The sequence below is a fragment of the Pelomonas sp. CA6 genome, assembly GCF_022549225.1.
Classification (GTDB): Bacteria; Pseudomonadota; Gammaproteobacteria; order Burkholderiales; family Burkholderiaceae_C; genus Roseateles.
On the sequence record NZ_JAKZFD010000002.1, the window covers coordinates 166,065 to 220,695 of the forward strand.

Here is a 54,631-nt window from a genome sequence, read left to right on the forward strand (position 1 = left end):
CACGCGGCCCATGCTGGTGGAGCTGCAGGCGCTGGTGGACGGCGGCGGCGTGAGCCCGCGCCGGCTCAGCGTGGGCCTGGAACGCGACCGCCTGGCCATGCTGCTGGCGGTGCTGCACCGCCATGCCGGCGTGGCGACCATGGACCAGGACGTGTTCGTCAACGCGGTCGGCGGCGTGCGCATCAGCGAGCCCGCGGCCGACCTGGCGGTGCTGCTGGCGATCCAGAGCAGCCTGCGTGGCAAGCCGCTGCCCAAGGGCTTCGTCGCCTTCGGCGAAGTGGGCCTGGCCGGCGAGGTGCGCCCCGCGCCGCGCGGGCAGGAGCGCCTGAAGGAAGCCGCCAAGCTGGGCTTTGCCGTCGCCGTCGTGCCGCAGGCCAACGCGCCCAAGAAACCCATCCCCGGCCTCACCGTGCACGGCGTGGCCCGCATCGAAGAAGCCATGGACATCGTCCGCGGCCTCTGATCCTCCACAGTCCGGGAGCCCCGATGTTCTCCACCTCCTTGAAGCCGCCCTATTACGCGGTGATCTTCTGCAGCCAGCGCAGCGCGCAGGACGCCGCCGGCTATGGCGAGATGGCGCAGCGCATGGGCGCGCTGGCCGCCCAGCAGCCCGGCTATCTGGGCGTGGAAAGCGCGCGCGGCGCCGACGGGCTGGGCATCACGGTCTCGTACTGGCAGAGCCTGGAAGCCATCCAGGCCTGGCGCCGCGTCGCCGAGCACCAGGCCGCGCGCGACCAGGGCCGGCGCGACTGGTACAGCCATTACGAGCTGCGCGTCGCCAAGGTCGAGCGCCACTACGGCTGGGACCAGGCCGACGGCCCGGCCGACCCGGGGCTGACGGCATGAACCGCTGGATCGGGTGGTTGCTGGCCGTCGCGGCCATGGTCGCTGGCGGCGTGTTCTTCGGCTGGAAGGGCGTGATCCTCGCGCTCACCGGCGTGGTGTTCTGGCTGTTGCTGCAGTTCAGCCAGCTGATGCGCGTGATGCGCGCCGCCAACGAGTCGCCTCTGGGCCATGTGGACAGCGCGCTGATGCTGCAGTCGCGCCTGCGGCCCGGCCTGCCGCTGCTGGAGCTGCTGAAGCTGACGCGCAGCCTGGGCGAGAAATGCCCGTCGGACGAGGCCGGCCTCGCACGCTACCGCTGGACCGACCCGGGCGGCGACGCACTGGAGATCGAGCTGCGCGACAGCCGCGTCGCGCGCTGGGAGCTGCGGCGCGGCAGCGCCGGCCCCAAGGTGTAGCCGCCTTCGACGCGACCCTCTCACGCCAGGTACAAGGCAATTCGATCCGTGGTCCAGGTGGCCACACCGGTCCCAAAGAAATCGGCGTCCTCGGTCCAGACCGGGCAGCCCAAGGTCATGGCGCAGGCCAGGACGGGCCAGTCGTCAGCATCGCGAACGCCAATCCGCTCCAGGGCCTGGGTCCGCATGCCCCGGTACAGCTCGGCCTCCACAGCCAGGACCAGAACCTCGAGGCCATCGAGCACCTGCATCGCCGGACCGGCATCGACCGCGCGCTTCGCCAGCAGCGCGGGCAGGTAGGTTCGGGCATCGGCGTAGGCGACATCCGGAGCAAAGAACCTGACCGTCGCCGCATGGTTGATGATCAGTTCCCGCACCCGCCGCCCGAGAACGGCGCGAATCAGGATGTTGGCATCGAGAACGATGCCCTTGCCGCTCATGGCGCCGTGGTTTTGGATCTTTTGACCGGCACGCTGGTCTTCCTGCGCACGGCCTTGAAGTCAGCCACCACCGCGTCGACGTCCACGTCCCGGACCTCCAACAGCCGGTCCAGCGTCTGGCTGGCCTGCTTCAGGGCGGCAATTTCCGCCTGCGCCTGCCCTAGCGTGGGAATGAAGTAGCCCACCGTCTGGCCGTGGCGCGTCACCGCCACGGGCGTGTTCGACGCGATGTACTCGGCCAGACCTGCACGGAACTCGCGGATGCCTACCTTGGTCGCTTCCATTGCCCTACCTCTCAAGAGAACGCGGAATCGTGTCCGAACTCCTGCCTTTGGGACGCTGCCCCGCACCAACGGCATCGATTTGTGTACACATGGTGTATCAAATCATGGAAAGGGTCAATGCTGCGGGTTTCCCCGCAGGGAACGCCCGCCCATTCATGCCCCAATGGGGCTGCTCCTGGCTGGCAGCGTCGGCAGCGGAGCCGCGGTCGCGACACACGGCGCAGGGAGTGCTCCTTGAACGCCTCATCTTGTCTTCGCCGCGCGCTCGGCGCGGTGGCGCTGGCCGCCGCCAGCCTCGGCGCCCCGGCCGTGCAGGCCGCCGACACCTATACCCAGACCCGCCACCCCATCGTGCTGGTGCACGGCATGCTGGGCTTTGGTGCCATCGGCCCGGTGGACTATTTCTATGCCGTTCCGGCGGCGCTGCGCGCCGGCGGTGCCACGGTGTACGCGCCCTCGGTCTCCGGGCTGGAAAGCAGCGAGGCGCGCGGCGAGCAGTTGCTGGCCCAGCTGCGCCTGCTCAAGGCGGCCCATGGCCACACGCGCTTCAACCTGATCGGGCACAGCCACGGCGGCCCCACCGCGCGCTATGTGGCCGCCGTCGCGCCGGAGCTGGTGGCCTCGGTCACGACGGTGGGCGCGCCGCACCAGGGCAGCGCGGTGGCCGACGGCATTCAGGCCCTGACCTCGGGCACCGGCACGACCGGTCTGGCGAAGACGGTGCTGGAAGGGCTGGCCAAGGCGATCGCCTGGATCTCCGGCCAGCCACAGTTGCCGCAGAACGGGCTGGCGGCGCTGAGTTCGCTGAACACCCGCGGCGCCCGGGCCTTCAACGGCCGCTTCCCGCAGGGCGCGCCCACCCAGCCCTGCGGCCAGGGGCCGGAGCTGGTCAACGGGGTGCGCTACTTCTCGGTCAGCGGCACCCGCGTGCTGACGAATGTGCTGGACCCCAGCGACACCTTCCTGGGCGCGAGCTCGCTGTTCTTCGGCCAGGAGGCCAACGACGGCCTGGTGGGGCGCTGCTCCAGCCGCTGGGGCACGGTGCTGCGCGACGACTACGCCTGGAACCATCTGGACGAGGTGAACATGGCCTTCGGGCTGCGCGGCCTGTTCGCGTCCGACCCGGTGCAGTTCTACCGCAACCAGGCCAACCGGCTGCGCCAGCTGGGCTTGTGAGCGGCCGAGCATGGGCGGCCCTCATGCCCGCCGGCACGGCGCCACGCTGGCGCTGATCACGACCTTGGGGCTGGCGGCCGCGCTGGCCGCATGGCTGTGGCCGCGCGGCGCTCCGCCGCCTGCCCGGACCATGCCCGCAGCGTCCGGATCGCCGGCCGTGGCCGCGCAGGCCGCGCCGCCCGGGCCGGCCGTGGCGCCTTCGGCGTCGCCCACCGACGCGGCCCGGGCCGCGCGCTTCGCCGACTGGGTGCAGCAGCACAGCGCCGTGCGCGGCACGCAGATGGACGGCGACTGGGGCGTGGACGTCGCCGGCCAGCTGCAGCCCAGCCGGGCGCTGCGGCGCCGCTTCGACCACCTGCTGCTGATGCAGGGCCAGGTGCCGGTCGACGAGATCGGCCGCCATCTCGACCACCTGGCCCGCCAGGCGCTGACGCAGCCCGCGGCCGACGCGGTGATGGAGGTCTGGGCGCGCTATCTGCGCCTGCAGCAGACGCCCTTGCGCACCCTGCCGCAGCCGCAGGATCCGGCCAGCCTCGCCGCCGCGCTGGCCGAACGCCAGCGGCAGCGCCGCGCGCTGCTGGGGCCGGCCTGGGCGCATGCCTTCTATGCCGACGAGGAGGCGCAGCTGGCCGAGCTGCTGAACGAGAGCGCCCAGCCCGGCGCGGCCCGCCCCGAAACGCCCGCGCTGATCGACCGCAACTCGCTGGACGCCGCGGCGCTGCAACGGCTGCGGGAGGAGGAGGCGTACCAGGCGCAATGGCAGACCCGGCTGGATGCCGCGCGCCAGGCGCTGCGGCAGCTGGACCGGGACGGCCAGCTCAGCGAGCCACAGCGCCGCCAGGCGCGCCAGGCCCTGCTCGAACAGCGTTTCGACACCGCGGAGCGGCGGCGCGCCGCGGCGCTGCTGGGGCTGGCGGATGCGCCGCCGTGATGCCCTGCGCCAATGGGCGCCGCATAGAATCGCGGGATCCCTCAAGAACAAGGAACCCCCATGTCTTTGGACGACCGCGACGGCAAGATCTGGATGGACGGCGAGCTGGTGGACTGGCGCGAGGCCAAGATCCACGTACTCACCCACACCCTGCACTACGGCTGCGGCGCCTTCGAGGGCGTGCGCGCTTACAAGACCGCCCAGGGCCCGGCGATCTTCCGGCTGCGCGAACACACCGAGCGCCTGTTCAACAGCGCCAAGATCCTGCGCATGAAGATCCCCTTCTCGGTCGAGCAGGTCGAGGAGGCGCAGAAGGCGGTGGTCAAGGCCAACCAGCTGGAATCCTGCTACCTGCGTCCGCTGATCTGGATCGGCTCCGAGAAGCTGGGCGTCAGCCCCAAGGGCAACAAGATCCACCTGATGGTCGCGGCCTGGGCCTGGGGCGCCTACCTGGGCGAGGAAGGCCTGAAGCGCGGCATCCGCGTCAAGACCAGCAGCTACACCCGCCACCACGTCAACATCACGATGACGCAGGCCAAGACGGTGTCCAACTACACCAACAGCATCCTGGCCAACATGGAGGCCACGGACGACGGCTATGACGAGGCCCTGCTGCTGGATGCCTCGGGCTTCGTGTCCGAAGGCGCGGGCGAGAACCTGTTCGTGATCAAGAACGGCGTGGTCTACACGCCCGACCTGTCGGCCGGCGCGCTCAACGGCATCACGCGCAACACCATCTTCCACATCTGCCAGGACCTGGGCCTGAAGCTGGTCGAGAAGCGCATCACCCGCGACGAGGTCTACATCAGCGACGAGGCCTTCTTCACCGGCACCGCCGCCGAGGTGACGCCCATCCGCGAACTGGACCGCATCGAGATCGGCAGCGGCAGCCGCGGCCCCATCACCGAGAAGATCCAGTCGGCCTTCTTCGACATCGTCAACGGCCGCAACCCCAAGTACGCCCACTGGCTGAGCGCGGTCTGAGCGCCGCCCCGCCCCCTGTTTTTAGCGCGGAACTTCCCATCATGAGCAACGCACCTTCCGTCGTCGAAGTCCTCGCCAAGGACCTGCAAGGCCCCGGCGTGATCGCCTGCCCCAACCCCAAGATGCCGCTGTGGAGCAACCATCCGCGCGTCTTCGTCGACCTCAGCCACGAGGGCGAGGGCAAGTGCCCCTATTGCGGCACGCTGTACAGGCTCAAGGCCGGCGAGGTCATCGCCGCCGGGCACTGAGCCTCGCCCATGAACATGCCGCGCCCCAAGGCGCAGACCGCCGCGCTGCTGGCCTCGCCCGAGGACACCGAGGCGCAGTTCTACGAGGCCCTGCAGCATGCCGACCTGGAGCGGCTGATGGCGGTCTGGGCCGATGAGGACGAGGTGTCCTGCGTCCATCCCGGCGGGCCGCGCATGGTCGGCCTGGCGGCGATACGCACCGCCTTCGAAGCCCTGTTCCAGCAGGGCGCGGTGGCCGTCTACCCCGAGCGGGTGCGGCGCCTGGTCAGCGGCGACACCGCCATCCACCAGGTGCTGGAGCGCGTGCAGGTGGAAGGCCCGGCCGGCGTGCAGAGCGCCTGGGTCATCGCCACCAACGTCTACCTGAAGACCGCGCAGGGCTGGCGCCTGGTCGTGCACCACGCCAGCCCCGGCACCCCGCACGATGTGCAGGAAGTCGCCGAGGCGCGCGCGCCGTCCATCCTGCACTAGGCCGGCACAGCGGTGCAGTACCAGTCCCCCCGCTGGCTGCCGGGCGGCCATGCGCAGACCATCTGGCCCGCGCTCTATGCGCGGCGCCACGCGGGCCAGGCCCCGCGCTTCGCGCGCGAGCGCTGGCCCACGCCGGACGGCGATTTCGTCGACGTGGACCGCCTGGTGGACGACACGCCAACCACCGCGCAACGCCCGCTGCTGGTGCTCTTCCACGGCCTGGAGGGCAGCTCGCAGAGCGCCTATGCCCAGGCCTTCGCGGCCACCGCCCGCGCGCGCGGCTGGGCCTTCGCGGTGCCGCATTTCCGCGGCTGCTCGGGCGAGCTGAACCTGGCGCCGCGCGCCTACCATTCCGGCGACTACGAGGAGGTGGGCTGGATGCTCACACGCCTGCGCGAATCGCACGCCGGACCGCTGCTGGCCGTGGGCGTCTCACTGGGCGGCAATGCGCTGATGCGCTGGGCCGAGGAGGCCGGCGCCGACGCCGGCCGCACGGCCCGCGCCGTCTGCTCGGTCTGCTCGCCGCTGGACCTGGCGGCCTCGGGCCGCGCCATCGGCCAGGGCTTCAACCGGCTGGTCTACACGCGCATGTTCCTCGCCACCATGGTGCCCAAGGCGCTGCAGAAGCTGAAGCAGCATCCGGGCCTGTTCGACGGCGAACGGCTGCGGCGCGCGCGCGACCTCTACGAGTTCGACAAGCTCTTCACCGCGCCGCTGCACGGCTTCAAAGACACCGAGGACTACTGGGCCCGCGCGTCGGCCAAGCCGCACCTGCGCCGCATCCGCATCCCGGCGCTGGCGCTGAACGCGCGCAACGACCCCTTCGTGCCGGCCCACAGCCTGCCCGGCCCCGCCGACGCGGGCGACAGCGTCACGCTGTGGCAGCCGCGGCAGGGCGGCCATGTGGGCTTCCCCGGCGGTCGGCCGCCGGGCCATGTATTGACCATGCCGGCGCAGGTCTGCGACTGGCTGGCGCAACACCTGTAGCCGACAATCCCGGCCATGGACGCAATCGTCGAAGCCGCGCTGAGGAAATGGCCCAACGTGCCGCACTGCTACGGCTGGCTGGCGCTGGACGCCCGCGGCGACTGGTACATGCGCGACGAGCGCATCCAGGCCGCCGGCTCCTTCCCGGCCGTCAAGGGCAGCCGCATCACGCATGAGAAGCTGCTCGGCTTCATCCACCGCAACTACGCGCACGACGCCCAGGGCGCCTGGTTCTTCCAGAACGGGCCGCAGCGCGTCTACCTGGAGCTGGAGGCCGCGCCCATGGTCTGGCGGCTGCAACCCGATGGCCGCGTGCTGAGCCATACCGGGCGGGCGGCACAGCCCGAGACGGCCTGGCTGGACGAACAGGGCCGGCTCTTCCTCGACGCTCGGCTGGACGGCGAGCCCGGCGACGAACGCGTGCTGGGCCTGGTCCACACCCAGGACATGGCCGCGGCTGCCGAGCGCGTGGAGAGTGGCGAATGGCAGCCGCGCGACACCACCCATGCCCAGCTGCTGCAGCGCCACGGCTGCCAGCTGCGCCCGCGGCCCGCGTCGACCACCGCCACCTGAGCGGCGCCCGCGCCGTCAGGGCGCTGCATAGGGCGGCGTGTCTCGCCGCCGCGCGATCTCCTGCCACCAGCGCTCCAGGCGCGGGTTCCAGGCCGGGTCCAGCTTCGCGGCGGCGGCCAGATAGATCTCGATCCGCGCCAGCGGCCGCTCGATCAGCTCCAACGCACGGAACTCCGGCTCGCGCAGCAGCGGCTCCAGTTCGCCGCGCATGCCGGCGGCCAGCTCCACGCGGCCGGCCTGCAGCTTGCGCAGCAGCTGGCGGCCACTGAGCGCCTGCTCGTCCAGCCGGAACCCGCGCGCGCGCAGCGGTTCCTGCACCGAACGCAGGCTGGAGCGCACGCCCACCAGCGGCTGGGCCTGGCCGCCGCGCAGCGCCCGGCCGTCCCAGGCATAGGCATCGCCGCGTCGCTTCACCCAGACCAGCTCGATCTGCAGCAGCACGCGGCTGGTGTCGACCCGGCCATCGCGCATCGGAAAGCGCAGCTCGTCGAGGTTCTCGGGCGTCGGCGAGGCCAGCGTCAGTTCGGCCTCGCCCAGGCTCATCGTGTAGCGGCAGCGGCGCACCGGCTGGCGCTGCTCCTGCAGGTCCAGGCCCAGGGCCTGCGCGCTGTCATGCAGCAGGCGCTGGGCCGTGCCGGCCGGCTCGCCGGGTGCCGACAGATAGGGCGGAACGGCGAAATCGGGCAGACACAGCCGGAGCGCATGCCCGGCCACCGGTTCCTGCGCCGGCACCTGCGCCTGAACCCGGGGGGGCGCGGTCAGCGTCAGCAGCGCCGCGCAGGCAACAAAAAACCGACCTCGTCGGGTCGGTTTCCGATGTGTGTTGGCCGGCATGTCGCGGCCTCTGCGGCTGGGCCTCAGTTCGAGGCCGCGGACGCGGCGGCCGGAGCCTTGGGCTCGTCGAACTTGGCACCACCCTGGTTGGCCATGTAGACCACGGCACGGGAGATTTCGAAGTCGCTGAAATCGCCGCCGCCCTGGGCACCCATCGCGCCCTTGCCCTTCAGGGCCGAGTTCAGCAGCGCGTCGAAACCGGTCTTGATGCGCGGGCCCCAGGCGGCGGCGTCGCCCACCTTGGGAGCGCCGGCGGCGCCGGTGGCGTGGCAGGCCGAGCACTGGGCCTGGAAGACCTGCTCACCAGTGCGCAGCGCGGCGGCGCTGCTGGCGTCCTTGATCTCGACGGTGCCGACTGGCTGGATGCGCTCGGCCACGGCCTGGGCGCTCAGCACGTCGGTGCCGGCACCGGGCTTGGTGCCGCTGGCGACATACTGGACCAGCAGCACGATGACCACCACCGGCACGACGAAGGCGAAGGCCACCGCCCAGATCAGCTGCTTGGGGGTCTTGATGGGCCCTTCGTGACTCTCGTGGGCGTGCGCTTGATCCTGGGTTCCGCTCATGAATTCCTCTTCGGCGTCGGCAAGGGAGCGCATGCAGCAGCGGCATCCGGAAAAAAGCAACGCTGCGCCGCGCAGAACCGCCGGATTATAGCCACCGCCCCTGCCCGCCAAGCCTTGCACTGCTTTACTTGATAGACAAACGCCACAGTCCGAGCGCTGCCGATACTGGTTCCGACCCGGCCGCAGCAGCGGCCCAAGAAGCAAGGAGCCCGCATGCCCTCGAACACCCGCCGCGCGCTGCTGGCCGCCGCCGGCCTTTCCGGCCTGGGCCTCGCGACACCGCTGAGGGCCCTGGCCGCCAGCCCCGGCACCGACGACGAGGCCCTCCGGCGCGCGTTGCATGCGTTGAACCGCCTGGGCTACGGCCCGCGCCTCGCCGACCTTCAGGCGCTGCGGCGGCAGGGCGGGCGCGACTGGCTGCAGGACTTCCTGCAGCGCCAGCTGCAGCCCCGCCCCGCCGAACCGCCGCCCGCGCTGAACGAGCGGTTGCAGGCGCTGCCCACGCTGTGGGAGAGCCAGGCCCAGCTGCTGGCCCGCTTCCGCGAGGCCAACGAAGCCCGGCGCGCCGCGATGGCGGCCGCGGGCGCCGCGGCCCCGGACATGGCGCGCACCGACGCCCGGCGCGAGCAGGTGCGCCCGGTGCTGCTGCAGGCCAGCCAGCAGCGCCTGCTGCGCGCACTGTCCAGCCCGGAACCGCTGCGCGAGGTACTGGTCGAGTTCTGGTTCAACCATTTCAATGTCTTCTCCGGCAAGAGCCAGGTCAGCGTGCTGGTGGGCGCCTACGAGCGCGACGCGATACGCCCGCATGTGCTGGGCCGTTTCCGCGACCTGCTGGGCGCGACCGCCCGCCATCCGGCCATGCTGATCTACCTGGACAACGTGCAGAGCGTGGCGCCCGGCTGGCGGCCCGCGGCGCGCGCCGCGAGCGCGCTGCCGCCGGCGCTGCGGCCCTCGGGCCTGAACGAGAACTACGCCCGCGAGCTGATGGAGCTGCACACGCTGGGCGTGGATGGCGGCTATACCCAGCAGGACGTCACCGAGCTGGCGCGCATGCTCACCGGCTGGACCGTGGACTACGCCGCGGCGCGGCGCGGCCGCGAGGGCTCGCTGTTCCTGTTCGACGCACGCCGCCACGACGCCGGCCCCAAGCGCTGGCTGGGGCAAGACGTGACCCCGGCCGGCCAGGCCGAAGGCGAAGCGGCGCTGGACCGCCTGGCCGAGCATCCCGCCACGGCCCGCCACATCGCCTTCAAACTGGCGCAGCGCTTCGTCGCCGACGAGCCGCCGCCGGCGCTGGTGGCGCGGCTGGCAAGCCGCTTCCTTGCCAGCGGCGGCGACCTCCGCACGGTGATGCAGGCCCTGGTCGAAGACCCCGCCTTCTGGGCCCCGGAGGTGCGCGGCGCCAAGTTCAAGACGCCCTACCAGCACCTGGTCTCCAGCCTGCGCCTGCTGGACCTGGACGTCGCCGACCCGCAGCCCTGGATGGGCGTGCTGGCCCAGGCCGGCATGCCGCTGTATGGCGCGCAGACGCCGGACGGCTACAAGAACACCGCCGTCGCCTGGCGCAGCCCCGAGGCGCTGGCGCAGCGCGTGCAGCTGGCGGCCCGGCTGGCCCAGTTGGCCATGCGCCGCGGCACGGCCTCGGCCCCCGCGCTGGATGCGGCGGCGCTGCTGCAGGCCGCCGCCCCGCTGCTGGGCGAGCCCACCCGCCGAGTGCTCGCCGATGAGCCGCCGCCGCAGCAGATCGCGCTGCTGCTGGCCAGCCCCGACTTCCTCTATTGCTGAGCCGCGACGCGCGGCAAAGGACTGCTGATGCAACGACGCCATCTTCTGCGGGGCCTGGCCCTGAGCCTGAGCGGCTGGGCCCTGGCGCCGCTGGACCGCGCGCTGGCCCGCCCGGGCAGCGACCCGGGGCGCCGCCTCGTCGTGCTGATGCTGCGCGGCGCGGTGGACGGGCTCAGCGTCGTCGCACCGTATGGCGACCGCGACTACGCCCGCAGCCGCCCCACGCTGGCGCTGGACGCGCCGGGGCAACCCGCCGGCCTGCTGCGCCTGGACACCTTGTTCGGCCTGCATCCCGCGCTGGCGCCGCTCCACGGCTACTGGGAGCGCGGGCTGCTGGGCTTCGTCCATGCGAGCGGATCGCCGGACCCGACGCGCTCGCATTTCGATGCCCAGGACTACATGGAAACCGGCACCCCCGGCGTGAAGAGCACCGAGGACGGCTGGATGAACCGCCTACTGGGCCAGCTGCCCGATCCGGCACCGCAGGAGGCCGCGCGCGCGATGCGGGCCCTGAGCCTGGGCAACACGCCCGCCCGCATCCTGGCCGGCGCCGCGCCGGTGGCCAGCCTGGGCAGCGGCCCGCGCGCGCTAGACCCCAAGGCCATCGACCAACCGCGGCTGCAGGCGTCGCTGGACAGGCTCTATGCCCAGGACCCGGCGCTGGCCGGCCTTTACCGCGATGCCGCGCAGAGCCGTGCCGAGATGCGCCGCAGCCTGCAGGCCGCCGATGCGGCGCAGGCCCCGGCGGACGCCGCCTCGGCCTCGGCGATGGCGCCCGCCATGGGCGGCGGCATGCGGCGCGATGCCGTCGGCGGCGACCCCGCGGCCGACCGTGGCGCGGCCAGCGCCACCGGCTTCGCGGCCGACGCCTATCGGCTGGGCCGGCTGATCCACCAGGACCGGCGCGCCCAGCTCGCGTTCGGCTCGGTGGGCGGCTGGGACACCCATGCCAACCAGGGCGCCGCCACCGGCCAGCTCACCAACCGGCTGGGCGCGCTGGCCCAGGGCCTGGACGCGCTGGCGCGCGGCCTGGGCGACAGCCTGCGCGACACCGCCATCGTCGTGATGAGCGAGTTCGGCCGCACGCTGCGCCAGAACGGCACCGGCGGCACCGACCATGGCCGCGCCAACGTCATGTGGCTGCTGGGCGGCCCCTTCGCGGGGGGCGCCGCGGGTGGCCGCGTGCTCGGCGAATGGCCGGGGCTGGACGATGCCGCGCTGGAGCAGGGCCGCGACCTGCGCGTCGTGACCGACTTCCGCCATGTGCTCACCCCCATCCTGCGCGGCCACCTGGGCCTGACCGACGCCGGCCTCGCGGCCGTCTTCCCGCAGCTCCCGGCACGCCAGGGGGCGCCGCTCAACCTGCTGCGCGGCTGAGGCCGCGGGGGGCACTGCAGACCCCCGTGCCTCCCGCGGCCCCTGCGGCTCATCAGATTCCGGCTAGAATGCGCGGCTACGGCGACCGTGGTGAAGTGGATATCATTGGGCCCTCCGAAGGCCTAGTCGCAAGTTCGATTCTTGCCGGTCGCACCAGATGTCTCTCGGGATGGGAGATCGTCATCCCCGCAAGTCAGCCATACGTCGGCTTTACGACCACCGGCCGGGATTAGCTGTGAAGCTTCGATCAGTTGTATCCGGTGTTCATCCGGATTGGGTTTGAGAGACTGGGAGTCGCCAAACACCCGATCCACGCCAGAGCCCACACCGGACGACCAGCCATAAGCATGCCCGACTTACTACGCCCGCATCGACAGGTCAAACGGATGATCACAGGCGGTCTCAGTGTCCTTGAAGCTGCCGCTGCGGAAGCGCCGCCCAAGGCGCTCGACATGGAGACCTTTGAGCCTTGACGCAACTGCGTGGCGTTCGAGCGCTGATCGGCATTGCGCCGAGCGGGACGTCAAGAACGCGCTCTTCAACGGGCCTCGGAATCCTTCGCCTCCTCCAAGAGCCAAGGTACGCCACGAATGAGCCGCACGTCAGAGCGAAGGGCGTAACCAAGGCCGAACATCACCATCGTGTTGATGGCGAACAGGCAGACCTCGAAAAGTGTTGCTCGGGACGCTCGATCACCAATGATGAAGTACGCGAGCAAGACACCGACCCAAACGCAAGTCGATAACCAAAGAAGCACTCGGTAAAGCCTTCGCTCTCGGCGGGTAAGAGGAGCATCCACGCTGGTCAGCACTTCTGAGGAATCGGGGGGCACACTTTTGGCTGCGTCAGCACCGGCTGAGCGAGATCCAAGGAATAGATGACGAGCGCGTCGAAGCACGGGAACCGTGTCGGCGGGGCACTCAGCCCAGGCACCCATCCGCCGTAGTTGATGGCGGTTTCATGAGGCGTCGGGCAGAGTTGCGAAGCGAAGTAGAACACGGTCCGCCGAGGCATGGCGGTTTTTCTCCAGAGGCCCATCGCGCATGCGCGCGGGCCCGGGGCCGGCATCCCCTTGTCGATGATCTGCGGCTCGGCGGGCTCCTGCAGCAGCCGGCCCTCACCCTGTTGCTTGCAGCATTGGCAGGCCCACTTGCCGTAGACGTGCCGATGCACGAAGAACTCCGCGGGCACGACGTCCAGCCGCTCGCTCACGTCTTCGCCGATGCGCTGCATTGCCTGGCCGCAGGCGCAAGTGGTGTTCTCGGGCTCGTGATGGTGCTCGACGCGGCGCAGATGCTCGGGCAGCAGGCAGCGGCCAAGTCGCTGCAGCGCAGCGAGCCGTGTTCGGCCACAGCCTGCAGCACGCGCAGCCGGTTCGCGGCCGCGCGCTCGCGCGCCGTGGGTTGCTTGGGTTTAGGGGCGGCGGGCGCAGCAGGCCCGCCAGGGCATCGGGGGAGACTCGCATGGAACACCTCGCATCGGGGATGCGACGTGTAGCGATGACGCATCTGTCGATGCGTCTGCAGCCCCGGCACGCTCGCAGCAGACGCCGCCAGCTCAAGGCCGGGACTGCGGGCGGGCGACCGTGTGCTCTTCGGTGGCCTAGGGGCCACACGCACACTCGCTGGGCTTGGAGGCCCAGCGTCTCCCGTCGTCGCCCCTGTTCGCTGTCGCGCCCAGCGGCTCAGGAGCGCCGCTGCCTGCATGCCACACCGCCTTCGTCGGCGCGTCGCGCAGGAAGCCGCACCGGCGCTTGGACCGCGCCTCGACCTGACCGGCTCCCCCGGCCCTGCGGCGGCCACGCTGGGGCGTGGCGCACCTCCGGGTCAGCCCCGGCGCCTGCCGGTGCTGCCCGCTGTCCTGCGACAGCGGCTCCAACCCATCCCCCCGCCCTTCCCAGGGAAGGGAGCGAGTCGCCCTCTGCCGTCACCGGGGCCTGCCACTTCGTCTGCATGCCCCGCCGAACGGCGAGCGTCGGGTGTTGCGCCGCCGCGTCAAGGCCAAGCCCTTCGGGGTGGCTTGGCGGCCAGCCTGGACCCGGCTGCGCGCGGTGAACCACAGGCGCAACACTACTGGCAAATGCATGCCATCGGACCAGGCCTATTCCCCGATGTTGCTGGGAAATTAGGGTCACGCTTCCAAGCGCCCATACGCGGCTTGCATTGTTTTTCGCATGCCTGCTGTTGTTCTTCCTGGGTTGGGGCGCATTTCATTAGCAATGCAGTTGCAAAAACAACGGCTATTGCTGTCAAAAGCGCGAACTTTCTTTTCATGGCTGCGCAGATGAAGCCCATTGAACACACACGCACGGAGGGGCATTGCCTGGCGAATGCATGCTTGGAATCTTGCTGAAATTCGCATCCTTCGGCTTGCGGCATGCAAGGCCATCGGAATTACTGGCGTTCAAAGAGTCACCTACGGGGACGCACAAATTACATGTGCGGGAAATATTCGGCATGCTCCATGGGAAGTTCAGCCCCACATACGCGCCAGGCAAATTCGGCGCTGGATTCGGCAGATTTGTAAATTGGTTTGTTATCGCCCTAGTGGATGCAATACCGCCGTTCTCTGCCATTCCTGGGGGACTAGACGGCATCTGGCCACGAGGGTAGTAAGTGCCGCGGGCTGGTGGGCCACCGAACCCTTGCAGCCCTTCAGGGTCCACGTAACTCAGCGGGTCCCCCCCGACATATGCGTACGTGTTGATACCACCAGCCAACCCGATGGGGTCACTCTGTGTATACCTCCCCACCGACGCATCATAGTATCGATGCCAGTTCTGCCACAGCCCCGATTCGGCGTCGTAATACTGCCCCGGATAGCCGACATTCATCCCGCCGACTCCGTCCATGGTCACAACGCGGTCGAAAGGCAGATTCCTGGCTTGCCACACAATGGCCCCCGCCGTGTTAGAGATCGCATCCGGCCGGCCTAGGTGATCCGAGTAGACGGCATAGACCGTACCTTCGGCCACCAGTGCCACGATCCGCCCGTTCAGCCACACGTAGTTCCGCTGCTGCCCGTTGGATGCGGCTTCGTACAGGATTTCGCCCGAGTCGCCATAGACGAACCGGCGTTCGACACCACCGCTGGACTTGAAGCTGCGCTGCTGCAGCCCGTTGTAGCGATAGCTGGACACCGTGCCGCCTGGCGAAGCCGGACAGGCCACCGAATCGCTCAGGCGGCCAAGGGCCGACAGCCGGCCGAAGGGATCGTAGTAATGGCAGTTCGTCACCCCGTCCCGCGTCTCTCGCACCAGGTTGCCGGCCGCGTCGTGCGCGTAGCTGCGCGCCGACGTCCCTCCGATCGCCATCAGCCGGTTGCTCGCCCCATCAATGGACAGGGTCTGAGACAGCCCCGCCGCTGAGTACTGCGTTCGGTTGCCCAGTGCATCCAGTCCAATCGCGGTCGAACCCCCGCCCTGGTCAAAGCCCCTGAGCCGGTACGCGTTGTCATAGCGTGCCGTCACCGCATCATTACCGCCAATGGACGTCATCAGGTTGCGGTTGTCGTAGCCGTACGTCCTTGCCTGCACACCCGGAGCGAGAACCTGCGAGATCCTCCCATCCAGGTCATGGCTGAACGACTGGCCGCGGTTGGCAACATCGGTGAAGGACTTCATCGGCCCCAGGGGCCCGTACTCCACCGTCCCCGCCACGACTTGCTCCACACCTTGGACGACAACACTCAGCTTCGCGATCCGACCTTGGTGCCACGCATACCTCAGCACCACGCCATTGGGATAGGTCATCGTCGAGATCTGTCCGTCCGCGTCGTAGTCTTTCGACGTTTCCAGCGTATGTCCCGCGATGACATCGCTGCGGCTGGCCACAGCCCCACTGGGGTGGTACTGCCAGGACACGCCATCGCCGCTGCTCTCCCATATGCTGCACAGTCTTCCCGCGCCGTAGCTGCAGGAGTCATAGCCCATGCTGCGCACCAAGGTCCCCGACGCATTCCCGGCCGTAACCGCCGACAAGCGGCCATCGGTCTGGTAGCTCAGCGACTGGTTGTGCCCATTGGCGGCCACCACCGAGGTCAGCTGACCCGCGCTGTCGTAGTCAAAGCTCGTCGTTCCCGTATCCGGGCTCGTCGTTGACCGCAGCAGCCCCAAGCCATCAATGGCATAAGTCGTCGTGTTGCCGCGAGCATCCTTGACCGACGTCACCCGGCCCTCAGTGTCGTAACCGAAGGTCGTGATGCCACCCGCCCCGTCAGCGCGCGTCTTCAGACGGAAATGCTCGTCGTAGGTGTTCCGCTCCACCGTCACATTGGCCGCGTCCACCACCGTGTCCACCAGCCCGCTTCCCCGGCGCGAATAAGTCCAGCGCTGGCCTGCGTTGCCACGCACGGCACGCACGCGGTTCTCCTCGTCGAAGTCGGTCAAGGACGACTCCACTTGCGTTTCATAGCGCACCCAGACCGTGTCTGGATTCGGGCATTCAGGCCAATCATGCCAAGGGTCCATGGGGCACACCTGCGCCCATTGCCCGCCCGATAGATAGCGGGACTGAGCAATGACATTGCTTGCCACATCGCGCTTCAAGGAAATGCTGCTGTATATCCTTTCCGAGATCGGCAGCGCCGGGTCATGGCCACTGTCACTGATGCGGAACAGGCGCTGAGCAGCGTCATAAGCGAAGCTCCGGCTGACCCCGCTGGACGTCTTGGTTTCGGTCACGGCGCCAAGCACCGAGTAGATGCGCTGATGCGTGATTCCCGCGCGCGACTCCAAGATCATCCGCCCCCGCGCGTCGTAGGTGTAGTAGGTGGTGACGCCGTTCTCGTCGGTGATCTGGCCGGGCAAACCAAGACCGTTGTAGCCCGCGTAGTAGACGGTTCCCGCGGAACTGCTCCGCTGCGTGACATTGCCTGCGGCATCGTACTGGTAGCTCACCGCGTCGCCGCTGCCCGGCAGCGGGCCATCGACCGTCATCTGCTCAGGCAATCCGTTGCCGTCCGAGTCCACATACGAGAAGGTGGTGGTTCTCGCCTGTCCATAGGAACCCAAGGCGGAAATATTGGTTTCCGTGACAGACGCGACACGGTTGCCCGTGTACTCGATGTTGCGTCGGCTCATCGCCCCCTGCACGACACGGATGCGCTTCGGGTAAGCGTCCCACTGCAGCGTGGTCGTCACCGGAGAACCGGTCCCCACGCCCCGGGTCACGCGGATCGGCGAGCCTTCGAGGTCGGTCTCGGTCTCCGTCGCATAGGAATTCGCGTCGCGCTCCGTGCGCACCGTCTGCGAGGACTGGGTCACCGATGTCGAATAGGCGGGGCAATAGGTTGATGCGCCCCCGCTGACCCAGCTGGACTCGAACTCCTGGCCCTCGAAGTTACCGAAGTGATGTTGAGTCCTTCGCCCCAGAGGGTTCGTGACGAAGGTCGTCATGCTGCCGTACTCGAAGGTGAATTTCTCAACACCTCCGGCGTGCTCACTGGAAAGTACTCGACTTTGTCCGTCATAGGTGAATGTCGAGTACCTCACTCCATTGAGAGACTTTCCGACCAGACGACCCAACTCCATGTGGTAGGTGATCGTGTCACTCGATACAGCGTATCCGTCCACCTGATGCGGAGTCGCGGGGTAAGTGGTCTGGGTGAGCTGATCTCCGGTATAGCCGTAGGCGTAGAGGTTCCCCGCTGGATCGGTGATTTGCGAAATTCTGCCACCCGACCATTGAATGCCCATTGATTGACCCCCGGTGTGGCGCACCCTGTAGAGCGAGTCATTGGCAACGGAGGAAGAGACGGCTCGATCGGGATCCGCATAATCGAATGTCCATGTGACGCCTTGCGCGTTAGAGGCATTCAACAAGCTTCCTCCGCGCGAATAGACTTCCAGCGACCCATCGGCTCTTCGATAGACCCAGCGGCCGTTCACCGATTCGATCCAGCTTGAATTGCTGAAGTTGGCGCCAAGTGCCCGGGTCTTCCAGACCGCCCCCTGGAGCTCGAACTTCAGCGTGTCGCCATTGGGGCGATGCAAGCGAATCTCTGCGGGCATGTCCCCTGCCGCCGAGGCCTCTGCTTTCATATCGAAGACGGAATGCCACCTTCGGCCAAAGGCACCCGACTTCTCAGACAGTCCCACATACGTTCGTTCAACGCGCAAACCGTAGGTGGTGGCCGAGGCGAAGTCCAGTTCCTCCTCGATCTTGTTTCCGTTCGATAGCTGTACGGGGTTACCGCATTTTTCTTTGGCACGATCCGACTTGTTCTCGGTTTTGCCTTCGCCCCCTGAGCCACCGACATCGCCAGGGCTCTGCGATAGAGATTCGCCGCCGCCCGAGCTGTCGAAGAAGCTCGAGACACTGCCCATGTCAAAGTACTGAATTACCCTGTGACCATTCGTCTCAACGCGCTGCAGCTTATTTCTGTCTTCAGATACCGCATTCCCGCTCAGCATTGCGGCGATTGCGGCACAGACAGCCGAACGCGCGCAGCCGCGCCTCATCCGACGATGAATCATCATGCCTCTCCCTCAGCGTTAAACGCTTGTTGTGTATTGAGGAGATGGAATGTCCCGGAGCCGCTGCGCTCAAAGCATCAGTAAAAACCCCCTCAATGCGCGCTAACGGACAGGCAAAAGCTGCGCTTGTCGAGAGCGGCTCTTGTCTTTCTACACCGCTCTTCAGTGCGAAGAGCGAATCGCAGCATCACGGCCCCTGCCAATTCCAACGGACTCGTTGACTTGCAAGCGCTTTTGCTTTGGCAAAGAAGGTCAAAGAGCTACTGCAACCTGAACTCAGCTGCAGTCTTTGGCAAACATGCCTATCAGAGTCGAGGGGATTGTCAGCACCGTCATTCGGCACAAGGCTCACCGAACATCATCCGATGCCCGTCCACGGTGCGGATGCCGAATTCGCGCATGCCCCAGGGTTCGTCGCGCAAGGCCTTGATGAAGGCGACGCCACGGGCGCTCAGTTCGTGATGCAGGACCTCGATCTGCTCGACCTGGAGGTAGGCGAAATAGGAATGGTCGCCCAGGCTGGCGGCCGGCGGAGTGTCCGTGCATTCGCCCGCCATGATGACGCAGGCGTCGCGCACGAACAAGCGCCAGCCAGGAACCTCTTCCCATTCGACCGTGAATCCCAGTACATCGCGGTAGTAGGCCGTCGAACGCTCCAGGTCTTGGACGGCGATCACATAGCGAGGTTCGGTGAGCACGGCGACGCTCCAGAGCGAGGGTTGACGAAGGCCGGCGGAGCACATCAAGCGCCGCCGGCTGGGTGTGGCGCCAACTTTAATGAATACCGTGGATACCGCGGATGTCAGGCCCAGGGTGGACAAGCCCCTCCCCTTCGCCGATGCTGAGGCCCGACCATGACAGGGGGAGACGCAGCCCATGAGCACCGACGACAGGCACGCAGCGCCCGACGGGCCCTACCTCGGCGACCGCGTGTTGCTGGAACGCGGGCTGACGCCGACCGAGGCCCATCTGATCGCGTCCATGCTGCAGTCGGCTGGCCTTCAGGCCGAGGCGGGGGACACCCATCTGGTGCAGGCCCATTCGTTGCTGTCGGTCGCGGTGGGCGGCGCCCACGTGCGCGTGCCCGAGCACCAGCTGGCCGAGGCGCGCGAGCTGCTCGAGGCCTTCAGGCGCGGGGCGATGGCGCTGGACGAGGACTTCGACCCCGGCCCGCCCCGCTAGCGGCGGCGGCGCTCACCCGCGCCCGTCGAACGCGGCCTGCAGCGCCGCCAGGTCCAGCTTGACCATGCGCAGCATCGCGTCGCAGGCCCGCTGGGCCTTCGCCCGGTCGGGATCGGCCATCATGAGGTCCAGGGCCTCGGGCACGATCTGCCACGAGACGCCGAAGCGGTCCTTGATCCAGCCGCAGGCCTGGGCGCTGCCGCCGCCGGCCAGCATGGCGGCCCAGTAGCGGTCGATCTCGGCCTGGTCCTGGCAGCTGACGACGAAGGAGATGGCCTGCGTGAAGGGCTCATGCGGGCCCGCGCTCATCGCGCTGAAGCGCTGGCCGAAGAGTTCGAAGTCCACCACCTTCACCGAGCCCGGCGGCCCTGCCGGCGATTCGCTGGGCATCGCGACCACGCTCAGGATGCGTGAGCCGGGGAACACGCTGCAGTAGAAGGCCGCGGCCTCCTCCGCCTCGCGGGTGTACCAAAGGAAGGGGGTGATGCGCTGCGGTGCCATGGGAAGGTCCTCCCGTGAAGTGGGGCGCGGCCGGCGGCCCGTCCGCCGGTCATCGTCGTCAGGACGACGAACCGCAGCGGTGCGTTTCGACAAGCCCGGCGCCGTCGCACCAATCTGTGGCAGCCGCCGTGCACCAGCCCGGAGATCATGCACCGACACCGGGTGCAAGCCGCCCCCGGGACGGGCACGGACCTTGCGTTCACCCGGAGCCAGCTGTTGCCGGAGTCCTGTTCATGCATGCGCTGACCCTGCCGCCCTCGGGGCATTACGACGAGATGCTGCTGCCCAGCGGGGCGATACGCCCGAGCTACCAGCCCTTCGCCGACTGGCTGCACGCCCAGACGCCCGAGGCGCTGGCCAAGAAGCGGGCCGAGGCCGACCTGCTGTTCCACAAGGTGGGCATCACCTTCGCGGTCTACGGCGACGAGGCCGGCGCGGAGCGGCTGATCCCCTTCGACACCGTGCCACGCATCGTGCCGGCCGACGAATGGCGGCTGCTGCAGCGCGGGCTGCGCCAGCGCGTCACCGCGCTGAACCGCTTTCTGTGGGACATCTACCACGACCACGAGATCGTCAAGGCCGGCCTGATCCCGGCCGAGCAGGTCTTCGCGAACGCGCAGTATCAGCCGGCGATGCAGGGGCTGGACCTGCCGCTGGGCGTGTATGCCCACATCACCGGCGTGGACCTGATCCGACATGCCGACGGCGGCTATTACGTGCTGGAGGACAACCTGCGCGTGCCCTCCGGGGTCAGCTACATGCTGGAGAACCGCAAGATGATGATGCGGCTCTTCCCCGAGCTGTTCGCGCAGTACGCGGTGGCGCCGGTGGCCCACTATCCGGCGCTGCTGCTGAACACGCTGCGCCAGGCCAGCCCGGCCGACAACCCCACGGTGGTGGTGCTGACGCCGGGGCCGTTCAACTCGGCCTACTTCGAACATGCCTTCCTGGCGCAGCAGATGGGCGTGGAACTGGTCGAGGGGCAGGACCTGTTCGTGCGCGACGGCTTCGTCTACATGCGCACCACCGTGGGCCCCAAGCGGGTGGACGTGATCTACCGCCGCATCGACGACGCCTTCCTGGACCCGCTGGCCTTCCGCGCCGATTCCATGCTGGGCGTGCCCGGCCTGCTGTCGGTGTACAAGCAGGGCCATGTGGTGCTGGCCAACGCGATCGGCACCGGGGTGGCGGACGACAAGTCCATCTATCCCTATGTGCCCGAGATGATCCGCTTCTACCTCGGCGAGGAGCCCATCCTGCACAACGTGCCCACCTGGCAGTGCCGCAAGCCCGAGGACCTGGACCATGTGCTGGCCCACATGGCGGAGCTGGTGGTCAAGGAGGTGCATGGCGCCGGCGGCTACGGCATGCTGGTGGGCCCGGCCGCCAGCGCGGCCGAGGTGGCGGACTTCCGCGAACGGGTCCGGGCCAACCCCGCCAACTACATCGCCCAGCCCACGCTGTGCCTGTCCAGCTGCCCGACCTTCGTCGAGCGCGGCATCGCGCCGCGCCACATCGACCTGCGCCCCTTCGTGCTCTCCGGCCGCGAGGTGGACATGGTGGCCGGCGGGCTGACCCGTGTCGCGCTGAAGGCCGGCTCCCTGGTGGTGAACTCCTCGCAGGGCGGCGGCACCAAGGACACCTGGATCCTCGAAAACCGACCGGAGACGCCATGATGCTGTCGAGAACCGCCGCGCAGCTCTACTGGATGAGCCGCTATCTGGAGCGCGCCGAGAACCTGGTCCGCATGCTGGACGTGACCCATTCGCTGTCGTTGCTGCCGCAGACGCGCGGCGCGGCCACCGAGCTGGCGGCGCCGCTGTCCGTCACCGGCACGCTGGAGGCCTATACGCGCCGCCACGACAGGCTCAGCGCCGAGCAGCTCTTTCGCTTCATGGGGCTGGACCTGGACAACCCGGCCTCGGTGCTGTCCTGCATCCGCCAGGCGCGCGAAAACGCGCATGCGGTGCGCGGCCAGATCACCGCCGAGATGTGGGAGGCCATCAACGCCAGCTGGCTGGAGGCGCGCGAGCTGGCCAAGCGCGGCATGGCCGACCCCTCCTCCTTCTTCGACTGGGTCAAGGAGCGTTCGCACCTGTTCCGCGGCGCCACCTACGGCACGCTGCAGCGCAACGACGCCTACTGCTTCATCCGCCTGGGCACCTTCATCGAGCGCGCCGACAACACCGCGCGGCTGCTGGACGTGAAGAGCCAGCTGATCGCCCCCGCGGTGGACACGCTGGCGCCGGTGGACGCGCCCAGCGAGAGCGCGCCGGACTTCTATGCCTGGAACGCGCTGCTGCGCTCGCTGTCGGCCTTCGAGGCCTACCACGCCGCCTACCGCGACAGCCTCAACGGCCGCCGCGTCACCGAGCTGCTGATCCTGCGTCCCGACGTGCCGCGCTCGCTGCGCGCCTGCTGCCAGGAGATCCGCGCGGTGCTGCCGCAGATCGAGGCACGCGACGGCGCCGACGACGCCGGCCGCCTGGTCAAGCGCCGCGCCGGCGCGATGGCGCTGCGGCTGGAGCATGGCTGCGTCGACGAGATTCTGGAGATGGGCCTGCACACCTGGCTGACGCGCTTCCTGGAGGTCTCGGCCCAGCTGGGCGACGACATCCAGCAGGCCTACTTCGAGGCCCAATGACGGGAGCGCGGCCATGCATCTGCACATCTCCCATGAAACGGTGTACGTGTACGAGGCACCGCTGTCGCGCAGCACCCAGTACCTGCGCCTGACGCCGCGCGGCGCCCCCGGCGTGCAGGTGCTGGACTGGCAACTCACGCTGCCCGGCCCGGCAACCCGCTGCGAAGACGCCTTCGGCAACCCCCTGCATGTGCTGAGCCTGGACGGGCCGCGGCGCGAAATCCACCTGATCGCGCGTGGCGAGGTGATCACCTGCGACGACGCGCCGCGACCGCAGCCGCCGGACGGCCTGCCAACGCAGCTGTTCCTGCGCGACACGCCGCTGACGCGGGCCGACGCGGCGCTCGCCGCCTTCGCCGCCGGCTTCGCGCCCGCGGCCCAGAACGCACCACACGAGGCGCTGATGGCGCTGATGCGGCAGCTGGGCGAGCGCATGCCCTATGTGCAGGGCGCCACCGACGCCGCCACCGCGGCGGCCCAGGCCTTCGCCAGCGGCCACGGCGTGTGCCAGGACCACGCCCAGGTCTTCGTCGCCTGCGCGCGACGGCTGGGCCTGCCGGCGCGCTATGTCTCGGGCTATCTCGCCACCGACGCCGAGCATGTGGCCAGCCACGCCTGGGCCGAGGTTTTTCTGCCCGCCGGCGAGGACGGCGCGGCCGGCTGGCTGGGCTACGACGTTTCCAACCAGTGCCTGGCCAACGGCCGCCATGTGAAGCTGGCCATCGGCGCGGACTACCTGGACGCCTGCCCGGTGCGCGGCGTGCGCCTGGGCGGCGGGCTGGAGACGCTGCATGCGCTGGTGCAGGTGCGTCCCCGCGATGCGGCCACCGCCGCGCCGGGCGCCGACCAGTGATGCCTTAAGCTCTCGCCCCATGACTTACTGCGTTGCCATGCGGCTGCGGGCCGGCCTGCTGTTCGCCTCCGATTCGCGCACCAATGCGGGCGTGGACCACATCGCCACCTTCCGCAAGATGGCCTTGTTCGAGCAACCCGGCGAACGGCTGATCGTGCTGCTCAACGCCGGCAACCTCGCCACCACGCAGAGCGTGGTGAGCCTGCTGCGCCTGCGCAGCCAGCCCCAGCACGGCGGCAGCCAGCACCTGATGGGCGTGGCCTCGCTGTACGACGCGGCGGAGCTGGTCGGGCAGACGCTGAAGGAGGTGGTCGCGCGTGACACCAGCAACGGCGGCACGCTGAGCCAGGGCGTGGACTTCGGCGCCAACTTCCTGGTCGGTGGCCAGATCCGCGGCGAGCGGCCGCGCCTGTTCCACGTCTATCCGCAGGGCAACTTCATCGAGTCCACCGAGGACACGCCCTATCTGCAGATCGGCGAGTCCAAATACGGCAAGCCCATCCTGGACCGCGTCGTCAACTTCGACAGCAGCCTCAACGAGGCCGCCAAGTGCACGCTGATCTCGTTCGACTCGACCATACGCAGCAACCTCTCGGTGGGCCTGCCGCTGGACATGCTGCTGTACAAGGCCGACAGCTTCGCGCCCGCCGACCCGCACCGCATCACCGCCGAGGACCCCTACTTCAACAGGCTGCGCCAGGGCTGGGGCAGCGGGCTGAAGCGGGTCTTCGCCAAGCTGCCCGACGAAGACTGGTTCCGCTGAGCGCGCCGCCCGGTCCCGTCGGGCCGGCTCAGCGCCGCGCCTCGGCCAGGCGCCGCGCCCACAGGTAGAGCGCCGCGCCCGTGCCGACGAAGGCCAGCGCGCCCACCCAGACCGCGGTTTCGGCAAAGCCCTCGCCGACCAGGGCCAGCGGCGCGCCCTGGCCCGAGAACACCACGATCGCGGCCAGCGCCACGCCGATCAGGCTTTCGCCGACGATCAGGCCGGAGGCCAGCAGCACGCCCAGCTGCTTCGTCGCTTCGGGCCGGGCGGCACGCTCGGCGCGGCGGTCGAACCACCAGCCGGCCAGCGCGCCGACGACGATCATCAGCGTCGACGAGGTCGGCAGGTAGATGCCCAGGCCCACCGCCAGCGGTGGCAGATAGGCGCGGCCGCCCGTGGCGCGCTTGATCAGCGCGTCGACCGCGATCAGGCCCACGCCCAGCGCCGCGCCCAGGCCGATCAGGCCCCAGTCCAGGCTGCCCTGGATCACGCCCTTGGCCAGCGCCGAGATCAGCGCCGCCTGCGGCGCCGCCAGCGCGCGCGCCGGGTCCGCGCCCGGGGCGCCGGCGAAGCCGTAGGCCTGGTTCAGCAGGTCCAGCACCGGCGGGATCACCAGCGCGCCGGCGACCACGCCGACGATCAGCGCCAGCTGCTGGCGCCAGGGCGTGGCGTCCACCAGCTGGCCGGTCTTCAGGTCCTGCAGGTTGTCGTTGGAGATGGTGGCCACCGCGAACACCACCGCGGTGACGAAGAGCGCGAAGGCCACCAGCGCCGGCCCCGCTTCGGCCGGCAGCAGCGGCTTCACGCCCAGCACCAGCAACAGCGACGCGACGATCACCACCAGGATGCCCACGCCCGACAGCGGGCTGTTGGACGAGCCGATCAGCCCCGCCATGTAGCCGCACACCGCCGCGACGAAGAAGCTCATCAGCGCGATGAAGGCCACGCCGCCGACCACCAGCGGCAGCAGCTGCGCCGACAGGCCCGCGCCGCTCGCGAACTGGGCCAGCAGCGCAGCGATGGGCAGCATGCAGGCCAGCGTGATCAGCGCGACCCAGCCGATGGGGATGTCCTGTTCCGTGCGCGGCAGCCGTGCGCCCTGACCGGCGCGGCGCGCGCGCGAGGCCTGCAGCGCCGAGGCCAGGCCGCGGCCCACCGGCAGCGCCAGCTTCAACAGCGTCCAGACCGCCGCCACGCCGATGGTGCCGGCGCCGATGAAGCGCACCTTCTTGCTCCAGGTCGCCTGCGCGATGTCGGCCACCGGGCCGGTCCAGTCCTGCAGGCTGCTCAGGTAGGGCACCGCGCCGGCCCAGGCGATCAGCGCGCCAAGCAGGATGGCCAGGCCCACCCACAGCCCCACCAGATGGCCCACCGCCAGCAGCGCGAAGGACAGGCTGAAGTTGAAGCCGCTGGCCGCGCCGCCCGCCGTGCCGTTGGGCGTCTCGTGACCGCCGCCGAGGCGGAAGAAGCGCGCCACCTCGCCGGCGAACACCTGGGTGGCGACGACCAGCGCGAACGCCGCCGACGCGACGCTGCCCACGACGATGGCCAGCAGGCCCTTGCGCCCGTCCTCGGCCGCGTCGCCGCCGGCCCGCGAGCCGACCTTCAGCACCTCGGCGCAGGCCACGCCCTCGGGATAGGGCAGGTCCGACCCCGTCACCAGCGCGCGCCGCAGCGGGATCGAATACATCACCCCCAGCACCCCGCCCAGCGCGCAGATGGTGAAGGACACCCAATAGGGGAAGCCCTGCCACCAGCCGATCATCACCAGGCCCGGCAGCACGAAGATGATGGAGGACAGCGTGCCGGCCGAGGAGGCCACGGTCTGCACGATGTTGTTCTCGTGGATGGTGGCGCCGGCCGCATAGCGCAGCAGCGCCATGGAGATCACCGCGGCCGGGATGGAGGTCGCGAAGGTCAGCCCGGCCTTGAGGCCGAAGTAGACGTTCGCCGCCGTGAACACCAGCGTGATCAGCACGCCCAGCACCAGGCCGCGCAGACTCAGTTCACGGCCCAGGGCAGCGGGGCTGCCGGCCAACGGGGGGTTCGGGTTGCTCACGGGCGATGTCCTCCAGGTCGCGATGGGGGCGCCGCGGCGCCGTCGCGGCATTCTCCACCCGCGCCCGGGGTCAGACAGCCGTCACGCCGGGGCCGCCGCACGCCGCCGCAGTCCGGCCCGCGCCCGCGGCCCCAAGCCCCTGCAGGCTCAGACCGGCCCGTCGACGCGCATCGAGTAGTCCACCGCGCGCACATCCTTGGTCAGGCGGCCGATGGAGATGCGGTCCACGCCGGTCGCGGCGATCCAGCGCAGCTGGTCCAGCGCGACGCCACCCGAGACCTCCAGCAAGGCCTGGCCCGCATGGGCGTCGCGGTTGATTGCGACGGCCTCGCGCATCATGGCCTCGCTGAAGTTGTCCAGCAGCACGCTGGTTGCGCCCGCGGCCAGCGCCTCGCGCAGCTGGGCCAGGGTCTCGACCTCGATCTGGATGTCCACGCCGGCGTTCAGGGCCTGGGCGTTGGCCAGCGCCTGGCTCACGCCGCCGGCGGCGGCGATGTGGTTCTCCTTGATCAGGATGCCGTCGTACAGCGCCAGGCGCTGGTTGGCGCCGCCGCCCACGCGCACCGCGTACTTCTGCGCCAGGCGCAGCCCCGGCAGGGTCTTGCGCGTGTCCAGCACGGCGCAGCCGCGCGGGTTGGGGCTGGCGCCTTCCACGGCGCGCGCATGGGCGCGCGTCAGCGTCGCGGTGCCCGAGAGCAGCTGCAGGAAATTCAGCGCCGGCCGCTCGGCCGACAGCAGCGCGCGGCCATCGGCCTCGATGCGGCAGACCACGGTGTCGGGCTGCATGTCCGCGCCTTCGGCGTACAGCCATTCGATGCGGCTGTTGCCGTCCAGGCGCGCGAACACGCCTTCGAACCAATCGCGGCCACACAGCACCGCGGCTTCGCGCACCCGCACATGGGCGCGCACGCGGCGGCCGGCCGGCACCAGCTGGGCGGTCCAGTCGCAGCGCCCGATGTCCTCGAACAGCGCGTCGCGGATGTTGCGCTCGCGCGCCTCGGTCAGGGTTTCGTTGTGGTCGAACATGAAGGCACTCACTCCGGCTGGCCGATCGCGAGGCGCAGCTCGCCCAGGCCCTCGATGACACCCAGCAGTTGGTCGCCCGGCTGCACCGGCCCCACGCCCTCGGGCGTGCCGGTGTAGATCAGGTCGCCCGGGCCCAGGTGGTAGTACTGCGACAGGTTGGCGACCAGCTCGGGCACGCTCCAGATCATGTCGGACAGGTCGCCGCGCTGCTTCTCGACGCCGTTCACGGCCAGCGTGATCGCGCCGGCGCGCAGCTCGCCGCTCTCGCTGCGCGGCACCAGCTCGGTGATCACCGCGGCATGCTCGAAGGCCTTGCCCAGGTCCCAGGGCCGGCCGTTGGCCTTGGCGGCGTTCTGCAGGTCGCGGCGCGTCATGTCCAGGCCCGCGGCATAGCCCCAGACGGCCGCCGCCGCCTGCTCGGCGCTGGCACGGAAGACCGGCGCGCCCAGCGCCACCACCAGCTCCATTTCGTAATGCAGGTTGCCGGTGCCCGGCGCATACGGGATGGCGGAGCCGGCCGGCGCCAGGCTGCTGGCGGGCTTGGTGAAATAGAAAGGCGGCTCGCGGTCGGGGTCGCTGCCCATTTCGCGCGCGTGGGCGGCGTAGTTGCGGCCGACGCAGAAGATGCGGCTCACCGCGTAGCGGGCGGACTGGCCGCGCACGGCGACGCTGGCCTGGGGGGCGGGCGGAAAGATGTAGGAGCTCATGGTCGGCACCCGGGATTCGTTCAGGAGCGCAGCATAACCTTGGCAAACCCCCCCGGCTTCGGCTAGGGTGGCGGCCATGCCGAGACCGACCGACCTGATCACCCGCGGCAGCGCGCTGACGCTCGCGCTGCTGCTGGCCGCCTGTGCCAGCCGGCCTCCCTCGAGCGGCCCGGTGCCCGGCGGCGCGCGCCCGGGCTCCTGGCCCGACCGCGACGGCCCCGACGCGCGACCGCCGCCCGACCTGGACAAGGTGCCCAACGCCGCGCCGCGCGTGGAAGCCATCCGCAAGGGTGGCCCCAACAAGCCCTACGAGGTGCTGGGCCAGCGCTACGACCCGGTGGCCGAGGACCGGCCGATGACGGAACGCGGGCTGGCCTCCTGGTATGGCCGCAAGTTCCATGGCAAGCCGACCTCCAGCGGCGAGGTCTACAACATGTACGCGATGACGGCGGCCCACGCCACCATGCCCATCCCCAGCTATGCGCGGGTGCGCAACCCGGCCAATGGCCGCGAGGTGATCGTGCGCGTCAACGACCGTGGGCCCTTCCATCCCGGCCGCGTGATCGACCTCAGCTACACCGCCGCGCTGAAGCTGGACCTGCTGCGCGGCGTCGCGCCGGTGGAGGTCGAGCGCATCACCTACGAGGACATCCGCACCGGCGCCTGGATGCGCGGGCGCGGCCCGGCCGACGCGCCCACGCCGCTGCCCGAGGCGCCGGTTTATGCCGCCGCCAGCCCGAGCGGCGCGCCCGAGACCACCGGCACCCAGGCCTTGCGCCGGCCGTCCGACACCCAGGCCGATGCCGATTCGCTGGACGACAAGATCAACCGCCTGAGCGTGGCCGCGGCGCCCGGCTTCTGGCTGCAGCTGGGCGCTTTCTCGCGCCTGGACGGCGCCGAGCAGCTGCGCGAGCGTCTGGCGCGCGAGCTGGACTGGACCGCGCCGCTGCTGGCCATCTTCCGCGAGAAGAGCCTGCACCGGCTGCAGCTGGGCCCCTTCGGCAGCCGCGACGATGCGCGCGCCGCCGCCCAGCGCCTGCGCCTGGCGGCCGCCATCGAGCCGGTGCTGGTGGAGCGCCGCTGAGCATGGCGCCCCTGCGCATCGGGGCGCTGGCACGCGCCAGCGGCGCCTCGGCCAAGGCCCTGCGGCTCTACGAGAGCCTGGGGCTGCTGCCGGCCCCGCGCCGCCAGGGCCGCTACCGCGTCTACGAGGACGAGCATCTGCAGGCGGTGCTGATGATCCGCGAGGCCCAGGCGCTGGGCTTCCGGCTGCGCGAGCTGCAGCAGCTGGCCGGCCCGGGGCCGCTGACCCAGGCGCTGCCGCTGGAGCGCGCACTGGCCGCCGTGCGCGCCAAGCGCGAGCAGCTGGCACAGGAGCAGGCGCGCCTGGCCGAGCAGGCCGGCCGGCTGGCGCGCTTCGAGGCCCAGCTGCGCGCGGGCTACCAACAGGCCTGCGAGTGCCCGGCGGGCTGAGCGTCCGACGGTCGGGCGACGAGGCGCTTGACTCTGCCCCTAGGGAGAGGGTGGATGCTGCGCGCCATGACACGCATCCTTCTGATCCAGGCCCATCCGCGCCCACACAGCTTCGGCGCCGCGCTGGCCGAGCGCTACGAACAGGCCGCGCGCGCGGCCGGCCATGAACTGCGCCGCGTCGATCTGCACACGCTGCGCTTCGACCCACTCCTGCACCAGGGCTACGACGTGGTACAGCCGCTGGAGCCCGACCTGCAGACGCTGCAGCGGGACCTGCTGTGGGCCCAGCATTGGGTGATCGCCTATCCGGTCTGGTGGGGCTCGGTGCCGGCCCTGCTGAAGGGCCTGCTGGACCGCGTGCTGCTGTCCGGCTTCGCGTTCCGCTACCAACCCGGCCAGGCGCTGCCCGAGCGCCTGCTGCGCGGCCGCAGCGCGCGCCTGCTGGTCACGCTGGACACGCCGGGCTGGTACTTCCGCTTGTTCCAGGGGGCCAGCGCGCACCGCATGATGCGCGACGCGGTGCTGGGCTTCTGCGGCATCCGGCCGGTGCGCATCAGCGCCTTCGCGCCGATCCAGGGCAGCAGCGCGGCACGGCGCGAGGCCTGGCTGGCGCGGGCGGAGGCGCTGGGCCGGCGCGGGCGCTGAGGCCGCGCGTCAGCGCCCGCCCGCGACGTCCAGCGTCGTGCCCACCAGGTAGCTGGCGGCCGGCGACAGCAGCCAGACGATGGCCTGGGCCACCTCGTCGGCCCGGCCCAGCCGGCCGATCGGGATGGCGCGCGCCGCCTCGGGCAGCGCGGCCTCGGTGCCGCTGTCCGCGTGAATGTCCGTCTCGATGATGCCCGGGCGCACGCCGTTAACGCGTATGCCCTGGGCGATCAGCTCGCGCCCCAGGCCCACGGTGAGGCTGTCGACCGCACCCTTGGTGGCCGCGTAGTCCACGTACACGCCCGGCGAGCCCAGCTGCGCCGCGCGCGACGAGACATTGACGATGGCGCCACCAGCGCCGCCGCTGGCGGTGCCCATGCGCCGCGCGGCCTGCTGGATGCAGTACAGCGTGCCGAACACATTGACGGCGAACAATCGCTCCAGGCGCGGGCGGTCAATGCCCTGCACCCCGGTCGATGGCGCGACGATGCCGGCGTTGTTCACCAGGCCGGTGAGCCGCCCGAACTCGGCGTCCACGCGCTCGAACATCCGCGCCACCTGCTGCGGGTCGGCCACATCGGCCGGCAGCAGCAGCACGCGCGAGCCGCGCGCGCGCAACGCCTCGGCCAGCGCCTCGGCGGCCGCGTGGTCGCTGCGGTAGTTCAGGGCCAGGTCTTGCCCCGGTCCGGCGAGCAGGCGCGCCGTCGCCGCGCCAATGCCGCGCGCGGCCCCGGTGACCAAGGTCACGGAGCGCAAGAAACTGTCTGCTTCTGAGCTTTGCATGGGGGAATTCTGCTGTACCGGGCCGCACGAGTTTGCGATGATGCCGCAGGGAGCCCGCGAACCAAGACATGCACAACCTCGACGCCGCCACCTTGCAGATGGTGACTGCCGTGGTGGACCTGCTCGCCTTCTTGGTCTGGCTGCTGCTGGGCCTGGTGCTGCGCGTGGCGCCACAGGCCTCGCTGCTGATCGCCGCCACCCATTTGCTGCTGGTGCCGGCGCTGTGGCCTTCGCCGGCCGGTCCGTGGGGGCCGCCGCTGACCATGCCGGCGACGCTGCTGGCCTTCACCTGTCTGGCATTGGCCATGCATCGGCTGATGCGGTTGGAGCGCATAGCGCTGACGCCCGTCGTGCTGGCCGCGCTGACCGGGCTGGGCATCGCACTGCTCTACCCCGACGAGAACGCCCAGCGCGCGCTGCTCTCGCTGGGCGTGGGCCTGCTGGGGCTGCTGGCGGGGCGCGACATCCTGCTCGGCGCCGGATTCAACCGCCCGATCACGGCGCTGCTGGCCCTGCCCTATTTGTGGCTGACCATCGTCGGCGTGTGGCGCGGCGCCGCCTTGCTGGGTTGGCTCAGCGCCCCGATCCAGACCATGGGCAGCGGCGGGCTCGCGCTGTTGCGGCTGACGATCAACCTGGCGATCACGGCCGGGCTGTTTGCGCTGGTGTTGCAGCGGCTGATCGCGCGCGTGCACCATCTGACGCGCCGCGACCCGCTCACCGGGCTGCTGAACCGCCGCGCGCTGGATGAGCACCTGGCCAGCCTGCAGGCGCAGGTGGACCGCGGCAGCTGCCATGCGGTGCTGCTGCTGGACGTGGACCATTTCAAGCGCGTCAACGACGAGCTGGGCCATGCCGGCGGCGACGCCGCACTGCAGCATCTGGGTGCGCTGCTGAGCAGCGAGCTGCGCAGCCCCGACGTGCTCGCCCGGCTGGGCGGCGAGGAGTTCTGCCTGCTGCTCCCCGACACCCACCCCGAGCAGGCGGTGCAGGCCGCCGAACGCCTGCGTCGGCGCCTTGCCGCCGCCCCGCTGCTGTGGGAAGGCAAGACCTGGCCCCTGACCGCCAGCTTCGGCGTGGCCGGCATGGAGGCGGGCGACCGCCTGGGGCATGACGCGATGCAGCGCGCCGACCGCGCGCTGTACAAGGCCAAGGCGCAGGGACGCAACCGCGTGATCCGCGCCCGCGCGACGGCGGGGGCCGAGGCATGATGAACGCCGACCCGCGCAGCCTGCTCAGCGCCATCATCGCCCTCTTCCTGATGGCCAGTGTGGTCTGGTGGGTGATCGCGCTGGGCTTGCGCGAGTCCTTCCGCGCCAGCCGCTGCATCGCCACGGCCAACGTGCTGCTGGGCCTGGGGCTGGCGCTGCATCCGTCGCTGGGCCTGCTGCCCTGGCTGAAGCTGCCGCTGGGCGACATGCTGGCGGTGGCCGCCTTCGGGCTGGTCCGGCTGGCACTGCCGCTGATGGCCGACCGGCGCGCACCGGTGGCACGCACCTGGGTGATCGTCGTGCTGGTCGCGCTGGGCTCGGCCGCGACGTCCGACGACGATCATCTGCTGCTGTACAAGTTGATCCTGTATGGCGGCGTGGCGCTGCTGAGCATCATCGGCGGCCTGGACGCCTACCGCCTGCTGCGCGCACGCCAGCTGCGCCCACTGCCGGCCGCGCTGCTGACCATGCCGATGTTCCTGCTCGCGCTGCTGCTGCTGGCGCGCCCGGTGGAAGCGCTGCTGCTGCCGCGCAACACGGTGGACCTGAACGTGGACAACGCGTTCAACCTGGGCTGGCTGTGGGGCACGCTGCTGCTCAACCTGACGCTCAATGGCACCATGGCCTTCCTGCTGGTCATGAAGCTGATCCTGAAGATCCAGAACCTGACCCGCCACGATGCGCTCACCGGCGTGCTGAACCGGCGCGCGCTGGCCGAGGCGATGGCGCTGCAGCACGCACGCCATGGCCGCGGCCACCCCTACGCCCTGGTGATGCTGGACATGGACCGCTTCAAGCAGCTCAACGACACGCTGGGACATGCGGCCGGCGATGCCGCGCTGAAGACGCTGATCGAGACCCTGCGGCCCTGCCTGCGCAACGTGGACCGGCTGGGACGGCTGGGCGGCGAGGAGTTCTGTGCGCTGCTGCCCGACACCGACATCCTCGGCGCCACGCTGGTCGCCGAGCGCATGCGCGCCTGCCTGGCCTCGCGCGATTTCGAATGGCAGGGCACGAGCTGGCCGCTGACCGCGAGCTTCGGCGTCGCCCAGGCGCATGGGCGCGACGAGGCCCCCGCCGACGTGCTCAAGCGTGCCGACCGCGCGATGTACCGCGCGAAGAACCAGGGCCGCAACGTGGTCCAGGCCCTGGAGGCCGACGACGACACCGCCTGAGCCGGCCCGCACGAGGCAGACGCGGCCGCTAGGCCAGCGCCACCCGGTTGCCGCCCAGGTGTTTGGCGCGGAACATCGCCGCCTCGGCGCGCGCCAGCAGCAGTGGCATCGAATAGGGCGGCGTGCTCGCCAGCCCGACGCTGAAGGTGGGCGACAGGCCCGGCGCGATGTCGCTCCAGTCCGCCTCGGCCACGCTGGCGTTGAGGCGCTCCAGCACCTCCACCGCGCGGTCCGCCACCGTGTCCACCAGCACGACGAGGAATTCTTCGCCGCCCCAGCGCAGCAGCAGGTCGCTGCCGCGCGTGTTGTCGCGCAGCAGCTCGGCCAGGCGCTGCAGCACGGCATCGCCGGCCTGGCGGCCATGGGCCTCGTTGATGCGCGACAGCCCGTCGGCGTCGATCAGCGCCAGCGTCGCGGGCCGGCCGCCCTGCTCCGCGCTGCGCAGCAGCGAGGGCAGGCGCGCCTCCAGCAGGCGGCGGCTGCCCAGACCGGTGAGTGGATCGCCCAGCGTCCCGTCCTCGTCGGCGGACGCAGACGCGCCGGCGCCGCGGCTGCAGCATTGCTCGGCCTCCAGCCGGTCCAGGAAGTAGCGCGACTGGGCCTGCAACTGGGCCTGGCCACGGCGGCGTTCGAAGCGGCGCAGCTGCTCCACATGAGCCAGCGCCGCCGCGGTATGGCCCAGTTCGCGCGCGCAGCGCCAGCCCAGGCGGTGCAGGCGCAGGCGCAGCGGCTCGGCCAGCGTGACCTGGCCGCCCAGGGCTTCCAGGGTCTGCAGGCGATCCCAGGCCGCGGCGGCATCGCCACGCAGCAGGTCCAGCTCGGCCCATAGCGCATGGATGCGCGCGCCCAGCGCGGCATAGCCCTGGCTGTCGCACAGCCGCAGCGCCGTCTGCAGATGGGCCAGCGCCGCGTCGGCCTCGCCGCGCAGCAGCCGGATTTCGGCCAGATGCGATTCATGCAGCGCCAGGCAGAAGGGGTCGCTGAGCACCGCCAGCTGCGGCTGCAGCTCCTCGGCATAGTGCAGCGCCCGCGCCAGCGCCTGCGCCGCGCCGTCGGCGTCCTCGCCGTCGGCCAGCAGCTGGCGCATGCCCAGCGCCACATGGCAGAGGTTGTTCAGCGAAACAAAGACTTCCTGCGGCGTCGCGATCTCGCGAATCAACGCGGCCGCCTCGTTCATCAGTCGCTCGGCCTGCCAGGGATCGCCCATGCGCTCGAAGCAGGCGCCCAGCGCGTTGAGTGCCAGCGCCCGCGTGCGCAGGTCGTCCGGGTCTTCGGCCAGCAGCACGGCCTCGTGCGCATAGGCCAGCGCCTGGTCGAACTGGCTCAGCTCGGCGGAGGACAGCGCCATCCAGCGCAGCACCTCGGCCAGCATGGCCAGGTCGGACTGCTGGCGCAGCAGCGGCAGCAGCGCCTGGCCCACCTCCAGCAGGCCGGCATGGTCGCCGCGGCGATAGCGGAAATGCGCGCAGAGATGGCCGGCCTCGGTCTGCTCGGCCACAAAGCCGCGGCGCTGGGCCTCGGACCAGACCTGGGCGGCCAGCGCCAGGCCCTCGTCCATGCGCCCGTCCCGGCGCGCCGAACGCGCCTGCGCCAGGGACTGGTGCAGGGTGTCGTCGGTGTCGGGGGTGGTCGACATGGCGCTACAAATTGTCACGGGCGGCAAGCGTACCGCATCCGGTCCCGGATTCCTGCCCCCGAAATGGCGCATAGCGCCCACCAGGAAACCCGGGGGCGCCAAAGATTGCCGTTCCGCCCCGCTGTTTCAGGGGGCAGGGCCGAGAGCGCGTCCGTCGCCCCGCCGCAATGGTGGGCCCAGCGGCGGGCTCAGCGGCTGGTGGGCATCGCGAACTCGGCGCCCTTGGCGATGCTGGCCGGCCAGCGCTGCATCACGCTCTTCTGCTTGGTGTAGAAGCGCACGCCCTCCTCGCCATAGGCGTGCATGTCGCCGAATAGGCTCTTCTTCCAGCCGCCGAAGCCCTGCCAGGCCATGGGCACCGGGATGGGCACGTTGATGCCCACCATGCCGACCTGGATGCGGCGGGCGAACTCGCGCGCCGCATGACCGTCGCTGGTGAAGCAGGCGACGCCGTTGCCGAACTCGTGCGCATTGACCAGTTCCACCGCCTCGGCGAAGTCCTTGACGCGCACGCAGGCCAGCACCGGGCCGAAGATCTCTTCCTTGTAGATGCGCATGGCCGGCGTGACATGGTCGAACAGCGTGCCGCCGGTGAAAAAGCCCTTCTCGTGCCCCGGCACGCGGTGGCCGCGTCCGTCGACGACCAGGGTGGCGCCCTCCTCCACGCCCAGCGCGATATAGCCCTCGATGCGCTCGCGCGCCTCGCGCGTGACGATGGGGCCCATCTCGGCATCCAGCTCCATGCCGTTGCGGATCTTCAGCGCCTTCGCACGCTCGGCAAGCCGCGGAACGATCCGGTCCGCCACCTCGCCCACCAGCACCGCGACCGAGATCGCCATGCAGCGCTCGCCCGCGGAGCCGTAGGCGGCGCCAATCAGCGCGTCGACCGCCTGCTCGATGTCGGCGTCGGGCATCACCACCATGTGGTTCTTCGCGCCGCCCAGCGCCTGCACGCGCTTGCCGTGGCGGGCCCCGGTTTCGTAGATGTACTGCGCGATCGGCGTGGAGCCGACGAAGCTCAGCGCGCGCACGTCGGGATGGGTCAGCAGCGCATCCACCACCGTCTTGTCGCCCTGCACGACGCTGAACACGCCATCGGGCAGGCCGGCCTGCTGCAGCAGTTCGGCGATGAACAGGCTGGGCGAAGGATCGCGCTCGCTGGGCTTGAGGATGAAGCAGTTGCCGGTGGCCAGCGCCAGCGGCGCCATCCACATGGGCACCATGAAGGGGAAGTTGAAGGGCGTGATGCCGGCCACCACGCCCAGCGGCTGGCGCAGCGTCCAGTTGTCGATGCCGGTGGAGACCTGCTCGGTGTAGTCGCCCTTGAGCAGCTGCGGAATGCCGCAAGCGAACTCGACAATGTCGATGCCGCGCGTGACTTCGCCCTGAGCATCGGTGAAGACCTTGCCATGCTCGGCGGTGATCATCGCGGCGAGGGTGTCGCGGTGCTCGTTGAGCAGCTCCAGGAAACGGAACATCACCCGCGCGCGGCGCAGCGGCGGCTGGTCGGCCCAGGCCGGGAACGCGGCGCGGGCGCTGGCCACCGCGGCCTCCACATCGGCCACGCTGCCCAGCTGGACCTGGCGCGCGACGCTCCCCAGCGCGGGGTTGTAGACCGCCTGCGAGCGGCCGGAGCTGGCCTCGCGGCGCGCACCGCCGATGAAGTGAACGATGTCGCGGCTGTCGGTGTAAGGCGTGGGCTGGCTCATGGCGGATCCTCTGCGGACGGGAACGAAGCGATGGCGCCAGTCTAGGCAGCCCGTCACGTCGTGCCTAGCCATGCCGACTGACCAGATTGTTCGATAAACTGAACAATCATGACACCCGCCCCCACTGTCCGCGACGAGGCCCTCTGGGATGCGCTGCACACCCTGACCGTGCTGGCCCAGTTGGGCAGCTTCACGCGGGCGGCGCAGCGGCTGGGCCTGTCCAAGGCGGCGGTGAGCCAGCGCATCGCCGAGCTGGAACGGGTGCTGGGCGTGGGCCTGGTGACGCGCAGCACCCGCTCCATGCGCCTGACCGAGGCCGGCGAACGCCTGGTGCAGGACAGCGGCCCCAGCTTCGCCCAGCTCGCGCGCAGCCTGGCCGCGGCGCGCGATGCCGCGGGCCAGCCGCGCGGGCTGCTGCGCGTCACCGCGCCGGTGGCGCTGGGGCGCCAGCACATCGCGCCGGCGCTGCCGGACTTCCTCGCCCGCTATCCGGAAATCCGCGTCGAGCTGGACCTGTCGGACCGGCTGGTGGCGCTGGCCCAGGAGGGCTTCGACCTGGCGATCCGCCACACCAGCCAGCCGCCCGAAACCCATGTGGCTTTCCGGCTCTGCGCGTCGCGCACCTGCCTGGTCGCGGCACCGGTCTACCTGGCCACCCATGGCCGTCCCGAGCACCCGGCCGAACTGGCGCAGCATGCCTGCCTGCCCTATCTGCGCCCGGGCCCGGCGCAGTGGTTCTTCGAACGCGGCGGCCGCCGGCGCGAACGGCTGCGCGTCGCGGTGCAGGGGCCTTTGCGCGCCGGCAACAGCGAGGTGCTGCGCGACGCGGCGCTGGCCGGCATGGGCATCGCGCTGCTGCCGGACTTCAGCGCCGCGGCCGCGCTGGCGCGGCAGGACCTGGTGGAGCTGCTGCCCGACTGGCGCGCCGTCGGCTTCTTCGGGGACGCCATCCATGCCATCCATCCCTGGAGCGCCAGCACGCCGCGACCGGTTCAGCTGCTGGTGCAGCACCTGAAGCAGCGCCTGGCGGCGGGGTTCTGAACGCCCCGCGTCTCACTGGATGCGCGTGTTCGCCGGGATGCAGTGGTAGAAGCCGCAGAAGGCGGTGTAGGGCCCGCGATTGCAGCTGCGCGGATCGCTGATCAGTTGGCCCGAGTTGTCGATGTTGCGGGCCGGCGTCTGGCCCGGCTTGTGCGACCACATTGCGTTGCTGTCCAGCCGGTACCAGTGGAAGTCCTGGCCCGGCCAGATCACAAGCGCGATGTAGTGCCCTTGCGCCGGCGTGCCGGCGGGCGGCCCGACCGGAATCTGTCCGTCGCGCTGCGACGCCGCGCCAACGTTGGCACAGTCCAGCGCGCTGTAAGCCGCGCCGCTGCCGCGGCCCGGCTGGGCAAAGGTGTTGGTGATCTTGTCGTTCGCGTAGTTGTAGCAGTTGTTCCGGGTGCGGATGATGAAGTCGTTGTTCCACTTGCCGGGGTTGTAGGGCGGCACCGCCATCGGAACCATGGGCCCCGCCAGCGGCTTGACCAGGCCGCCGGACAGCTGGGCTTCGACGTCCTTGCGCACATCATCGGACACCGCGGTACCCGCGGTGGAGAGCAGCCACCGCTCGAGGTCGGCGTCGTCGACGATGCGGTTCAGGTCGAAGCGGTCGCTGTCGACGATGCCGCCATGGATGTAGACATGCGGCTCCAGCCCGCGCTCGGCCACCGAGGTGACCGAGAAGCCGCGGTAGCCCAGGTTGCCAAGCAGGCCGGCCGGCTTCAGCAAGGTGGTCTGCTGGATGCGCTGGATGCGGTCCACCAGTTCCCGGGCCTGATCGTCCGACAGCTCCCAGGCGGGATCGGCGACGCCGGAATAGATGTGCAGGGTGACGGTGACAGACATACTCCCCTCCTCAATGCGTGGGCCTACACAGCGCGCGCAAGCCTGCTCGACCCTCAGCAGACCCCGCTTGTCTGACCGGGTTCAGGGAGATCGTTGCATTGGAGGGGCGCGGAGCCGGCGCGTCAATCGCACCGGCGGGGGAGCGGCGCCGTGCCGCCCGAGGAGCGGGTCAGCGAGGGCCGGCGCAGAGGCCCAGCGTGCGCAGGCGCTCCTGTAGTTCGGCCACGGAGGCCCAGGGCAGGATGGGGGCGTTCTCGCGCTCGTCGGGCGGATTGGCAAGCAGCTCGTCCGACCAACCGCCACAGCCCACCAGCGGCAGCAGCGGCCTTTTGTGCAGCCAGGCCAGATGGACCTCGGACTTGGTGCCGGCACGGCCCCCGATCACGAGGCAGGCATCGCCGGCCAGCGCCATCAGCAGATTGCGCGCGTCGCCCATGCCACAGGGCAGCACCACCGTCGCCGGCCAGTCCGGCGGCGGCATCTGGCCGGGCGGCACGATGCTCAGCACCAGGCCGCCGGCCTGGATGGCGCGCTCGGCGGCCACCCGGGTGGCCGGGCTGCCGCAGCCGCTGACCACGGTGATGCCCAGCCGCGCCAGGGCTTCGCCCGCGGCGCCTGCCAGTTCGTAGGCGGGGGAACCGGGCTCGGCACTGCCGAGGACACAGACCTGGGGTTTGCGGTAGGAACGGTTCATGTCAAAAAAGACGCCTGGACAGCAAGCTGGCCAGGCGTTCCAAGTCCTAGAAGGACGTCGTTGGGACCGGCGCGGTCCGCCAGGACCGCATGGAAAACACTCTAGGGCGTTCCCGATGGGGGCTCTATCCCCATAAGGGGGGGAAACCCGCAACAGAACGCTCCCAGGCTGTCGCCATCGGACCGCCTGCGGCGGGGGCGACGCCAGCCGGGATAATCACGCCATGAACCCGCCCCGCCCCGCCGCTCCCCGCCGTTCCGCCGCCGCCCCTGGCCGTCCCGCGCCGCCCGCGGCGCCGCCCGAGCCCTGGAGCGACAAGGACCTGGACCGGCTGCAGGCCTTGCTGGACCGCGTGCCCGCGCCGCTGACGCCGTTGGACCTGTCGGCGCTGGACGGTTTCCTGGTCGGCGTGATCCTGCAGCCGCGCCCGGTGCCGTTGTCGGCCTGGTGGCCCTGGGTGCTGGACAGCGAGGCCGGCCGATCGGCGCCGGCCGACTACGACGGTCAGGGCCTGCTGAACCTGGTGCAACGCCGCCACCGCGAGCTGAAGCAGGCCATCGCCGAGCGCCAATGGTTCGACCCCTGGGTGTTCGAGCTGGACGACGAGGCATCGCCGTCGGAAACCGTGCTGCCTTGGGTCGCCGGCTTCGCGCTGGCCGCCGATGAATTCCCGGCGCTGATGGGGCTGGACGAGACCCAGCTCACCGAGCCGCTGGCCCAGCTCTACATGCACCTGGATCCGGAAGACCTGGAAGACGCCGACGCGCTGCTCGAGGAGATCGAAAGCCTGGAGCCCCCCACCGACCTCAGCGAAGCGGTGGAAAGCCTGGTGCGCGCCAGCCTGCTGCTGGCCGACGTCTCGCAGCCCCTGCCCACGCGCGCCGCGCCCCGCCCCGGCCCGCGCCGCGGCGGACCGCCCCGACGCTGATCGTCAGCGCCGGGCCGCCCCAAGCCGGCCCTCCTGGCGATGTGCTCGCGGGGCCACCCCCGCGAGCATCGACGCCCCCACGGGGGGCCGCTCAGCGGTCCCGCCGGGCGGGGGGCCGCATTCCACGGGCCGAGCGCCGGGCCGCCCCAAGCCGGCCCTCCTGGCGATGTGCTCGCGAGGCCCCCCCCGCGAGCATCGCCGCCCCCACGGGGGGCCGCTCAGCGGTCCCGCTGGGCGGGGGGCCGATTCACGGCGCCCCCACCTGCCGCTTCATCCACTCGCTCATCTCCCACAGCGTGTGGCCGATGGACTCGCGCGCCGAATAGCCGTGCGACTCGAAGGGCAGCGACACATAGCGCACGTTGCCGCCGGTGCCGGCCAGGGCCTGGTACAGACGCTGGCTCTGCAGCGGGAAGGTGCCGGGGTTGTTGTCGCTGTCGCCATGGATCAGCAGCAGCGGCTCCTTGAGCTTGTCGGCGTAGTTGAAAGGCGAAAGCCGCAGGTAGACGTCCTGCGCCTCCCAGTAGGTGCGCCGCTCGCTCTGGAAGCCGAAGGGCGTCAGCGTGCGGTTGTAGGCGCCGCTGCGCGCGATGCCGGCCTTGAACAGATCGGTGTGGGCCAGCAGGTTGGCGGTCATGAAGGCGCCGTAGCTGTGCCCGCCGACCACCATGCGGTGGCGGTCGGCCACGCCCAGCTCGTCGGCCTTGTCGATGATGGCCTGGGCATTGGCGGTGATCTGGGCAATGAAGCTGTCGTTCACCGTCTTGGGGTCACCGACCACCGGCATGGTGGCGTCCATCAGCACGACATAGCCGTCCAGCAGCAGCATCAGCGGGCTCGAACCGCCGAAGGTGTTGAAGCGATTGGCGGCGCCACTGACCTGGCTCGCGGTCGCGGCGTCGGTGTACTCCAGCGGATAGGCCCAGACGAAGGCGGGGCGGCGTTCGCCGGCCTTGTAATCGGGCGGCAGATAGAGCCAGAACGACAGCTCGACGCCGTCCTGGCGCTTGAAGCGCACCAGCTCACGGCGGATGTTGCGCAGCTGCGGCGTCGGGTCCTTCACCGCGGTCAGCGCCTTCATCTCGCCCAGCGCGGCGCCGCTGCGCAGCATCACGTTGGCGGGCTCGGTGAAGCTTTCGCGCTGGGTCAGGATCCGGCTGCCCTGCGCGTCCAGCACGGCCAGCGGACGCTCGAACCAGGTCTTGTCACCGTCGCGGCCGGACTGGAACACGCGGGTGGTCTTGGCGTCGGCCAGGTTCAGGCGATCCAGGAAGGGCTTCTCGCCTTCGGCGCTGGCCCCGGCTCCCACCAACCAGATCGAGCCGCCATCCACGCGCACGGCGACACGGCCGTTGGGCTGCATGCGCGTCAGCGGCATGCCGGGATCGCGGTAGCGGTCGCGCATCGAGCGCTCGGCAAGCCGGCGCGGCGCGGCCTCACCGCCCAGGCTCAGCAGGTCTTGCGTGATCCACAGGCGGCCGCGGTCGAAGTCGGTGACCAACGCCTGGCGCCCGCCTTCCAGCATCGCAAAGCCGGTCAGGCGCTGCGCCGTGCGATGCACCTCGCGCGGCTCGCCCTGGTAGGGCGCATCCAGGCGCATCAGGCGGTCGCGGTGGGACACCTTGTTGCGCAGGTCGCCGCCGTCCAGCGCCTCCACCCAGTACACCGCGCCATCGGCGGCCGGCGAGGCCCAGAACTGGCGCGGCCCGGTGATCACGCCTTCGACCGGCACGCCCTCCTTGAGCTTGATGCGGCCCAGGCTCTTGATCAGCTTGCCCGAGGCGTCGCGCAACTCAACCTCGCGCGCGAAGTCGTTCCAGCGGACGCGGTAGCTGAAGGGCTGCAGCAGGCGCTCAACCAGCAGCACCTGGCCGGTGCCCACCGCGCTGATCTCGGCATACAGACCCGGCTCGCCGATCTCGCGGACACCGCCCCGGGCCAGGTCCACGCGCACCATCTGCGACTGCGCGTGGTGGGCGAACACGGCCTCGTCCTGCGGGTTGCTCAGCAGGTCCTGCAGCGTGTACTCGGGCGAGACCTTGCCCATGGATTCCTGCACCGCGGGGCCGCTGGGCGCCGCGAAGCTGGGCGCCGGACCGCGCCGCGCCGGCACGGCCAGCGTCACCAGCTCATGAGCGTTGAGCCACACCACATGGGCGTCCAGCATGGTGTGCAGGCGCAGCTTGGGGATGGGGCGCAGCTGGCCCGTGCCCACGTCGCCCACCCAGAGCTCCACGGCCTGGTCGGTGCGCCGGTTCAGCAGGAAGCGCTGACCATCGGGCGAGAAGCGCAGCTGGTGGAAGGCACCGCCGGCGGGCAGCTCGACGCGGCGCTCGCTGCCGTCGGCCAGGTTCTTCAGCGTCAGGCTGTCGATCTGCGCCGTCAGCTGTGGGCTGTCGGTGGCGGGGTCGAAGCGCAGGCCACCCAGCTTCAGCACCGGGCGGGCCAGCTCGGCGACGCTGCGGTAGCGGCGCAGCTCCAGCGTCGCCAGCGTGCGCTGGTCGGGCGAGAGCTGGGTCTGCGGCAGCGCCTTGGCATCCAGCACCGCACGCATCGCGGCCGAGGGTTGCTGATAGGCCAGCGAGGACGAGGCCTCCGCGGCGGCCGACGCAGGCTGGGCGGGCGGCTGGGCCCAGGCCTGAGCGCCAGCAATGCTCAGCGACAGGGCCAGGACCAGAGGACGAAGAACAGGGGTGGACATGGGCGGGACCGGGGATGAGGGGAAGAAAGCGCGCAAGCCTAGCAAAGCCACCGAGGGGTGTCGAACCTCGGCCATGCCGGCGGTGCGGCGCCCGCCTCGGGATCAACCCGCAGTCGCCCCGAACAGCCGCGCCGCGTGCAGCCCCAGGCCGGTGGCCACGGATGCGAAGCGGTCGCCCGTCACCTGGCGTGCCGAGGGATAGTCGGCCGCGATGCGCTGCGCCAGCAGACGCAGCCCGGTGGAACCGCCGGTGAAGTACAGCGCATCGACGTCGTCGGGCCGCAGCCCGGCCTGGGCCACAGTCTCGCGCCCGGCCGCGGCGATGCGTTCAACATCGCCCTGCAGAGCCTCCAACGCCTGCGCTTCGGTGATCGTCAGCGCCAGGCCCGACTCGATCAGCCCCAGGTCCACCTCCGCGTCGCCGCCCTGCGCGACGGCGATCTTGGCCTGCTCGGCGCGCCCCGCCAGCTCGTGGCCCAGGCGTTCCTCCAGCACCGTCATCAGGCGCTGGTGCTGGCGCAGGTCGGCATAGAAGCCGCGCATCGCGCGCAGCTCGGCGATGCGCTGCGGGCTGTAGCAGGTGTTGATCAGGTGCCAGGTGGCCAGGTCGAAATAGATGCCGCTGGGCACCTCGCGCGCCGGCTGGCCGGGCCGCTCCGGGCCCAGCGCGCGGTAGCCGAATTCGCGCAAGATGCCGGCCAGCTCGATATGGCGGTCGAAATCAGTACCTGCGATGTGCACGCCGTGGTTGGCCAGGATGTCCTCGCGCCGGTCCAGCCGCGCGCGCCGCTGCGGCCCCACGCGCACGAGCGAAAAGTCCGAGGTGCCGCCGCCGATGTCGGCCACCAGCACGCGCTCCTCGCGCTCGGCCTGCTGCTCGTAGTCGAAGGCGGCGGCGATGGGCTCGAACTGGAACTGGACCTCGGCAAAGCCCACCGCGCGGGCCGCGGCCTCCAGCGAGGCCTGCGCCGCGGCATCGCGCGCCGGTTCGCCGTCGACGAAGTAGACCGGCCGGCCCAGCACGACGCGCTGCAGCCCCTGGCCCGACGCGGCCTCGGCCTGGCGCTTGAGCCGCTTCAGGTAGCCAGCCAGCATGTCGAAGTACTTCACGCCGCGACCGCCGCCGACGTCGGTGGCCTGGTCGATCAGGCTGGAGCCCAGGATGCTCTTCATCGAGCGCATCAGCCGCCCGTCGCTGCCCTCCACATAGGCCTTCAGCGCAGCGCGGCCGAAGGCGCGCGGCGGGCCGTCGGCGTCATGCCGGCCCTCGCTGAAATAGAACACCGCGGTGGGCATGGTGCTGTGCTCGCCCTCCAGCGGCACCAGGCCCATGCGCTCGCCGCGGGGAATGGCCACCGCCGAGTTGGAGGTGCCGAAGTCGATGGCGCAGAAATCGCCGGGCAGCCGGGAAGCCATGGGAATCCGCTCCAAACAAAAAGGGGCGCGGATTCTAGCCGGGTCTTCGAGTCTTTGCGGCCGGGCCAAGCCCGAGCCGCCGCCGGCGCCGCGATCAGGCGGCGGCCATCTGGCGCACCGGGCGGGCCGGCAGCGCGTCGCCGTAGAAGGCGAAGTCCAGCTCAGGGCGACGGCCGCTGACCAGGTCTGCCAGCGCATGGCCGGAGCCGGCACCGTGGGTCCATCCCAAGGTGCCGTGGCCGGCGTTGAGCCAGAGGTTGGCGGCCTTGCGGCTGCGACCGATGTAGGGGATGTTGGTGGGCGTGCTGGGACGCAGGCCGGTCCAGTAGTTGGGCTCGGACAGGTCGGCCACGCCGGGGAAGAGCTCCTCGTAGCGGCGCACCAGGGCTTCGCAACGCACGCGTGAGGTGGGCGAGTCCAGGCTGGTGTCCAGGCCCACCAGCTCGGCGGTGCCGGCGATGCGGATGTGGTCGCCCAGGCGCGAGATCGCGATCTTGCGCGTGTCGTCGAGCAGGCTGACGACGCTGGCGTCGTCGGGCTTCTTCAGGCGCAGCGTGGCCGAGTAGCCCTTGGCGGGATAGATGTTGAGTGTTTCGCCCAGCGGCTTCAGCAGCGCCGGGGTGTAAGAGGCCATCGCGGCGACATAGGCGTCGGCCTTCAGGGTCTGGCGCCGCCCGTCGGCGCGCGCGGCGATCTGCGCGCCGGCAATGCGCCCACCCTCGGCCTGCAGCGCGAGGACGTCGTGGCCCCACAGGAAGCGCGCACCGCGCGCCTCGCACAACCGCGCCAGCTTCTGCGTGAAGACCAGCGCGTCGCCCGATTCGTCGCTGGGCGTGAAGGTGCCGCCGAAGATCCGGCTGCCGAAGCTGCGCAGCGCCGGCTCCACCTTCAGCACCTCGTCGCGGCTGAGCACGCGACGGTCCACGCCATGGCGGCGCATCACCTCGGCACCGGCGGCGCCGGCGTCGAAATCGGCCTGGCTGGAGAAGAAGTGCAGGATGCCGCGCTCCAGGCGGTCGTACTCGATGCCCGTCTGCGCCACCAGCGACTTCAGCGATTCATGGCTGTAGCGACCCAGGCGCACCAGCTGCTCCACGTTGCGCTCGAAGGCGGCGGTGGTGCACTGGCCCAGGAAGCTCAGGCCCCAGCGCCATTGCGCGGGGTCCAGCCGAGGGCGGAACAGCAGCGGCGAATCGTCGCGCAGCAGCCATTTGGCGACCTTGAAGGGCGCACCCGCATTGGCCCAGGGTTCGCAGAAGCTGACCGAGATCTGCGCGCCGTTGGCATAGCTGGTTTCCAGCGCCGCGTCGTCCTGGCGGTCGACGACGGTGACCTCGTGCCCCTGCTCCAGCAGATACCAGGCCGTACTCACGCCGATGATGCCGGCACCCAGGACAACGACTTTCATGCGGACTCCTCGGAGAAGTTCCTGTTGGGTTTGAATTTAGGTTCCGTCCGCCGCCAGCCGCAAGCGCCAGGGGCGCGGCGGGCATCGCCCCAAGCAGGGCGAAATGCGCACAAATGACGCCGAACGAAATCGCGCGATTGTCGGCAGGCGCGCGGTAAACAAGAAGCGCCATTCATATTTATCGCTGTACATTAGAAAAACTTATGAAAGACCTGGACTCCGCCGCGCTGGACTGTCTGGCCGCGCTGGCCGACGAGCGCAGCTTCGAGCGCGCCGCCCATGCGCTGAACATCACGCAAAGCGCGGTCTCGCAACGGTTGCGCGGGCTGGAGGCTCAGGTGGGCCAGCCGCTGGTGGTGCGCTCGCGTCCGCTGCGACTGACCGAACCCGGCAAGGTGCTGCTGCGCTTCGCGCGTCAGCTGCAGGCCCTGCGCGCCGATGTGTCGCGCGAGCTGGGCCAGCAGGCGGCCCCGCAGGAGCGCCTGCCCATCGCGGTGAACGCCGACAGCCTGGCCACCTGGGTGCTGCCAGCGCTGGACCCGCTGGTCCAGCAGGGTCTGCGCCAGGGCTTCGGGCTGGAGCTGGTGGTGGACGACCAGGACTTCACGCACGACTGGCTGCGCCAGGGCGAGGTGCTGGGCTGCGTCAGCACGGTGAGCCAGGCCTTGCGCGGCTGCGTGGTGCAGCCGCTGGGGCGCATGCGCTATGTCGCGGCGGTCAGCCCGGCCTTCGCGCAGCACCATCTGCCGCAGGGCCTGAGCGCGGCCAACTTCGCCCAGCTGCCCTTCCTGGTCTTCAACCGCAAGGACGACAACCAGGTGCAATGGGTGGCCAAGGCCTTCGGGCTGCGCTCACCGCGGCTGCTGGAGCGCTATGTGCCGTCCAGCGAGGCCTATGTGCATGCGATACGCATGGGCTGGGGGGTGGGCGTGGCGCCGGAACTGCAGCTGGCCCCGCTGATCGCCCGTGGCGAACTGCTCGCGGTGAGGCCCGAGGTCCGCATCGAGGTGATGCTGCACTGGCACCAATGGAAGCTGCAACCCGACCAGCCGGGCGCGCCGGCGGCACTGCTGGATCAGATCGGCCACGCGCTGGCGGCGGGCGCCGCCGTGGCCTTGCATCATTGAGGAAAACCGGCCGGCTTCAGCGCAGGGCCATCAGCGCCGCGGACGCGGCCGCATCGGGCTCGTGGGCCAGCTCAAGCGCGTGCTCCGAGCCGCCACCATGCTGCACGGCGACCCTGACCGGGCCCGAGCCGGGCACGGCTTCCTGGACCTGATGCGCCAGCATCAGGGCGGAAACAATGCTCAGGGCCACGGTGACCCAGGTCACCAGCCGGTGAATAGCGAAACGCATGAACGCATCCAGAGGAATTGGAAGGGGGCGAAGGATAGCGAGCGCTTGTGACCGCAACCATCCTGCCTAGGGGGGAGTGGTATTTTCACGCCGCCCATGTTTCCGCCAGGTTCCAAGCTGTGCGGATTAGTAAACAGCTTAGGCGATTCCACCCACTTCAGTGGTTCAACTTTCGCGCGGAACGCTCACACTGTGATCAGGCCCTGCACACCGGCCCGCAAGCCGGAAACGCCGCGAGGCGGCAGAGCGCAACGACGAAGCCTGTGCAACTTGAAGTCGAGGTCCGCCATGCGATTCGCCCAACATCTGCGCCTGTTCCGCCGCACGACCGCCCCCGCCCATGTCCCCGATCCGGCCGACCTGGGCACCGCCTTCGGCATGGAGGCGACGCTGGACGAGCCCGACTTCGAAACCCGCCCGCGCGCCGAATACGCGCTGGAATCGGCCAGCCGCCAGGACGGCGCGCAGGAGTCGCCGCTGTCCTGGCTGGCGGCCCGGCGCGGCACCTGAGCCGACCGGCCGCATGGCCGGTCCGGGGCTCAGCGCACCAGCAGCACCGGGGTCTCGCAGTGGGCCATCACCTTGGTGGCCACCGAGCCCAGCACCAGGTTGCCCAGCGCGCCATGGCCGCGCGAGCCCATGATCAGCAGGTCGTACTTGCCCTTGGTGGCCGAGGCCGCGATGACGTCGGCCGCATGGCCCACCTTGACCAGGAACTCGGCCTTCAGGCCCTGCTTGCCCATGAAGTTGCGGATGGGCTTGAGCACCTTCTCGGCCTCGTCGTCGTAGTAGGCCTTCAGCACCGCCTTGTCCAGCACCGCGGCGGCGCGCGGCGGCACAGCCGGCACCACATGGACCACGGTGTAGTCGTGCAGTTCACCCAGCCATTCCTCGTGAGCGGCCAGATAGGCCAGCATGCGCTTGGTGTAGGCACTGCCGTCGACGGCAACCAGAATCTTCATGCTCGGGTCCTTTCTCGTGATTTCAGCGCGGCCCCACAGGGCGGCCGTGGTGGGAACGCCGATCCTCGGTCGGCGCTTTGCAGTCTTGCACAGGCCGGCCCTGTCGGTTTGATCCGAGTCAAGCCGACGACCGGCCCGGCCGGTTCCTAGAGTTCCAGCACCCGCAGCGGATCAAAGCCCAGGGCCTCGCCCTTGCGGCCATGGCCCCGCGCATTGCAGACCACGCGGGTCTCGCCTCGGGCGTGGGCCACGCGGTAGTCGTGGCGGCAATGCAGATGGCCATGCACCCACAGCGTGGCCAGCGGCAGCAGGTCCTCGTCGTCGTTGCAGAAGCTGGCCGTGGTGGGCTGCTGGCCGTAGCGCGGGTCGGCGCTGCGCAGGCTGGGCGCGAAGTGGGTCACGACCAGGGTGGGGCCGTCGAACGCCTGTTCGAGCTCGCGCTTGAGCCAGGCCTTGTTGGCCAGGCCCAGCTCGCGCACCGCCGCAGCATCGAACACGCGACCGTCCAGCGTGGCGCCCATCAGGCGCTGGAAATAGCCGGCGGCGCGCATCGCGCGTTCGCGCTGTGCCGCGCCGAACAGTTCGAAATCGCTCCAGCGCGTGCTGCCAAGGATGCGCAGCGCACGGCCATCGGCGCCGGTCCAAACCAGGGCCTCGTCGTCCAGCATGCGCAGACCCAGGTCGGCGCAATAGGCACGCAGCTCGGCCCCGCAGCGACGGATCTCGCGGCCGTCGTATTCGTGGTTGCCGGGCACAAAGAGCACCGGCACCGGCCAGCCGGCGAAGCGGCGCAGCCCCTCCCAGCGGCTGTCCACGTCGCCGGCCAGGATCAGCAGCTCGGCCCCGGGGGCCGGTTGCGGCACGAAGTCCTCGGTCTCCAGGTGGAGATCGGACAGCAGCTGGAAGCGCATGCGGGAAGAGCGGGAACGGCTGGGAGCGGCCAGCCTCAGGCCGCGCCGTGGCAGTGCTTGAACTTCTTGCCCGAACCGCAGTGGCAGGGATCGTTGCGGCCCAGCTTGGGCGCGTCGTGCCGGACCTGCTCGACGTGGAAGCGCTGCGCCTCGGTCGCGGCCTGCAGGTCCACGACGGTCAGCACCAAGTCTTCGATCGCCTCGTCCAGGTTCTTCAGCGGATGCTCGCGTTCCAGCGTGGCGACGATTTCCTTTTCTTCGTCGGTCTCGGCCGGCAGATGGCGGTACAGCCGCGCCAGCAGGGCCTGGACGTTGTCGTCGGCCTGCTCGTGCAGGTCGGGGAAGGTGATCGCCGCGTATTCAAAGCCGGCCACCCAGGGCAGGAGGCTGCGGGTGATCGGATCCTCGGGCAGCGCGGGCTGACCCTCGTCCGGCGCGGCCTCGCCTTGCGTGTCGACCGGCGCGGCGGTCTCAGGGGAGGTCTCAGGGGCGGCTTGGCCTTGGGCGTCGCCATCAGCCTCGGCCTCCAGGTCCAGCACCAGCGGGTAGAACCAGCCCTGCTCCAGCATGCTCTGGTTCAGCGCGGCCTGGCGGCGCGCCACCAGCGTGCGCACGCGCGCCAGCCAGGCCGGATCCACGTCTTCCGGCAGTTGGCCGCCGTCGTAGTCGAAGATGGGCGGCAGCCATTCCTCGATGGGAATCAGGCGCGGCTGCACCAGCACGCCACAGAGGTAGCCGTCCAGCATGGACGCATCCAGCGGCTGCAGCGGCTCCGGGGTGTCGGCCAGCAGGTCGTCGAGTTCGCCGAACTCGGCGTCGGAAAGGTCGTGGGCGATGCTCATGGGCGCGCATTGTCGCCGCTGTTGGCCGGCGCCGGATAGGCGCCTCACTCCATCGCCTGGTGGGCCGCCTCGATCAGGCGCTGGCGCATCCAGCGCTGGGCGCTGCGGTCTTCGTTGCGCAGATGCCAGAGCAGATCCACATGCACCGGCGACAGCGGCAAGGGCAGCGGCCGGTGGATCAGCTGTTCGCGGTAACCGGTGGCGTCCAGAAAGGACAGCGGCAGCGCGGTGAGCAAATCGGACTGCGCCACCACTCGGCCCGCGGTGAAGAACTGGTTCACGGTCAGCATGATGCGCCGGCTGCGCTTGAGCGCCGCCAGCGCCTCGTCGACGAAGCCATGCGGCCGACCCGAAAAGCTGACCAGCAGGTGGTGCGCCTGGCAATAGCGGTCCAGGTCCAGCTCCGCCTCGGCCAGCGGATGGCCGCGGCGCATCACACAAACATAGTGGGAGTCGTAGAGCCGCTGCTGGTGGATGGCCGCCATCTGCCCCAGCCCCTGCAGCGCCGCCACCGCGCTGGGAAAGTAGCCCAGCGCGAAATCGGCCTCGCCCTGCTCCAGCAGGCCGCGCGGGTCGCGCGTGGTCAGCGGCAGCACATGCACGTTGGCCAGCGCGCGCGCCTGCTCCAGCTGGGCCATCAGCGGCGGCAGTACCAGCGCGGCGGTGGAATCTGCCATCGCGAGGCGGAAGGTGTATTCCTCCTGGTGCGGCTGGTAGTCGCCCGGATCCAAGGCCACGCGCAGGCGGGTCAGCGCCGCCCGCACCTCCGGCCACAGCCCCTCGGCGCGCGAGGTGGGCTTCATGCCGAAGGCCTGGCGCACGAACAGCTCCTCGCCCAGCGCCTCGCGCAGCCGCTTCAGCGCATGGCTGACCGCCGGCTGGGTCATGGCCAGGCGCTCGGCGGCGCGCGTCAGGTTGCGCTCGGCCATCACGGCGTCGAACACCTTCAGCAGATTCAGGTCCAGGTTCAGGAAGCTCATGGCGCCAAGATATGCACGTTGCTTATAGGCAGGATGCAATCATTTCATTGGCGTTATTCCTAGGGTTTACCCGATACTTCGTTCCGTTGGCTCACCAAGCCCTACAACACAAAGGAAATCGCCATGAGCGTCGCTACCCAAACTTTCGGTCTGCCGGTGACCCGCACGGTGCGTCACGGCGGTACGTTCGCCACCATCGGTGCCCGTGTCTGGGCGCGCATGATCGCCGACGTGAAGGCCCGCATCGAAGCGGCCCGTCTGCTGCGCGCCGAACGCGAGCTGCTGGCCCTGGCCGCCCAGTACGAGGACAGCATGCCCTCGTTCGCCGCCGAGCTGCGCGCCGCCAGCTGCCGTCGCTGAAGGTTCCGCCTCCCGGTCCGGTCGGAACCGGGCTGCGCCAGTGAGCGCAGACTTTCAATTCTGACCAAGCAAAAAGCCCGCTGACAGCGGGCTTTGGTTTTGGGGCCGCCGCGGCGGCCCTGAGGTGGCGAAGCGCGCGGCCGGCGCGCCGCCGCAGCGGCGCCCCCGCGCGCGTCGCGTCACTCCTGCGCCAGGCGCTCGGCGATCTTGGCCTTGGTGGCCGGCAGTTCCGCCGGCAGGTGGTAGGCCAGCTGCTCGAACAGCGCGTCGTGCAGCTTCAGCTCGGCGGCCCAGTCGGCCTTGTCGATGTGGGTCGCGGCGAGGAACTGCTCGCGGGTGAAGGCCAGGCCTTCCCAGCTCAGGTCCTCGTAGCGGGGGGTGACGCCGAAGGCGTGCATCTCGCCGCTGTCCTGACCCTCGACGCGCTCCAGCATCCACTTCAGCACGCGCATGTTGTCGCCGTAGCCGGGCCAGACGAACTTGCCGTCGGCGCCCTTGCGGAACCAGTTGACGCAGAAGATCTTGGGCAGCTTGGCGCCGGAGGCCTGCAGCTTCTTGCCCAGGTCCAGCCAGTGCTGGAAGTAGTCCGCCATGTTGTAGCCCATGAAGGGCAGCATCGCGAACGGGTCGCGGCGCACCACGCCCTGCTGGCCGGCGGCGGCGGCGGTGGTCTCGGAGCCCATGGTCGCGGCCATGTACACGCCCTCGACCCAGTCGCGCGCCTCGGTCACCAGCGGCACGGTCGTGGAGCGGCGGCCACCGAAGATGAAGGCGTCGATGGGCACGCCGGCCGGGTTGTCCCACTCGGCGTCCAGCGCCGGGTTGTTGGTCGCCGACACGGTGAAGCGGGCGTTCGGATGGGCGGCCTTGGCGCCGGTCGCCTTGGCGATCTCCGGGGTCCAGTCCTTGCCCTGCCAGTCGATCGCGTGCGCGGGCGCGGTGTCGCTCATGCCTTCCCACCAGACGTCGCCATCGTCGGTCAGCGCGACGTTGGTGAAGATCACGTCCTTGTCCAGGCTGGCCATGCAGTTCGGGTTGGTCAGCGTGTTGGTGCCCGGCGCAACGCCGAAATAGCCCGCCTCGGGATTGATCGCGTACAAACGACCGTCGGCGTGGGGCTTGATCCAGGCGATGTCGTCGCCGATGGTCGTGACCTTCCAGCCCGACAGGCTCTTGGGCGGGATCAGCATCGCGAAGTTGGTCTTGCCGCAGGCGCTGGGGAAGGCGGCGGCGACGTGGTACTTCTTGCCCTCGGGCGAGGTCACGCCCAGCACCAGCATGTGCTCGGCCAGCCAGCCCTGGTCGCGCCCCATGGTGGACGCGATGCGCAGCGCGAAGCACTTCTTGCCCAGCAGCGCATTGCCACCGTAGCCCGAGCCATAGGACCAGATCTCGCGCGTTTCGGGATAGTGGACGATGTACTTGGTGGCGTTGCAGGGCCACTTCACGTCGGCCTGGCCGGGCTGCAGCGGCGCGCCCACCGTGTGCACGCAGGGCACGAAGGCGCCGTCATCGCCCAGCACGTCGAGCACCGCGCGGCCCATGCGGGTCATGATGCGCATGTTGACGGCCACATAGGGGCTGTCCGACAGCTCCACGCCGATGTGGGCGATGGGCGAGCCGATGGGGCCCATGCTGAACGGCACGACATACAGGGTACGGCCCTTCATCGCGCCCTTGAACAGCGCGGGCGTGCCGTCGTCCTGGCCGGTCTGCAGCAGCTTGCGCATCTGCGCCGGGTCCATCCAGTTGTTGGTGGGACCGGCGTCTTCCTTCTTCTGCGAGCAGATGAAGGTGCGGTCCTCCACGCGCGCCACGTCGCTGGGATCGGAGCAGGCCAGGTAGCTGTTGGGACGCTTGACCGGGTTGAGCTTCTTGAACGTGCCGGCGTCGACCAGTTGCTGGCACAGGCGGTCGTACTCTTCCTGGCTGCCGTCGCACCAATAGACATCCTTGGCCTCGGTCAGGGCGGCGATCTCGGCCACCCAGGCCACCAGGCGCTGGTGCTTCACATAGGCCGGCACATTCAGGCGCAGGCCTTCCATCACGGGTCGGTTCATGGCGTTATCCAATCTAAAGATGCAAAAGCGGAATTGGGTCAGGCCCGATGTGTTCCGGACCTGACCCAATGCCGCTCGCCAAGGCACGCCCCCTGATCCGATTGTCACCCCAATGTAATCACGCGGTAACTCCACCATGGAACGGGGTTATGCATTTCCGGAATGATTTCATGCAGGGGTCGGCTTGGGTGTACGCGCAGCGGTGTATGGACAACAAAGCCTGTCTGTGCGCTATGCGGGCACGGCGGCGGTGGCGACACAGCCCCTAGTAGTGGGGGACTGGCGCGGAAGTTCGACCACGTACGATCCCGGATCCAGATCCAGAACAGATCCAGGGCGCACGGCACCCGGCCGGGGCCGCAGCGCCTGGACCCGGCCACGAGGAGGGGATATGAGCAGATTGGTACTCGCGGTCAGGGCTCGCATCTACCGGGACGGGCTGGCCAGCACGCTGGCCCAGCGCCCCGCGCTGGAAGTGGCGGCGGCGGAGGCCGACCTGGCGGGCGCGATCGCCGCCGCCGGCCGGTACCAGCCCGACGCGCTGTTGTTCGACATCAGCATGGGCGGCGCGCTGGAGGCGGTGTCGCGCCTGCAGGAGGCATCGGCCTCGACCAAGCTGATCGCGCTGGGCCTGCCGGCGGACAGCGGTGATGAGCTGCTCGCATGGGCGGAGGCCGGCGCGATGGGCTTCGTGACCTGCGACAACACGCTGGACGAGCTGGTGGACTGCGTGCATTCGGTGCTGGACGGCGAACTGAGCTGTTCCCCCCGCATCTCGTCCATGCTGCTGCGGCGCGTCGCGCAGCTGGCCCGGGAGCGCAGCCCCTACGACGGTCGCGAGCTGAGCGCGCTGACGCCGCGCCAGACGCGCATCCTGCAGCTGCTGCGCATGGGGCAGAGCAACAAGCAGATCGCGCGCGAGCTGGGCATCGAACTCGCCACCGTGAAGAACCACGTGCACAACCTGCTGCAGCGGCTGCAGCTGCGCCACCGCCACGAAGCGGCCAGCGTGCTGCTGCCAGCCGACCGCTGGCAGGCGCCGTCGGCCGCGCCGCGCTGACGGCGTTCTGCCTCCTCTCCGCCTCTCTCACCGCCTCCTCCGCCTCCCCGTCGTCCATCGCCGCGCCGGTCGACACGGCGCGGCGCGCACGCGCGCGTCGGGCCGTGCCGGGGATGCAATCCCCGCGGGTCCGGGCCTGGATCGAATTTGAACCTTCGCGCACGCCGCGTGGGCCTTACCGGCCGCCAGCGGCGCGCGTAGGCTGAATGCCGAATCCCATGCTTGCCCACGGAGGCGCGAATCCATGCCGGCCCAGCGCATCCGTGTCCTGATCGCCAGCATCCCGGACCTGTTGAGCGGGATCCTGGCCTCCAAACTGGCCCTTGA

General features: G+C 70.0%; 54 protein-coding genes and 1 tRNA gene (2 of these 55 only partly in view). 30 read left to right on the top strand and 25 right to left on the bottom strand.

Annotated elements, in window-relative coordinates; genetic code table 11:
* The 3 genes in view from radA to LZ017_RS04505 are tightly spaced (at most 23 nt apart) and all read left to right on the top strand, a layout consistent with a single transcriptional unit that may run on beyond the window.
* A protein-coding gene (gene radA, locus LZ017_RS04495; RefSeq protein WP_241298876.1) for a DNA repair protein RadA crosses the window boundary here: on the top strand, positions 1–463 show its end. 899 nt of this gene lie to the left of the window's left edge; only the last 463 of its 1,362 coding nucleotides appear in the window; its start codon lies off the left edge, out of view; it ends in the stop codon at positions 461–463.
* A 23-nt stretch (positions 464–486) separates the two neighbouring features.
* Positions 487–846 (top strand): antibiotic biosynthesis monooxygenase, encoded by a 360-nt coding sequence (locus tag LZ017_RS04500; protein ID WP_241298877.1) that lies wholly within the window; start codon positions 487–489, stop codon positions 844–846.
* Positions 843–1,241, top strand: coding sequence for a hypothetical protein (locus LZ017_RS04505; protein ID WP_241298878.1), 399 nt, complete (start codon positions 843–845; stop codon positions 1,239–1,241). Before LZ017_RS04500 ends, LZ017_RS04505 begins: the two co-directional genes overlap by 4 nt.
* A 20-nt stretch (positions 1,242–1,261) precedes the next feature.
* Here LZ017_RS04505 and LZ017_RS04510 read toward each other — a convergent pair whose 3' ends face one another.
* Together LZ017_RS04510 and LZ017_RS04515 are read right to left on the bottom strand one after the other, a co-directional pair.
* Entirely contained in the window at positions 1,262–1,681 is a 420-nt protein-coding gene (locus LZ017_RS04510) for a PIN domain-containing protein (protein ID WP_241298879.1), read from the bottom strand.
* On the bottom strand, positions 1,678–1,965 hold the full coding sequence (locus LZ017_RS04515) for a type II toxin-antitoxin system Phd/YefM family antitoxin (RefSeq protein WP_241298880.1): 288 nt from the start codon (positions 1,963–1,965) through the stop codon (positions 1,678–1,680). Before LZ017_RS04515 ends, LZ017_RS04510 begins: the two co-directional genes overlap by 4 nt.
* A 234-nt stretch (positions 1,966–2,199) precedes the next feature.
* Here LZ017_RS04515 and LZ017_RS04520 point away from each other — a divergent pair, with 234 nt between their 5' ends.
* Genes LZ017_RS04520 through LZ017_RS04550 form a run of 7 tightly spaced genes read left to right on the top strand, consistent with a single transcriptional unit; the run spans position 2,200 to position 7,335 of the window.
* On the top strand, positions 2,200–3,141 hold the full coding sequence (locus tag LZ017_RS04520) for a triacylglycerol lipase (protein WP_277604515.1): 942 nt from the start codon (positions 2,200–2,202) through the stop codon (positions 3,139–3,141).
* Positions 3,142–3,151: 10 nt separating this feature from the next.
* Positions 3,152–4,072 (top strand): lipase chaperone, encoded by a 921-nt coding sequence (locus LZ017_RS04525; RefSeq protein WP_241298881.1) that lies wholly within the window; start codon positions 3,152–3,154, stop codon positions 4,070–4,072.
* A 60-nt stretch (positions 4,073–4,132) separates the two neighbouring features.
* On the top strand, positions 4,133–5,056 hold the full coding sequence (locus tag LZ017_RS04530) for a branched-chain amino acid transaminase (protein ID WP_241298882.1): 924 nt from the start codon (positions 4,133–4,135) through the stop codon (positions 5,054–5,056).
* A gap of 41 nt (positions 5,057–5,097) precedes the next feature.
* Positions 5,098–5,304 (top strand): zinc-finger domain-containing protein, encoded by a 207-nt coding sequence (locus LZ017_RS04535; protein WP_241298883.1) that lies wholly within the window; start codon positions 5,098–5,100, stop codon positions 5,302–5,304.
* 9 nt (positions 5,305–5,313) lie between these two features.
* Positions 5,314–5,775 (top strand): nuclear transport factor 2 family protein, encoded by a 462-nt coding sequence (locus LZ017_RS04540; protein WP_308194059.1) that lies wholly within the window; start codon positions 5,314–5,316, stop codon positions 5,773–5,775.
* Between the two features lie 12 nt (positions 5,776–5,787).
* Entirely contained in the window at positions 5,788–6,762 is a 975-nt protein-coding gene (locus tag LZ017_RS04545; protein WP_241298884.1) for a YheT family hydrolase, read from the top strand.
* A gap of 15 nt (positions 6,763–6,777) precedes the next feature.
* The gene (locus LZ017_RS04550) at positions 6,778–7,335 is read left to right on the top strand and encodes a DUF2946 family protein (protein ID WP_241298885.1); all 558 of its coding nucleotides are present in this window, start codon (positions 6,778–6,780) and stop codon (positions 7,333–7,335) included.
* A gap of 15 nt (positions 7,336–7,350) precedes the next feature.
* Here the strand turns inward: LZ017_RS04550 and LZ017_RS04555 are convergent, their stop codons facing one another.
* Together LZ017_RS04555 and LZ017_RS04560 are read right to left on the bottom strand one after the other, a co-directional pair.
* A complete protein-coding gene (locus LZ017_RS04555) occupies positions 7,351–8,067 on the bottom strand; it encodes a hypothetical protein (protein WP_241298886.1) in 717 nt (238 codons plus the stop codon).
* Positions 8,068–8,192: 125 nt separating this feature from the next.
* Entirely contained in the window at positions 8,193–8,735 is a 543-nt protein-coding gene (locus LZ017_RS04560) for a cytochrome c5 family protein (protein ID WP_241298887.1), read from the bottom strand.
* 213 nt (positions 8,736–8,948) lie between these two features.
* Between LZ017_RS04560 and LZ017_RS04565 the strand changes: the two genes are divergently transcribed.
* The 3 genes from LZ017_RS04565 (at position 8,949) to LZ017_RS04575 (ending at position 12,053) form a co-directional block, all read left to right on the top strand.
* Positions 8,949–10,520, top strand: coding sequence for a DUF1800 family protein (locus LZ017_RS04565; RefSeq protein WP_241298888.1), 1,572 nt, complete (start codon positions 8,949–8,951; stop codon positions 10,518–10,520).
* A gap of 27 nt (positions 10,521–10,547) precedes the next feature.
* The gene (locus LZ017_RS04570; protein WP_241298889.1) at positions 10,548–11,897 is read left to right on the top strand and encodes a DUF1501 domain-containing protein; all 1,350 of its coding nucleotides are present in this window, start codon (positions 10,548–10,550) and stop codon (positions 11,895–11,897) included.
* Between the two features lie 81 nt (positions 11,898–11,978).
* Positions 11,979–12,053: transfer RNA gene (locus LZ017_RS04575), tRNA-Arg, on the top strand.
* 648 nt (positions 12,054–12,701) lie between these two features.
* Here LZ017_RS04575 and LZ017_RS22330 read toward each other — a convergent pair.
* The 3 genes from LZ017_RS22330 to LZ017_RS04590 form a co-directional block, all read right to left on the bottom strand.
* Positions 12,702–13,226, bottom strand: a complete 525-nt coding sequence (locus LZ017_RS22330) for an IS66 family transposase zinc-finger binding domain-containing protein (protein WP_374109887.1) — start codon at positions 13,224–13,226, stop codon at positions 12,702–12,704.
* A gap of 940 nt (positions 13,227–14,166) precedes the next feature.
* Positions 14,167–18,375 (bottom strand): RHS repeat-associated core domain-containing protein, encoded by a 4,209-nt coding sequence (locus LZ017_RS04585; protein ID WP_241298890.1) that lies wholly within the window; start codon positions 18,373–18,375, stop codon positions 14,167–14,169.
* Positions 18,376–18,704: 329 nt separating this feature from the next.
* A complete protein-coding gene (locus LZ017_RS04590; RefSeq protein WP_241298891.1) occupies positions 18,705–19,070 on the bottom strand; it encodes a VOC family protein in 366 nt (121 codons plus the stop codon).
* A 178-nt stretch (positions 19,071–19,248) separates the two neighbouring features.
* On the opposite strand from LZ017_RS04590, the gene LZ017_RS04595 reads away from it, so the two are divergent.
* The gene (locus tag LZ017_RS04595) at positions 19,249–19,554 is read left to right on the top strand and encodes a DUF2007 domain-containing protein (protein WP_241298892.1); all 306 of its coding nucleotides are present in this window, start codon (positions 19,249–19,251) and stop codon (positions 19,552–19,554) included.
* A gap of 12 nt (positions 19,555–19,566) precedes the next feature.
* Here the strand turns inward: LZ017_RS04595 and LZ017_RS04600 are convergent, their stop codons facing one another.
* Complete coding sequence (locus tag LZ017_RS04600) at positions 19,567–20,055, bottom strand: VOC family protein (RefSeq protein WP_241298893.1); 489 nt, start codon at positions 20,053–20,055, stop codon at positions 19,567–19,569.
* Between the two features lie 233 nt (positions 20,056–20,288).
* Between LZ017_RS04600 and LZ017_RS04605 the strand changes: the two genes are divergently transcribed.
* The 4 genes from LZ017_RS04605 to LZ017_RS04620 are packed head-to-tail and all read left to right on the top strand — an operon-like array spanning position 20,289 to position 24,315.
* Positions 20,289–21,731: a circularly permuted type 2 ATP-grasp protein gene (locus LZ017_RS04605; protein ID WP_374109876.1), complete on the top strand. Its 1,443-nt coding sequence runs from the start codon at positions 20,289–20,291 to the stop codon at positions 21,729–21,731.
* Positions 21,728–22,699, top strand: a complete 972-nt coding sequence (locus LZ017_RS04610) for an alpha-E domain-containing protein (protein ID WP_241298894.1) — start codon at positions 21,728–21,730, stop codon at positions 22,697–22,699. Before LZ017_RS04605 ends, LZ017_RS04610 begins: the two co-directional genes overlap by 4 nt.
* Before the next feature lie 13 nt (positions 22,700–22,712).
* The gene (locus LZ017_RS04615) at positions 22,713–23,552 is read left to right on the top strand and encodes a transglutaminase family protein (protein WP_241298895.1); all 840 of its coding nucleotides are present in this window, start codon (positions 22,713–22,715) and stop codon (positions 23,550–23,552) included.
* 19 nt (positions 23,553–23,571) lie between these two features.
* Complete coding sequence (locus LZ017_RS04620; protein ID WP_241298896.1) at positions 23,572–24,315, top strand: proteasome-type protease; 744 nt, start codon at positions 23,572–23,574, stop codon at positions 24,313–24,315.
* A 28-nt stretch (positions 24,316–24,343) separates the two neighbouring features.
* Here LZ017_RS04620 and LZ017_RS04625 read toward each other — a convergent pair whose 3' ends face one another.
* The 3 genes from LZ017_RS04625 to LZ017_RS04635 all read right to left on the bottom strand — a co-directional run bounded on the left by LZ017_RS04625 (position 24,344) and on the right by LZ017_RS04635 (position 28,107).
* On the bottom strand, positions 24,344–26,425 hold the full coding sequence (locus LZ017_RS04625) for an OPT family oligopeptide transporter (RefSeq protein ID WP_374109877.1): 2,082 nt from the start codon (positions 26,423–26,425) through the stop codon (positions 24,344–24,346).
* Positions 26,426–26,521: 96 nt separating this feature from the next.
* Complete coding sequence (gene nadC / locus LZ017_RS04630) at positions 26,522–27,400, bottom strand: carboxylating nicotinate-nucleotide diphosphorylase (protein WP_241298898.1); 879 nt, start codon at positions 27,398–27,400, stop codon at positions 26,522–26,524.
* A gap of 8 nt (positions 27,401–27,408) precedes the next feature.
* Positions 27,409–28,107: a fumarylacetoacetate hydrolase family protein gene (locus LZ017_RS04635; RefSeq protein WP_241298899.1), complete on the bottom strand. Its 699-nt coding sequence runs from the start codon at positions 28,105–28,107 to the stop codon at positions 27,409–27,411.
* Positions 28,108–28,183: 76 nt separating this feature from the next.
* Between LZ017_RS04635 and LZ017_RS04640 the strand changes: the two genes are divergently transcribed.
* From LZ017_RS04640 to LZ017_RS04650, 3 genes are all read left to right on the top strand, one after another.
* Positions 28,184–29,191 carry a septal ring lytic transglycosylase RlpA family protein gene (locus LZ017_RS04640; protein WP_241298900.1) on the top strand — a complete coding sequence of 336 codons (1,008 nt, stop codon included), beginning with the start codon at positions 28,184–28,186 and terminating at the stop codon, positions 29,189–29,191.
* 2 nt (positions 29,192–29,193) lie between these two features.
* Positions 29,194–29,580 (top strand): MerR family transcriptional regulator, encoded by a 387-nt coding sequence (locus LZ017_RS04645; RefSeq protein WP_241298901.1) that lies wholly within the window; start codon positions 29,194–29,196, stop codon positions 29,578–29,580.
* A gap of 66 nt (positions 29,581–29,646) precedes the next feature.
* Positions 29,647–30,225, top strand: a complete 579-nt coding sequence (locus tag LZ017_RS04650) for an NAD(P)H-dependent oxidoreductase (RefSeq protein WP_241298902.1) — start codon at positions 29,647–29,649, stop codon at positions 30,223–30,225.
* A 9-nt stretch (positions 30,226–30,234) separates the two neighbouring features.
* On the opposite strand, the gene LZ017_RS04655 is transcribed toward LZ017_RS04650, so the two are convergent.
* The gene (locus LZ017_RS04655) at positions 30,235–30,981 is read right to left on the bottom strand and encodes an SDR family oxidoreductase (protein WP_374109878.1); all 747 of its coding nucleotides are present in this window, start codon (positions 30,979–30,981) and stop codon (positions 30,235–30,237) included.
* Positions 30,982–31,076: 95 nt separating this feature from the next.
* Between LZ017_RS04655 and LZ017_RS04660 the strand changes: the two genes are divergently transcribed.
* Positions 31,077–32,219: a diguanylate cyclase gene (locus LZ017_RS04660; protein WP_241298904.1), complete on the top strand. Its 1,143-nt coding sequence runs from the start codon at positions 31,077–31,079 to the stop codon at positions 32,217–32,219.
* Positions 32,216–33,394 carry a diguanylate cyclase gene (locus LZ017_RS04665; RefSeq protein WP_241298905.1) on the top strand — a complete coding sequence of 393 codons (1,179 nt, stop codon included), beginning with the start codon at positions 32,216–32,218 and terminating at the stop codon, positions 33,392–33,394. The genes LZ017_RS04660 and LZ017_RS04665 overlap by 4 nt, the downstream gene beginning before the upstream one ends.
* A gap of 28 nt (positions 33,395–33,422) precedes the next feature.
* Here the strand turns inward: LZ017_RS04665 and LZ017_RS04670 are convergent, their stop codons facing one another.
* Both LZ017_RS04670 and LZ017_RS04675 read right to left on the bottom strand, forming a co-directional pair.
* Complete coding sequence (locus LZ017_RS04670; protein ID WP_241298906.1) at positions 33,423–35,030, bottom strand: diguanylate cyclase; 1,608 nt, start codon at positions 35,028–35,030, stop codon at positions 33,423–33,425.
* Between the two features lie 188 nt (positions 35,031–35,218).
* Complete coding sequence (locus LZ017_RS04675; protein ID WP_241298907.1) at positions 35,219–36,739, bottom strand: CoA-acylating methylmalonate-semialdehyde dehydrogenase; 1,521 nt, start codon at positions 36,737–36,739, stop codon at positions 35,219–35,221.
* Positions 36,740–36,847: 108 nt separating this feature from the next.
* Here LZ017_RS04675 and LZ017_RS04680 point away from each other — a divergent pair, with 108 nt between their 5' ends.
* Complete coding sequence (locus LZ017_RS04680; RefSeq protein ID WP_241298908.1) at positions 36,848–37,780, top strand: LysR family transcriptional regulator; 933 nt, start codon at positions 36,848–36,850, stop codon at positions 37,778–37,780.
* Positions 37,781–37,792: 12 nt separating this feature from the next.
* On the opposite strand, the gene LZ017_RS04685 is transcribed toward LZ017_RS04680, so the two are convergent.
* Together LZ017_RS04685 and LZ017_RS04690 are read right to left on the bottom strand one after the other, a co-directional pair.
* On the bottom strand, positions 37,793–38,626 hold the full coding sequence (locus LZ017_RS04685) for a hypothetical protein (RefSeq protein ID WP_241298909.1): 834 nt from the start codon (positions 38,624–38,626) through the stop codon (positions 37,793–37,795).
* Between the two features lie 169 nt (positions 38,627–38,795).
* Entirely contained in the window at positions 38,796–39,320 is a 525-nt protein-coding gene (locus tag LZ017_RS04690) for a Rossmann fold nucleotide-binding protein (protein ID WP_241298910.1), read from the bottom strand.
* A gap of 223 nt (positions 39,321–39,543) precedes the next feature.
* Between LZ017_RS04690 and LZ017_RS04695 the strand changes: the two genes are divergently transcribed.
* Positions 39,544–40,248: a YecA family protein gene (locus tag LZ017_RS04695; protein ID WP_241298911.1), complete on the top strand. Its 705-nt coding sequence runs from the start codon at positions 39,544–39,546 to the stop codon at positions 40,246–40,248.
* A 247-nt stretch (positions 40,249–40,495) separates the two neighbouring features.
* Here the strand turns inward: LZ017_RS04695 and LZ017_RS04700 are convergent, their stop codons facing one another.
* From LZ017_RS04700 to LZ017_RS04710, 3 genes are all read right to left on the bottom strand, one after another.
* A complete protein-coding gene (locus LZ017_RS04700) occupies positions 40,496–42,949 on the bottom strand; it encodes a prolyl oligopeptidase family serine peptidase (RefSeq protein ID WP_241298912.1) in 2,454 nt (817 codons plus the stop codon).
* A gap of 102 nt (positions 42,950–43,051) precedes the next feature.
* Positions 43,052–44,365 carry an Hsp70 family protein gene (locus LZ017_RS04705; RefSeq protein ID WP_241298913.1) on the bottom strand — a complete coding sequence of 438 codons (1,314 nt, stop codon included), beginning with the start codon at positions 44,363–44,365 and terminating at the stop codon, positions 43,052–43,054.
* A 94-nt stretch (positions 44,366–44,459) separates the two neighbouring features.
* Complete coding sequence (locus LZ017_RS04710; RefSeq protein WP_241298914.1) at positions 44,460–45,773, bottom strand: D-amino acid dehydrogenase; 1,314 nt, start codon at positions 45,771–45,773, stop codon at positions 44,460–44,462.
* 203 nt (positions 45,774–45,976) lie between these two features.
* Here LZ017_RS04710 and LZ017_RS04715 point away from each other — a divergent pair, with 203 nt between their 5' ends.
* Positions 45,977–46,900, top strand: a complete 924-nt coding sequence (locus tag LZ017_RS04715; RefSeq protein ID WP_241298915.1) for a LysR family transcriptional regulator ArgP — start codon at positions 45,977–45,979, stop codon at positions 46,898–46,900.
* A gap of 16 nt (positions 46,901–46,916) precedes the next feature.
* Here LZ017_RS04715 and LZ017_RS04720 read toward each other — a convergent pair whose 3' ends face one another.
* Complete coding sequence (locus LZ017_RS04720) at positions 46,917–47,129, bottom strand: hypothetical protein (protein ID WP_241298916.1); 213 nt, start codon at positions 47,127–47,129, stop codon at positions 46,917–46,919.
* Between the two features lie 288 nt (positions 47,130–47,417).
* Here LZ017_RS04720 and LZ017_RS04725 point away from each other — a divergent pair, with 288 nt between their 5' ends.
* Positions 47,418–47,639 carry a hypothetical protein gene (locus LZ017_RS04725; protein ID WP_241298917.1) on the top strand — a complete coding sequence of 74 codons (222 nt, stop codon included), beginning with the start codon at positions 47,418–47,420 and terminating at the stop codon, positions 47,637–47,639.
* A 29-nt stretch (positions 47,640–47,668) separates the two neighbouring features.
* On the opposite strand, the gene LZ017_RS04730 is transcribed toward LZ017_RS04725, so the two are convergent.
* The 4 genes from LZ017_RS04730 to LZ017_RS04745 all read right to left on the bottom strand — a co-directional run bounded on the left by LZ017_RS04730 (position 47,669) and on the right by LZ017_RS04745 (position 50,824).
* On the bottom strand, positions 47,669–48,091 hold the full coding sequence (locus LZ017_RS04730; RefSeq protein WP_241298918.1) for a universal stress protein: 423 nt from the start codon (positions 48,089–48,091) through the stop codon (positions 47,669–47,671).
* 146 nt (positions 48,092–48,237) lie between these two features.
* On the bottom strand, positions 48,238–49,002 hold the full coding sequence (locus LZ017_RS04735) for a metallophosphoesterase (protein WP_241298919.1): 765 nt from the start codon (positions 49,000–49,002) through the stop codon (positions 48,238–48,240).
* A 35-nt stretch (positions 49,003–49,037) separates the two neighbouring features.
* Complete coding sequence (locus tag LZ017_RS04740; protein ID WP_241298920.1) at positions 49,038–49,844, bottom strand: UPF0149 family protein; 807 nt, start codon at positions 49,842–49,844, stop codon at positions 49,038–49,040.
* Between the two features lie 44 nt (positions 49,845–49,888).
* Positions 49,889–50,824, bottom strand: a complete 936-nt coding sequence (locus LZ017_RS04745; RefSeq protein ID WP_241298921.1) for a LysR family transcriptional regulator — start codon at positions 50,822–50,824, stop codon at positions 49,889–49,891.
* Between the two features lie 123 nt (positions 50,825–50,947).
* Here LZ017_RS04745 and LZ017_RS04750 point away from each other — a divergent pair, with 123 nt between their 5' ends.
* Complete coding sequence (locus tag LZ017_RS04750) at positions 50,948–51,184, top strand: hypothetical protein (RefSeq protein WP_241298922.1); 237 nt, start codon at positions 50,948–50,950, stop codon at positions 51,182–51,184.
* 179 nt (positions 51,185–51,363) lie between these two features.
* On the opposite strand, the gene LZ017_RS04755 is transcribed toward LZ017_RS04750, so the two are convergent.
* Positions 51,364–53,244 carry a phosphoenolpyruvate carboxykinase (GTP) gene (locus LZ017_RS04755; protein WP_241298923.1) on the bottom strand — a complete coding sequence of 627 codons (1,881 nt, stop codon included), beginning with the start codon at positions 53,242–53,244 and terminating at the stop codon, positions 51,364–51,366.
* Positions 53,245–53,635: 391 nt separating this feature from the next.
* Here LZ017_RS04755 and LZ017_RS04760 point away from each other — a divergent pair, with 391 nt between their 5' ends.
* Together LZ017_RS04760 and LZ017_RS04765 are read left to right on the top strand one after the other, a co-directional pair.
* A complete protein-coding gene (locus tag LZ017_RS04760; protein ID WP_241298924.1) occupies positions 53,636–54,304 on the top strand; it encodes a response regulator transcription factor in 669 nt (222 codons plus the stop codon).
* A gap of 244 nt (positions 54,305–54,548) precedes the next feature.
* Positions 54,549–54,631: the 5' end (the start) of a hypothetical protein gene (locus tag LZ017_RS04765; protein ID WP_241298925.1), read on the top strand. Its footprint extends 256 nt past the window's final position; 83 of the gene's 339 nt are visible here — the first part of the coding sequence; the start codon lies at positions 54,549–54,551; its stop codon lies off the right edge, out of view.

Bases quoted from the DNA above. Each gene is read 5' to 3' on its own strand.
- LZ017_RS04530 (WP_241298882.1), top strand. From the start codon at position 4,133: ATGTCTTTGGACGACCGCGACGGCAAGATCTGGATGGACGGCGAGCTG.
- LZ017_RS04710 (WP_241298914.1), bottom strand. From the start codon at position 45,773: ATGAAAGTCGTTGTCCTGGGTGCCGGCATCATCGGCGTGAGTACGGCC.
- LZ017_RS04650 (WP_241298902.1), top strand. From the start codon at position 29,647: ATGACACGCATCCTTCTGATCCAGGCCCATCCGCGCCCACACAGCTTC.
- LZ017_RS04735 (WP_241298919.1), bottom strand. From the start codon at position 49,002: ATGCGCTTCCAGCTGCTGTCCGATCTCCACCTGGAGACCGAGGACTTC.
- LZ017_RS04695 (WP_241298911.1), top strand. From the start codon at position 39,544: ATGAACCCGCCCCGCCCCGCCGCTCCCCGCCGTTCCGCCGCCGCCCCT.
- LZ017_RS04750 (WP_241298922.1), top strand. From the start codon at position 50,948: ATGAGCGTCGCTACCCAAACTTTCGGTCTGCCGGTGACCCGCACGGTG.
- LZ017_RS04565 (WP_241298888.1), top strand. From the start codon at position 8,949: ATGCCCTCGAACACCCGCCGCGCGCTGCTGGCCGCCGCCGGCCTTTCC.
- LZ017_RS04715 (WP_241298915.1), top strand. From the start codon at position 45,977: ATGAAAGACCTGGACTCCGCCGCGCTGGACTGTCTGGCCGCGCTGGCC.
- LZ017_RS04605 (WP_374109876.1), top strand. From the start codon at position 20,289: ATGCATGCGCTGACCCTGCCGCCCTCGGGGCATTACGACGAGATGCTG.
- LZ017_RS04670 (WP_241298906.1), bottom strand. From the start codon at position 35,030: ATGTCGACCACCCCCGACACCGACGACACCCTGCACCAGTCCCTGGCG.
- LZ017_RS04730 (WP_241298918.1), bottom strand. From the start codon at position 48,091: ATGAAGATTCTGGTTGCCGTCGACGGCAGTGCCTACACCAAGCGCATG.
- LZ017_RS04680 (WP_241298908.1), top strand. From the start codon at position 36,848: ATGACACCCGCCCCCACTGTCCGCGACGAGGCCCTCTGGGATGCGCTG.
- LZ017_RS04640 (WP_241298900.1), top strand. From the start codon at position 28,184: ATGCCGAGACCGACCGACCTGATCACCCGCGGCAGCGCGCTGACGCTC.
- LZ017_RS04675 (WP_241298907.1), bottom strand. From the start codon at position 36,739: ATGAGCCAGCCCACGCCTTACACCGACAGCCGCGACATCGTTCACTTC.
- LZ017_RS04740 (WP_241298920.1), bottom strand. From the start codon at position 49,844: ATGAGCATCGCCCACGACCTTTCCGACGCCGAGTTCGGCGAACTCGAC.
- LZ017_RS04760 (WP_241298924.1), top strand. From the start codon at position 53,636: ATGAGCAGATTGGTACTCGCGGTCAGGGCTCGCATCTACCGGGACGGG.
- LZ017_RS04635 (WP_241298899.1), bottom strand. From the start codon at position 28,107: ATGAGCTCCTACATCTTTCCGCCCGCCCCCCAGGCCAGCGTCGCCGTG.
- nadC (WP_241298898.1), bottom strand. From the start codon at position 27,400: ATGTTCGACCACAACGAAACCCTGACCGAGGCGCGCGAGCGCAACATC.
- LZ017_RS04515 (WP_241298880.1), bottom strand. From the start codon at position 1,965: ATGGAAGCGACCAAGGTAGGCATCCGCGAGTTCCGTGCAGGTCTGGCC.
- LZ017_RS04720 (WP_241298916.1), bottom strand. From the start codon at position 47,129: ATGCGTTTCGCTATTCACCGGCTGGTGACCTGGGTCACCGTGGCCCTG.
- LZ017_RS04685 (WP_241298909.1), bottom strand. From the start codon at position 38,626: ATGTCTGTCACCGTCACCCTGCACATCTATTCCGGCGTCGCCGATCCC.
- LZ017_RS04610 (WP_241298894.1), top strand. From the start codon at position 21,728: ATGATGCTGTCGAGAACCGCCGCGCAGCTCTACTGGATGAGCCGCTAT.
- LZ017_RS04660 (WP_241298904.1), top strand. From the start codon at position 31,077: ATGCACAACCTCGACGCCGCCACCTTGCAGATGGTGACTGCCGTGGTG.
- LZ017_RS04585 (WP_241298890.1), bottom strand. From the start codon at position 18,375: ATGATGATTCATCGTCGGATGAGGCGCGGCTGCGCGCGTTCGGCTGTC.
- LZ017_RS04705 (WP_241298913.1), bottom strand. From the start codon at position 44,365: ATGGCTTCCCGGCTGCCCGGCGATTTCTGCGCCATCGACTTCGGCACC.
- LZ017_RS04560 (WP_241298887.1), bottom strand. From the start codon at position 8,735: ATGAGCGGAACCCAGGATCAAGCGCACGCCCACGAGAGTCACGAAGGG.
- LZ017_RS04700 (WP_241298912.1), bottom strand. From the start codon at position 42,949: ATGTCCACCCCTGTTCTTCGTCCTCTGGTCCTGGCCCTGTCGCTGAGC.
- LZ017_RS04550 (WP_241298885.1), top strand. From the start codon at position 6,778: ATGGACGCAATCGTCGAAGCCGCGCTGAGGAAATGGCCCAACGTGCCG.
- LZ017_RS04510 (WP_241298879.1), bottom strand. From the start codon at position 1,681: ATGAGCGGCAAGGGCATCGTTCTCGATGCCAACATCCTGATTCGCGCC.
- LZ017_RS04600 (WP_241298893.1), bottom strand. From the start codon at position 20,055: ATGGCACCGCAGCGCATCACCCCCTTCCTTTGGTACACCCGCGAGGCG.
- LZ017_RS04645 (WP_241298901.1), top strand. From the start codon at position 29,194: ATGGCGCCCCTGCGCATCGGGGCGCTGGCACGCGCCAGCGGCGCCTCG.
- LZ017_RS04535 (WP_241298883.1), top strand. From the start codon at position 5,098: ATGAGCAACGCACCTTCCGTCGTCGAAGTCCTCGCCAAGGACCTGCAA.
- LZ017_RS04570 (WP_241298889.1), top strand. From the start codon at position 10,548: ATGCAACGACGCCATCTTCTGCGGGGCCTGGCCCTGAGCCTGAGCGGC.
- LZ017_RS04615 (WP_241298895.1), top strand. From the start codon at position 22,713: ATGCATCTGCACATCTCCCATGAAACGGTGTACGTGTACGAGGCACCG.
- LZ017_RS04725 (WP_241298917.1), top strand. From the start codon at position 47,418: ATGCGATTCGCCCAACATCTGCGCCTGTTCCGCCGCACGACCGCCCCC.
- LZ017_RS04500 (WP_241298877.1), top strand. From the start codon at position 487: ATGTTCTCCACCTCCTTGAAGCCGCCCTATTACGCGGTGATCTTCTGC.
- LZ017_RS04505 (WP_241298878.1), top strand. From the start codon at position 843: ATGAACCGCTGGATCGGGTGGTTGCTGGCCGTCGCGGCCATGGTCGCT.
- LZ017_RS04755 (WP_241298923.1), bottom strand. From the start codon at position 53,244: ATGAACCGACCCGTGATGGAAGGCCTGCGCCTGAATGTGCCGGCCTAT.
- LZ017_RS04625 (WP_374109877.1), bottom strand. From the start codon at position 26,425: ATGCCGCGACGGCGCCGCGGCGCCCCCATCGCGACCTGGAGGACATCG.
- LZ017_RS04540 (WP_308194059.1), top strand. From the start codon at position 5,314: ATGAACATGCCGCGCCCCAAGGCGCAGACCGCCGCGCTGCTGGCCTCG.
- LZ017_RS04595 (WP_241298892.1), top strand. From the start codon at position 19,249: ATGAGCACCGACGACAGGCACGCAGCGCCCGACGGGCCCTACCTCGGC.
- LZ017_RS04690 (WP_241298910.1), bottom strand. From the start codon at position 39,320: ATGAACCGTTCCTACCGCAAACCCCAGGTCTGTGTCCTCGGCAGTGCC.
- LZ017_RS04745 (WP_241298921.1), bottom strand. From the start codon at position 50,824: ATGAGCTTCCTGAACCTGGACCTGAATCTGCTGAAGGTGTTCGACGCC.
- LZ017_RS04620 (WP_241298896.1), top strand. From the start codon at position 23,572: ATGACTTACTGCGTTGCCATGCGGCTGCGGGCCGGCCTGCTGTTCGCC.
- LZ017_RS04525 (WP_241298881.1), top strand. From the start codon at position 3,152: ATGGGCGGCCCTCATGCCCGCCGGCACGGCGCCACGCTGGCGCTGATC.
- LZ017_RS04665 (WP_241298905.1), top strand. From the start codon at position 32,216: ATGATGAACGCCGACCCGCGCAGCCTGCTCAGCGCCATCATCGCCCTC.